Origin of the sequence: Actinocrispum wychmicini, from assembly GCF_004345645.1 — a bacterium.
Taxonomy (GTDB): domain Bacteria; phylum Actinomycetota; class Actinomycetes; order Mycobacteriales; family Pseudonocardiaceae; genus Kibdelosporangium; species Kibdelosporangium wychmicini.
Genome location: NZ_SLWS01000001.1, coordinates 871546 through 929216 on the forward strand (window position 1 = coordinate 871546; position 57671 = coordinate 929216).

Here is a 57671-nt window from a genome sequence, read left to right on the forward strand (position 1 = left end):
CGGGGCTGTGGGCCTGTTGGCCTTCGCCGGTCGCCTTCGCGCGTAGGCCTTTGTCTCGGGGCTCTGGGCGTGTGCTTGTGCACATATTTGGGGGGTTTCCAGGTTGGGGTGGGGGCGATTGGGTGTCGCTTTGGGGTTGTTATCATGGGTTGGGGTGTGTGGTCGGTGTGAGGATTTGCTGCTGGCTTTTTTGGGGACTTTGGGTATTCGTTCTGCGCATTTTGGGTTGGTTCATTCGGTGGGGTTTTTGGTGGTGGGTGTTTGTGGGTCACTCTTGTGGGTGGTTTTTCGGCTAGTACCTCGTGTGGGTGTTGTTCGTGGTGGGGGCGTGTCGGGACAGTGGGTGACGTCGTTCACCTCGATGTACCAGGGTCGGTGTGTTCCGTGACGACGTAGGGTGGCGTCGTTGGTCCGACCGGGTGAGGTTGCTCGGTGGTGGTCACTGTCCGTCGTTTTTGGGTGGTGACCCCGAATTTCGGCCGCGAGGCCGGGATTCATAATGTTCTTCTCGCGGTAACGGCGTTCAGAGATGGAACGACTCCCGTGGTGAGCCGGGCGATCATCTTTTTACGCCTGTTTGGCCTTCACAACAGGAGAGACTGCATGAGAGAACGGACCGGGTCTGTCCGCCGGCGTGGTCGTTTTCAGATGGTCTCCCCGCGAAGCGCGCCCGAATCCGTTCGGCCAATGCTCGCCGGGTGGCAGAGGAAGTACCAGCTCGCCGTCGTGGCCTGCGACGTCGTCGTGGTGCTCGCCGTCACAGCCGTCCTCGCCGTGGTCACGGGCGCGTCGGCGCCTTGGCGCACGATCATGTCCGCCGTGCTCACGCAGGTCGCGATCCTGGCCGGGCTCGGTGGGGCCAGGGCGTGGAGCCCGTCGATCCTCGGCGACGGCGAGGAGGAGTTCCGCAGGCTGTACCGCGGCATGTTCACCGCGCTGGTCACCCTGGCCGTCAGCGGGTTCGCGTTCGACTTCGGCCAGCTGCGGCCATGGGTGTTCGTGGCGCTGCCGGCGATCGCGCTGATCGACTTCCCGGTCCGCTACATCCTGCGCCGGGTCCTGCACAAACGCCGCCAAGCCGGTCGTTGCCTCCTACCTGTGCTCGCCGCCGGCGGAGTTGGCACGATCAGTGACCTCATCGGCCGCACGCGTGGCGCGCCGCATCAGGGGTGGCGCGTGGAGGCGGTGTGCACGGCGGACGGGCTGGGCATAGGGCCGGACGGGAAGGTCGACGGCGTGCCTGTGGTCGGGCGGATCGACGAGCTCACCGAGCACGTGAAACGCGGCGGCTACCGGATCGTCGCGGTCACCGCGGACAGTTACTGGACACCGCGCCGGCTGCAGCAACTCGCGTGGGAGCTGGAGGACACGAACGCCGAGCTCGTCGTCGCCCCCGTGCTCATGGAGGTTGCCGGGCCGCGCCTGCACGTCACCGGCGTACTGGGGATGCCGTTGCTCCGGCTGTCCGCGCCGGTGTTCACAGGCGCACGCCGCGTGGTCAAGGAGATTGTCGACCGCGTCGGCGCGACGTTCCTCATCGCCGTCATGTCGCCGTTCCTGTTGTTCGCCGCGTTGTGCGTGAAGCTGAGCGACGGCGGTCCGGTGTTCTACACGCAACGCCGGATCGGCAAGGACGGCCGGGCGTTCACCATGGTCAAGTTCCGGACCATGGTCACCGACGCCGACCGGGTCCGGGCCGAACTGCTCGCCGAGAACGAGGGCCACGGCCCGCTGTTCAAGATGCGCAACGACCCGCGGGTGACCAGGGTCGGCGCCATCCTGCGCCGGTACTCCATGGACGAGCTGCCGCAGCTGCTCAACGTGGTCGCCGGGTCCATGTCGCTGGTGGGGCCGCGGCCGCCGCTGCCGGAGGAGACCGAGCAGTACGGGCCGGACGCGCGCCGAAGACTGCTGGTCAAACCGGGACTCACGGGGTTGTGGCAGGTCAGCGGACGCAGTGACCTACCGTGGGAGGAGTCCGTCCGGCTGGACCTGCGGTACGTGGAGGACTGGTCGCTGGCGCTGGACGCGCTGATCCTGTGGAAGACGGTTCGCGCCGTGTTGAAAGGCCAAGGAGCGTATTGATGATCTGCCGACTCTGCGGTCGCGCGGAGCTGGAGAGCGTGGTCGACCTGGGCGCGACACCCCCGTGCGAACGTTTCCTCACCGCTGGGCAGCTCGACGACCCGGAGCCGACGTACCCGCTGCACCTGCGGGTCTGCCGGCACTGTCTGTTGGCGCAGCTCCCGCCGCTGATCACCCCCGAGGACACGTTCACCGAGTACGCGTACTTCTCGTCGTTCTCCTCTTCGTGGGTGGAGCACGCCCGGCGGTTCGTCGCCGACGCCACGGCCAGGATCCGGCCGAAGTTCGTGGTCGAGGTCGCCAGCAACGACGGATACCTGCTGCAGCATGTGGACGCCCGGTGCCTCGGCATCGAGCCGAGCGTCAACGTCGGCGCCGCCGCGCGGGAGAAGGGCGTGCCGACGCTGACGGCGTTCCTCGACAAGGAGACCGGCGCCAAGGTCCGCGACGAGCACGGCCCGGCGGACCTCGTCGTCGCCAACAACGTCTACGCGCACATCCCGGACATCCACGGCTTCACCACCGGCCTGCGCGAGCTGGTCGCGGACGACGGATGGGTGTCCATCGAGGTGCAGCACCTGCTCAGCCTGGTCGGCCAGAACCAGTACGACACCATCTACCACGAGCATTTCCAGTACTACACGGTCGAGTCGGCCCGTCGCGCGCTCGCCGCCGGGGGCCTGTACCTCGTGGACGTCGAACGGCTGCCGACGCACGGCGGCTCGGTCCGGCTGTGGGCGCGGCCGTTCGAGGCCGAACCGACCGCGGCGGTCGCCCAGGTGCTGGCCGAGGAACAGTCGGCTGGGCTGCATGACATGTCCGGCTACCAGGGGTTCGCTCGCCGGGTCGAGCAGGTCCGGCTGGATCTGCTCAGGTTCCTGCTCGACGCCAAGGCGGCCGGCAGGACGGTGGTCGGGTACGGCGCCCCCGGCAAAGGCAACACCCTGCTGAACCACTGCGGCATCCGGCCCGATATCTTGCCGTACACAGTGGACAGGAACCCGTACAAGCACGGCCGGTTCACGCCCGGCACGCGCATCCCGGTGCTCGCGCCCGAACGGATCGCCGAAGACCGGCCGGACTATGTCCTGGTGCTGCCCTGGAACCTGCGGGCCGAGCTGGTCCGTCAACTGTCCTATGTGGGCGAGTGGGGTGGCCGGCTGGTGTTCCCGATCCCGACTCTGGAGGAGGTCCGGCCGTGAAGGTCGTGCTGTTCTGCGGCGGCTACGGGATGCGCATGCGCAACGGCATGGCCGACGACGTGCCCAAACCCATGCAGATGGTCGGGCCGCGGCCGCTGCTGTGGCACGTGATGCGTTACTACGCGCACTTCGGGCACACCGAGTTCATCCTGTGCCTCGGTTATGGCGCGCACTACATCAAGGACTTCTTCCTGCACTACCAGGAGACCGCGTCCAACGACTTCGTGCTGCGCGACGGCCAGGTCCAACTGCTGTCCACGGACATCAGCGACTGGACCGTGTCGTTCGTGCACACGGGCCAGGACTCGCCGATCGGCGAACGGCTGCGGCGGGTGCGGCACCTGCTCGACGGCGAGGAGATGTTCCTCGCCAACTACGCGGACGTGCTCACCGACGCGCCGATGGACGAGATCGTCGCGCGGTTCACCACGAGTGACGCGGGTGCGTCCATGATGGTCGTGCCGCCGCAGTCGTCGTTCCACTGTGTGGAAATGGGCGCGGACGGCATGGTCAGCGGCATCACGCCGGTCAGCAACCTGCCGCTGTGGGAGAACGGCGGGTACTTCGTGCTGCGCCAGGACGTGTTCGAGCACCTGCCGCCCGGTGGTGACCTGGTGCAGGACGCGTGCGGTGAACTGGCCAAGGACGGGCGCCTGCTCGCGTACCCGTACCGTGGCTTCTGGCAGCCCGCCGACACTGTCAAGGAGCGGGCCGCCCTGGAGGCCGGATACGCACAGGGCGAGCGGCCGTGGATGTTGTGGGAGAACGATGCGGGCGCTCCGGCCTGACGAGCTGTCGCGGGTCGCGCTGCTCGGTGCGCACTGCGACGACGTCGCCATCGGCGTTGGCGGAACGTTGTTGGCGCTGTGCCGATCCCGGCCCGGCCTGCGGGTCGACGCGCTGGTGTTGAGCGGCGGCGGCACCCTGCGGGAAGCCGAGGAACATGCCGCGTTGCAGGCGTTCTGCCCAGGCGCTTCACTGAAGGTGACTGTGCTGGACCTGCCGGACGGGCGGTTCCCGGCGCACTGGGAACGGGCCAAGCAGGCCGTCGAGTCGTTCCGGACAGAGTTGTGCCATCCCGCGGTGGAGCCCGACATCGTGTTCGCGCCGCACGTCCGGGACGCCCACCAGGACCACCGGATGCTGGCCGAACTCGTCCCCACCGCGTTCCGGGACCATCTGGTGCTGCGGTACGAGATCGTCAAATGGGACGGTGACCTGGGTGCCCCGACCGTGTACCAGCCCTTGCCGGACCGGGTGGCCGAGGCCAAGGTGGATGCGTTGCTCCGGCACTATCCGTCGCAGCGGGACCGGGACTGGTTCGACGCCGAGACCTTCCTGGGCCTGGCCAGGGTCCGCGGGGTGGAATGCCGGGCGCGCTACGCCGAGGCGTTCCACGTGGACAAGATGACCATCGGCTTGGAGGCCTGACGTGCGTGTACTGCTGACCGGACACCAGGGCTACCTGGGCACCGTGATGGCGCCCCGGCTGGCCGCGGCTGGGCACACCGTCGTCGGCCTGGACACCGGCTGGTTCGCGCCGTGCGTGCTCGGTCCGGAGCCGGCCGACCCGGACGGCCACCGGGTGGACCTGCGCGAGGTCACTTCGGCGCATCTGTCCGATGTGGACGCCGTGGTGCACATGGCGGCCCTGTCCAACGACCCGCTGGGCTCGCTGGAGCCGTCGCTGACGTACGACATCAACCACCACGCGTCGGTCCGGCTGGCGAGGCTCGCGGCCGACGCCGGAGTTTCGCGCTTCCTCTACGCGTCAACGTGTTCGGTGTACGGCGCGGCGGGTGACGGTCTGGTGAACGAGGACGCGCCGCTGCGGCCGGTGACCCCGTACGCGGAGAGCAAGGTCCGGGTCGAGGACGACCTGGTGGCCATGGCCACCGACTCGTTCACCCCGGTCTTCCTGCGCAACGCCACGGCGTTCGGGTTCTCGCCGCGACTGCGGGCCGACATCGTGCTGAACAACCTCGTCGGGCACGCGGTGCTGAGCGGCGAGGTCCGCGTGCTGTCGGACGGCACGCCGTGGCGGCCGTTGGTGCACGCTCAGGACATCGCGGACGCGTTCATCGCGGCCCTCGCGGCGCCAAGGGATGTCGTGCACTGCAAGGCGTACAACGTGGGTATCGAGGACAACAACCTCACCGTGGCACAGATCGCCGGGCACGTGGTGGAAGCCGTCAACGGTTCCCAGCTGGTGATCACGGGCGAGGCCGGCGCGGACCCCCGGTCGTACCGGGTGGACTTCTCGCGGATCCGGGCCGACCTCGGCTACACGGCACAGTGGTCGGTCAAGGCAGGCGCGGTCGAGCTGCGGGACGCGTACACCCGGTACGGCCTGACCCGGGCGGACTTCGAACAGCGGTTCACCCGGCTCGCCTGGCTCGCCGGTCAGGGTGGGCTGAGATGAAACAGGCCGGCCGTGCGGTCTCTCGCGCTGATCTGGGTGACCGGGAGCGGCCAGGGAATGCCGAGATCGGGGTCGTTGTAGCGGACCGCGACGTCCTCGGCCGGGTCGTGCGGCCGGTCGATCCGGTAGCAGACGTCCGCGATCGGGGTCAGCGCCTGGAACCCGTGCAGCATGCCCGGCGGGATGTACAGGTGGACGAATCGTTCGTCGTCCAGCTGGAACATCTCGTGCCGGCCGTACGTGGGCGAACTCCTGCGCGCGTCGACGACCACATCGGACACCGCGCCATGTGCGCACCGCACGAACTTCGCCTCGCCCCGTCCGGAACGCCCGTGCAGGCCGCGCAGCACACCCCTGTGGCTGCGGGACTGCGAGTCCTGCATGAACGCGGCTGGGTCGATCCCTTGTGCCGCCACGATTTCAGTGTCGAAGGTGCGCGTGAACAGGCCGCGGTCGTCATGGTGCGGCGTGGGGACGAACAGCAGCACGCCGTCGATCGAGGTCGTCCGTACTTCCATGGCGCCATGGTGCCACCATGCTGACGCCGATCTGCCGGTCCTGCCGGGCGCGTCGCGGTGACGTGGTCCTCGACCTGGGCACGCAGCCGGCGAGCGACTTCTTCCCGCCGGCCACCGATCCCGGCCCGGACCCCGTGTATCCACTCCGGATGTGGCTGTGCGCGGAATGCGGCCTGGCCCAACTCGCCGAAGACCCGACCGTGCCGGAGGAGCCGCGCGGGGTCGAGCCGGCCGCGCTGGTCGCGCAGGCCAAGGACGCCATCGGCCGGGTCATGGCGTCCGGTCTGGTGGCGCCCGGCGCCGGGGTGCTGGAGTACGGCAGCCCGCACGGCGGTTCGTGGCTGCCTTCGCTGACCGAGCAGGGGCTGCGTCCAGTGGAGCAGCAGGCCGACGTGATCGTCGACTGCTTCGGCATGATGCACGCCCCCGACCAGCACGCGGCGGTCGCCGAACGCGCCGGTCGACTGGCCGAACGCGGCGTCCTGCTGTTGCAGTACCACTCGCTGGTCACAATCATCCGAAGTGGACAGTGGAACGCGTTGCGGCACGGGCATTTCGCGTACTACTCGACGACCGCGGTGACCCGCATGCTGGCCGCGGCCGGGCTGACACCGTGGACCGCGTGGCGTTTCGACCTGTACGGCGGAACTGTGCTGCTGGCCGCCGGCCGCGGCGGCGAGGTGGACTCCGAGGTGCGGGCCCTGCTCGCCGAGGAGAACGGCAGCGGGGTGAGCGACCCCCGGATCGTCCGTTCGTTGCAGGAGACGGCCGAGAGCAGCATCAACGCGTTGCGCGGATGGCTGCAGCGGCAACGCGGCACCGGGCGCCGCGTCTTCGGATACGGCGCCGCGTCCCGCGCGGTGGCCCTGTTGGCGGCCGCCGGCATCGACAACACCATGCTGCTCGGCGTGGCGGACGCCGCACAGACCAAATGGGGCCGGCGGATGCCGGGTACCGTCATCCCGGTGATCAGCCCGGCCGAGCTGGTCCGCGCTCAACCGGACGCGGTCCTGCTGTTCGTTCCAGACCTGCTCGAAGAGGTCCGGAACGCGTTGCCGGCGTTGGCCGGGCGATGGGTGGTGGCCGAGCCGACCCCGACCGAGGAACAGGTCACGCGGCGGATCGTGCCTCCCGCCCGCCTGTCCGGTGACAAACCATGAGGTGGAAAACCCAGCCGCACGGATCGAAGGCGGCAGCGCTGGTGGTGCTGGCGGCCGCCGTCTTGGGGATTGTGATCGGGTTCGCCGCGCCGATGCTCGGCGGCACGCTGTACCGCAGCAGCGCGACCGTCACGTTCACGGCGGTCCAGCTCGACGACCGGCCGCCGACGGTGTCCGAGGCGCGGCACATCCTGGTGCGGATGCCGAGCTGGGTGAAGATCGTCGGCAGCGGCGAGGTGGCCGGCGAGTTCCCACTCCGGGCCGGCGAATCCCTGTCCGCGGTCGAGATCTCCGGTGTCAACTCGTTCGTCCTGTCGTTGACCAGTCCGACCGCGCAGGACCTGCCGGCCCGCACGACAGCGGCGGCGAACGCGGTGATCACCGTGATCACGCGCGGCGAGACACCGGCCGGGACGAAGACCAGCCGGGTCCGCGGCACGGTCACCGATCCAGGCGACAGCACCGTCAGCTTGACGTTGGATTGGGCGATGTGGGGCGCGGTCCTCGGCGCCGTGATCGGGGCGTTGCTCGGCTGGCTGGTGTGTGCATTGCGGGCACCGGGCCGGTGGGTGGAACAACTCGCCGGTGGTGGGAGCCGGGAGGTGGCGGCCGGGCGGCCCGCTGACAGCGAGGACCGGGAGGTGGGATCCGCGCAGCTCACCGGTGGCGACGACCGGGGGGTGGGGGCTGCGTCGCTCACTGGCGGCGAGAACCGGGAGGTGGGAGCCGCGTCGTTCGCCGAGTCTGTGGATGTGGAACTTCGTCGCCTCGCCAGTGCGGTCCGGACCAGACGCGGGTTCGCGGTCCTGGCGTTGTTGGCTGTCGCGGTTGGCGGGTACGTCGTCACTGGTTCGGCGTGGCCGGTGTTCCTCGCCACCCTGGTTGCCGGTGTCGTTTCGCGGAAGGATCCGCGGTGGATCGCGGTCGCCGTCGTCGTCCTGGGCGCGACGGTCCTGCCGGAGAAGCTCGACCTGGTCAAGATCGGGCCGGTGACGCCAACCGTCCTCGAGGTCGCCCTGCTCATCGGGATCGTCGTGGTGTGGCGGCGACCCCAGTCGTCCGTGTTCACCTGGCCGCTTGTGGGGGTCACCGCAGCGGTCCTGGTCGGGTGCCTGTGGGGGTTCGCGCACGGCGGCGACTTCTCCGTGATCGCGGACACCGCACGCGCCCTGCTGATCGTGCCGCTGGGGTTTTTCGTCGTCCACCGCGCGTTCGCCGGACGGCTTCCGCAGCTGGTCGCGATCGTCTCGGTCGGGGCCGCGGTGGCCAGCGTGGTCGAGTTGGCCGCGTCGGCCCTGCACATCCAGCGGCTGCTGGTGGACGAACGGACATCGGTGATCACCGGCACGGACACCAGCGAGGTGTCCCGGCTGTCCGCGCCGATCCTGCCGCTCTGGGGTCCGTTGCTGATCCTGCTGGTCTCCGGCGCGTTCCCGACCAAGCCGCGATGGCGGTACGCGCTGCTGGTGCTGCCCGGCGTCCTGCACGAGGCGTTGAGTTTCAACCGGTCCACCTGGGCGCCGCTGCTCGCCTGCGTGGTGCTGGTCGCCGTCGCGCGATTCGGTGCGCGTGGCGTGGTGAAGCGGCTGATCGTGGCCGCGGCGGCGGGTGGGTTGGCGCTCGGACTGGCCGGCGCGGGCGCGTTCGGGTCGACCGGCGAAGCCCTCGCCAACCGCGTGACCAGCGTGTTCTCCGGGAAGGCGCTGGCCGAGGACAGCCTCGCCGACCGTGAACGGGAGAACAACGCCGCGATGGCGACCCTGCGCCAACACCCCCTGACGGGCACAGGTGTGGGCGTTCCGTACGGCGGTGAGATCGTCTCGTACGACGACCTGCATGACCGGACGGTCGTCGAGGCACGGCCGTGGATCCACAACCAGTACCTGCGGATGTGGCTGTGGTTCGGCGGATTCGGGCTGCTGATGATCGGGCTGCTGATGGTGCGGGTGGCGTCGGTGGTCGTGCATTCCTGGCGGGAACGCGCCCCGGCCACCGTTCCGGTGGTCGCTTTCGGGCTCGGGCTGGCCTGCCTGGCGTTCCAGTCCGTCCTGCAGACCACCCTGATCGACCGGCCGACCCTGACCGCGGTGGCGCTCACGCTCGCCATGCTGGGCAACGCGGTGAGCTGGCGATCTGTGCCGTTCGCGCAGGTCGCCAGAACTTCGTTGCCGAAGGACAGGATAATGACCAGGTGAAGTTGCTTCGGAACGTTTCGTGGTGGCAGTGGCTGCTCGCGGCGGGTGTCGTGGTCGGCCTCCTCGGCGGCGCCTACCTGAGCAACAAACTGACCAACGCGGTGTACACGTCGTCGTCGCAGGTCCTGATGACCGGCCAGGGCGACCCGACCCAGCCGGACACCGCGTACACCAGCAACCAGTACGTGAACCAGCGGATGAGCACGTACGCCCAGATCGCGTCGAGCGCCCAGGTCGCCGCTCCGGCCGCGCAGTCCCTCGGCGTGGACGCCGGAGCGCTGACGAACCAGATCACCGCGACCGTCGAAGGCGACACCACGGTCATCACGCTCGCGGTCACCGGCCCGACCCCGGACTCGGCCAGGCGCAACGCGGTCGCGGTCACCCAGTCGTTCATCAACGCCGTCACCAGGCTGGAGACCAACCCCGGCGGGTCGATGCGGGTCGTGGTGAACGTGATCACCGACCCGACCATGCCGCCGACCCATTCCGTGCCCCCGATGTGGCTGTTGCTGATTGTTGGCGTCGTGGGCGGCTTCGTGGTGGGCGCGTTGGCCGCACTCGTCCTGCGCTGGCTGTACCCGCAGCGGTTCGTGTTCAAGCGACGGCCCACCAACAGCGTGCTGGAGACCAGCCGGATGAAGCCCGTCGCGCCGCCGACGCAGGACTCCCAGGCGTCATGAGACCTCGGGTTCTCATGGTCGGTTCCGCGCCCGAGGAGCGCGGCGGCATCGGCACAGTCACCACTTTGCTGCTCCGGCACGGTTCGCGGCACGCGGACATCCGGATGGTCGTGACCCATCGCGAAGGCCCGGCTGCCATGCGTCTGCGACTGTGGCTCTCCGGTACCGCGCGAGTCGCGGCGGCGCTGGTACGCGGGCAGGTGGATGTGGTGCACGCGCACGTCTCCGAGCGGGGAAGCGTGGTGCGCAAGGGTTTGCTCGTGCTGCTCGCGAAAGCGTTCCGGGTGCCGGTGGTGCTGCATTGTCACGGCGCCGAGTTCGCCGACTGGTATCGCGGGCTGCCCGGGGCTGTCCGGCGGGGGATCGCGTGGACCTTCAGGCGCGCCGATCTGCTGGTGGTGCTGGGGTCTTCGTGGCGTAACCGGTATGTCGAACTGCTCGGGGTGCTGGGCGATCGCGTGGTCGCGTTCGGCAATCCGATCGAGCTGCCCGCGTCCGTGGCCAAGCCGGCCGGGCTGAAAGTGGTGTTCCTCGGGCGGTTCGGCGACCGGAAGGGCTCCGCGGCCGTGCTCAGGGCAGTAGCCGGGTTGCCGGTAGAGCTCGTGATGGCCGGGGACGGCGAGGTCGCGGCGACCCGTGCGCTCGCGCGTGAACTCGGCGTGCCGGCCGAGATCCGGGACTGGCTGTCGTTCGAGGAACGGGACGAACTGCTGGCCTCGGCGCACGTGTTCGTGCTGCCGAGCCGGGACGAAGGCCTGCCGATGGCGTTGCTGGAGGCCATGGGCCACGGTCTGGTGCCGGTGGTCAGCCCGGTCGGGTCGATCGGTGACGTCGTGCAGGACGGCGAGAACGGCCTGCTGGTGCCGCCCGCGGACGCCGCCGCGATCCGTCAGGCCCTGGCGTCGCTGCTGGCCGACGACGGGATGCGGGCCCGGCTCGCCAAGGCCGCCCGGTCCACTGTGGAACCATTCGCCATCGAGTCCTATTTGGACGAACTGGCCGCGCGGTGGCGGTCGCTCACCGGGTGACGTGCGGCTGGACCGCCGAGTGCCCGGTCGACGGCCGGGGTGGGACGGTCGGCGGCGGCGTGGTGCCCGTGGTCGGCGGGACCTTCGGCCGCCAGTCCACCGTCTCCCGGGTGATCACCCACGGGTCGTTCATGAGCTCCTCGGTGTGCCGCAGCCGGGCCAGCTCCATGATGTGGTCCTGCCAGCCGTGCCACACGTTGAAGTACGTCATCTGCGGGTACGTCGACCGGATCCGGTCGATGATCGTGCGGGCGTCCCAGCTGCCGTCCAGCTTGCTCGACGGGCCGCACTCGCCGAACGCGACCGGCTTGCCCGCGGTCAGGATGTCCTTGTAGTCGTCGTTGGCCGACTCGCCGCCGCGTTCGCCGAGCATCAGCATGTCGTCGTCGTACCGGCTCGGACACACCATGTCCACGAAGTCGCTGCCCGGGTAGTACTCCATCGCCGGCCCGTCCCACGACGCGCCCGGCGAGTACACGAACAGCACGTTGTGCAGCCGCCGCGTCTCAGTGACGTAGTAGAAGATGTCGCGGTAGAGGTCTCGCGCGCTGGTCTTCCTCGACGCCATGTCCTGGCCCCACCAGAACCACGACCCGTTGCTCTCGTGCAACGGCCGCAGCAGCACCACGGCCCCGGCCGAGCCCAGGTCCTCGACCAGGTCCCCGAGCCGTTCCAGCTGCCCGCGCCACGTCGTGCGCTGGGTGCTCGGGTCCGAAGTGGCCAGCAACGCGCGCAGGTCCGGCTTGGCGGACTTGGCGTTCTGCACCCATGCGGAGTTCGCGCCGCCGGCCGGGTTCCACGGGTTGGTCGGGTGGATGTCGATGCTGATCAGGCCGCCGCGTTTCCAGTGGTCCACCAGGAACCGGGTGTCCGACCTGGTCCACGCGTCCTGCACGGTCACCCCGACCATGGCCGGGTACTTCCTGGTGCGCGCGGCGAGCTTCTCGACGAACTCGTCGAAGCTGGCCGCGCTGATGTCGTCGAGCTGTTGCCCCGACACCACCCGGCGGGACTTCCGGTTCGGCAGCTGTCTGAACCACTTCAGCACCGCCTGGGCGTCGGCGGACGCGCGCTGGTCCGCCGTGACCGGCTTGGCCACCTGGTCGGCTCGGTCGTCCGGGTCGGCGAACCAGCGCTGTTGCCCCAGCGCGATCCCGCCTGCGGTCCCGAGAGCGATCGCGCCGGCCGCCGCGCCGATGAACCGGCGCCGTCCGAGCTTGTCCGACATGGCGACCATGGAATCATGTCAATAGGCCGAACGCAGTAATATTGATCGAGAAACGCCGTATTTATTCGCTTAGTCGTTCCTGGCGGCCTGGGCGAGGATGTCGGCCAGCCGGTCCGCCGACTGCTCCGCGGCGAACATCCGGTCGAAGTGCTTCCGGCTCGCGTCGCCCCGGCGCTGCGCCACGTCCGGGTCGGACAGCTCGGCGAACGCCGCCGCGAGGCCCTCGACGTCGTCCACGCCGATGCCCGGCTCGCCCGGCGGCTGGAACTCCACCAGCCCGCCGGAGTCGGACACGATCGGGGTCACGCCGAGCTGCATCGACAGCAGTTGGACGCCGCTCTGGGTGGCGTGCCGGTAGTGCACCACGGACGCCTTGGCCCGGCCGAGCACCGGCAGAACGTCCGAATAGGAGTAACGCTCCCTGCGCCACTCGCAGCGCGGCGGCAGGTCCTGTTCGGACACATCCAGCGGCCCGTCGCCGAGCAGCAGCAGGCGGTCGCCCTTGTGCTGCCCGGACAGCAGGTGCCGCTCCCACGCTCGCAGCGCGATCGGCACGTTCTTGTACGGCGACATCCGGCCGTACAGCACGAAGTCGTGCCGCTCCAGCGGCGGCTCCGGCAGGTCACGGTCGGCCACGTCACTGGTGAGCGGCACCACACTCGCCGGGTACGGCAACCGCTTGGCCACGTGTTCGCTGAACGCGACCACACGGGTGGCGCGCTGGCTGAAGCGGTTGAACAGCCTGCGCTGCCAGGCGGGCCGTGTCTCGGTGTCGTCGTGCGGCTGGTCGTCGTGGATCAGGTGCACGACCGGGGCCAGCCGGGCGAACATCGTCCAGCGCGGATCCCAGACCAGTTCGACCACGACCACGTTCGGCCGCCACTGCCGGGCCTCGCGGACCGTGCGCATCAGCGGCCCGAGCGTCCGCAGGTCCTTCGGCCGTGGGTCGAGCACGCGCTCGTACGGCCGTGGCTCGGTCTTCTCGTAGTGCTGGTCCGACGTGATCAGCAGGCACTCGTGGCCCGCGTCCGCCAACGCCTCCACATACACCCGGGACAGGGTGCGCATCCAGGGAGAGAGCCACAGAACTCTCATAGCGCCGCCGCGATCGCGGTCTCGTACGCATCCGTCATGGCGTCCACTGTGTACAGTTCGGCGGCCCGTCGGGCACCCGCCGCGGCGAGCCCGGAGAGCCGGTTCGGTTCGTCGATGACGCGTCGCAGTGCCGCGGCCCAGGCGTCCAGGGTGACCGGATCGACGAGTACCCCTGCCCGGCCATTGTCCAACAAATCCGGCACGGAACCCACCGCGGAGGCGATCACCGGCACGCCGCGCGCCATCGCCTCGACGATGACCAACGGGAACGCCTCGGCCCGGCTCGGCACACATAGCACGTCGATCTCGGAAAACGCGTGGTCAGGGCCGGGCGAGGGGCCGCGCCAGCGGACCTGCCCGGTGCGCCGTTCGGGGGTCGCCGCCTGCAGCCGGGCCCGGTCCGGGCCGTCGCCGAACAGGTCCAGTGTCCAACTGTTACCCGCCAGGGTGTCCAACGCGGCGACCAACAGATGCGGGTTCTTGTGCTCGACCATCCGGCACAGCATCCCGAAGCGCAGCACGTCGCCCGGCCGGAAACCACGGTCCCGCTGCGCTGGCACGCCGTTCGGCGCGAGGAAACTCGTTGTGTGCAACGCCTGGTGCCGGGTGACGTCCGCCCAGTGTCTCGGCGAGAGCGCGATCACACCGTCGCTGCGGGCGATGACCTTGGCGAGCTTGCCGCCGTAGGTCGGACCGTCAGCCACCGCGGGTTCATGGGTCGCGGCGAGCCATCGCCTGCGCCCCTGCCCCAGGGTGGCCGCGCGCCAGCCCATGGCGAACCCCGCCTCGGTGTTCGTGATCCCGGTGATCAGCACGGCGTCCCGCGTCGGCAGGTCCACCAACGGCTGCCACCACGGCGTGAGCACCAGCCGAACCGACGGGTCCACCTCCGGGGTCAACGGCCCGAAGTGCTGCAGGCACGCGATGGTGACCGGATATCCGCGCCGGGACAGCTCGTTCGCCAGCAGCACCCGTTGCCGCTCGGCGCCGCCCTGGCACAGTTCGTTGCTGGTCAACAGAATGCTCGGCCGGCCAGGCGCCGCCCGGTCCGCGGCGGCCACGCTCGCCTGCCGCCTTTCCTTGCGGTGCGACCGTTGTACCCGGTCGAGCACCGCGAGCCCGGCGGTGAACACCGCGCCCGGCCCGTAGTTCGACATGCCGAGCATCTCGGCCTGACCGGCCCGCAGCAGATCCCTGGCCCGCCGTTCCGCCAACGGATCGCCCGCCATGGTGCCCGCCGCGCCGTGCGTCACGTCCGCGTCGTCGGCCAGGACAAGCCGCCAGCCGTGCGCCGTCGCCCGGCGCTGCCACTCGGATTCCTCGCCGTACAGGAAGAACTTCTCGTCGAACCCGCCCACGTCCCGCCACGCCTGCCCGGAGACGAGCAGACAGCACCCCGACAGGTAACCGTCGACGACCACCGGTTGCCGGGGGTAGTAGTCGGAGATCCGCCGGCCCCGCAGCCGCCGGCCGTACCCCGAATGGCTGACCAGGCTCCGCAGCACGGTTTGCTTGCGCCGCGCCACATCCCAGTCCGGCCCGCCCTCGGGATCAAGCACCCGCGGGGACACCGCGGCCGTCCCCGGCCGCCTGATCGCGGCCCGGCTGTCGGCGAGCGGCCCGGTCAGCTCGGCGTCCGGGTTCAACAACAACAGGTCGGCGTCGCCGGCCTGCTCGGCAAGCCGGTTGACGGCCCGGGCGTACCCCACGTTCTGGTCGGCGAAGGTCCACTCGACCCGCGGATACTCCGTCGCCAGCGCCCGAACCTCGGCACTGCCACCCGACAGGTTGTCCCACACCAGGACACGGAGGTCACCGAGATGCTTGTGGACGCTGTCCAGACAGCGCCGCAGCAGATCGGCCCGCCGATAGCTGACCACCAACACGACGAGCGGCCGTTCGGTCGCAGGCAGCTCGTCGGTCACATCGTGCCACTTTACTCAGCCTTCGGCGGCCGTTTCACCCGCCGGTTGACATTGCTGACGGATTCGTGCCGCGCCCACTGTCCTTTCACCCACTCGGGTTGCTTCCCTCATGAGGGCGGTGGTTGCGGAAGCTGGGCGCGGGGGATGCGGATTGTCTTGTCGCCGCGGTCGGGTTGGGGTTCCGGCTCGGATTTCGAGCGGCGTTTCAGCGCGCCGGTGAGGGCGTTGCGCATTTCGGCCGGGATGGCGCCGCCGATCAGGGCGCCGAGGACGTAGCCGATCGCGCCGGCGACGATCGGGAACGCCACCGGCAGCGACCAGGTGGCGAGCATGCCGAGCAGGGCCAGGTTGAGGCCGGGGATGAGCCGGACGAGATAGCCGAGCGGGATCGGGCCGACGCCGATCTTGCGCAGCCGGAGCTGGGTGAACACCACCCCGGACAGTTCCGTGACGATCAGCGCTATTCCGCAGCCGACCGCGCCGAAATGCGGGATCAGCACGAGGTTGAGCGCGGTGTTCACGATCAGGTTCACCGCGGACAGCATGGTCAGATAGCGCTGTTGGTGCGCGGCGACCATGGCGTCGCTGATGATCGAGGTCAGGAAGCTGATCGCGCAGGCGATGAAGAACAGGCGCAGGACCGGGGTCGCGGTCTCGGTGAACTCCTCGGTGCTGATCGCGGTGATCAACCGGCCGGACAGCGGGATGCCGAGGACGGCTACGGGTGTCGCGAACAGCATCAGGAAGCGGTAGCCGTTGGCGACCGCGCGGCGGAACCGTTCCGGGTCGGTCGCGTAGCCCTCGTTGATCGTCGACAACGCGGTCCGTGAGAACACCTGGGGCAACATCGCGAGTGTGAACGCGAGTTGGTAGGCCAGGCCGTACGCGGCGACCTGGCGGGTGTCCGACAGCAGCGACAACAGCACCCCGTCGACCCGCCAGTAGACCACCGCGATGAGCATGATCAGGGTGAACGGGATGCTCTCCTTGAACAGGCTCGCGGTCTCGTCCAGCGACGCCACCGGACGCAGTGGGGTCAGCTTGTTGGCCGCGATGCCGCTCACGATCATCTTGATCAACGACGGGATGATCTGCACCGCGCACATGGCCAGCAGGCCCGCGTCGGTGAACGTGACCGTGAACGCGGCGACCAGGGTGACCACGCGCGAGAAGAACTCGGCGGTGGCGACCGGCCCGTACTTCACGTGGACGTCGAACACCGCGTCGAAGCACGACGCCACGGCGCTGCAGATCAACCCCATCGCCAGGACCAGGATGGCCCGCTGGGTCTCGGGCGACTCCTTGTACGTCAGGATGCCGACGCTCGCCGCGGTCAGCGCCAGCGGAACGGCGTAGACCAGGGACAACGTGAGGTCGATGCCGACCAGGCGGGCCAGCGACGACCGGGCCGCGCCGCTCACCCGGCGCACGATCACCGTGCCCATGCCCTGGGACGTGAGGGTCTCGAACAGGCCGACGAACACGATGGCGGTCGTCATCACGCCGTACTGGTGCTCGCCCAGGTATCGGGTGGCGACACCGAGCGTGACGATCGCCAGCGGCAGCGCGGAGACCCGTGCTACCACCTGGAGGGCGACCCCTCGCGCGATCGCCGCCGCCCTGGACACGAACCGTAGTCTAGTAACTTCGCGTTGCCGCAGTTCTCACGCGGTGCCGGCGACATGGAGGACCAAAGCAGTGCGGGTGTCCGTGGAACTTTCACACCAGTTGCATCCGGACGAATGGGCCAGACGGCACACGAACGGCGAAGTCCCTGATCACTGGCCGTACGGCCTGGACAGGTTGGCCCGCCATGGGGTCCAGCCGGTGCTGCGCCCGCCGCGCCGGGGTTTGGTCACTGAGCGTGTCGGCCGCGCGGCCCGGCATCGGCTCGGCGGCTACGAGTGGATGGACGCGCTGCGGTTCAACGACTGCGACGCTGTCCTTTGCTGGGACGAGTACTCGGGTGTGCCCGCGGCGCTGCGGGAACGCCGTAAACCCGTGGTCACGGGCGTGGTGTGGCTCACCGACGAGGTGGCGCCGATGACTGCCCGGTTCGCGCGGTGGGCGCTACCGCGCGCTGAGCTGGTGTGGGCGTCGTCGTCGGCGATGATTCCGCGGCTGCGCTCCGACTGGGGTGTGCGTCGCGCTCATCACATTCCGTTGGGCATCGACACCGACTTCTTCCACGTGCGGCCCGGCTCCGAACCCGGGTTGGTGGTCAGTGCCGGCAACGACCGGCACCGTGACCACGGCATGCTGGTCCGTGCCGTCCGGCGGGTGCCGGGGGCTCGGCTGGAGATCGCCACCCGGCTGCCGGTAGACCCGGCCGTGGCCCGACCCGGCCTGAGCGAGGGTCAGATCAGGGGGCTGTACGCACGGGCGAGCGTGGTCGCCATCGCCACCACGCCGAACGTGCACGCCTCCGGGTTGACCGTGACCCTGGAGGCGATGGCCAGCGGACGGCCAGTGGTCATTCCGGACACACCGGGCCTAATGGACTATGTTGTCGGTGCGGAGACGGGTCTGGTGTACCCGGCCGGCGATGAGGATGAGCTGGCCAAATGCGTCCAGCGGCTGCTGTCCGACTCGGCCATGGCCGCGGAACTGGGTGCGGCCGGACGTCGTAAGGTCGAGAGGGAATTCAGCACCGAGCTCCAGGCCGCCCGGCTTGCCGAGCTGATGCTGCGGATGTGAACGGGGAGTCCGAATTTTGTCCCGCGTGCGCGCATGGGTCGAGCTCATCCACCATCTCGACGCGGCCGCTTGGCCGGCGCGCAACGCCACCGGTGAAGTCCCCAACCACACCCCGTTCGGCATCGACGAGCTCGCCAACCACGGCGTGGACGTGGCGTTCCGGCCGGTGCTGACCGGCCGGGTGATCCCCCGGGTGGCCCGCCGCCTGCGGGCCCGCACCGGCGACCTTGAGTACTTCGAAGCCCTTGTCGCGCAACGGAATTCGCTGCGTCGAAGCGCGGACGTGGTGCTGTGCTGGGACGAGTTCACCGGCATCCCGGCCGCCGCGCTGACCCGCCTGGGCGGCCCGCCGGTGGTCAGCGGTGTGCAGCTGCTCACTGACCCGTCCGGGCGCTCCAGGAGTTTCCTACGGCGCGCGCGGTCCGCGCTCGATCGGATGGAAGCGGTGTTCGTGCAGTCGCGCGGCATGCTTCCGGTGCTGCAGTCCGAGTGGGGCGTGCCGTCGTCGAAGCTGCGCTTCGTCCCGTTCGGCGTCGACGGATCCTGGTTCCGGCCGTTGACCACAGGGATCGACCGGGACCTGGTGGCCAGCGTCGGCGACGACCCGCACCGGGACCACCCCACGTTGATCAAGGCGGTGAGCGAGGTCCGCCGCGGCCGGCCGGGGACCCGCCTGGAACTGGCCACCCAGCTCGACGTCGACCTGCCCGGCGAGCTCGGTGTGCTGCACCGGGGCCACCTCGGCCCGCGCCGCCGCCGGTTCTACGGCCGGGCGGCGGTGGTCGCGGTGGCCACCCAGCCGAACGTCCACGGCTCGGGCATGTCGGTGATCCTTGAGGCGATGGCCTGCGGCCGGCCGTACGTGGTGACTGCGAGCGAGGGCCTGGAGGGCTACGTCAAGCACGGCCAGGACGGGCTGGTCGTGCCCGCCGGTGACGTCGACATGTTCGCGTCGGCGGTCGCCGCTCTGATGGCGGATCCCGATCGCGCCGATGCCATGGGCGCCGCCGGCCGGGCCCGCCTCGAACGCGAGCTCACCACGGATGTGCAGGCGAAGCATCTGGCCGAACTGGTCACCTCGGTGGTTAACGGCGGTTAACTCGGGGTGGCCAGTGCGGACCGTCCGGTGGACAGGGTCCGGGGGTCCGGGTGGCCCAGGTCGGTGAGCCAGCCGCGCAGGACGCGGTGCAGCGCTTCGGCGCCGACGACTTCGCCGGGCGGCTGGAAGGACTTGGGGTACACCAGGAAGCCGCGCGACTGCGGGCCGCCCATGCCGCCGTGTGAACCGACGTGCGGCTCGAACGGGGAGGCGTTGTCCGTCTCCGGGTCGTACCTGCTGTTGATCATGATGTCCGCGCAGTGCGGGAACGTGTCCACGCGCTTGACCAGTTCGGCCGCGTGCGGTCCGTAGCCGGTCAGCGGATCCGTGCCGATGACCACACCGGTGGCCAGCCGGCGCAGCCCGTCGGCGCCGAGCACGACCGGGCCGAATTCGGTGCTGCGGACCAGCATGAAGCCGATTCCCGGATGGTCGACCAGGGTGGGCAGCAGATCGGGGAACTCCCGCTCGATCGTCTCCAGCGGGACGCGCCCCGCATGGTCGGTGAACGACACCATGGCGGTGTGCCCGGACACCACCACGACCACCCCCGGCGCCACCCTCGCGACCGCGCCGGGTTGGCCGCTGGGGGCTCGGTGCGGCTCCACTTCGGCACGTTCAACCCGGCCGCGCAGCCGGCGCGCGATCAGGCCGCCTTCCGCGAACGCCGCGTTCATCTGCCAGCCCTCGGCGGTGTTCCGCGGTTTGGCCGGCTCGCCGGGGGAACCGCCGCAAAGGCGGCCGATGTAGGCCTCGACCGACTCGCCGAACCGGTCCGCGAACGCCCAGCCCTGGGTCTGGCCGTGGTCGGACAGCACCACGACGTGGTAGCGCCGGGGGCCAAGACGGGTGGCCCGGTGCAGCCGGCTGATCTGTTTGTCGATGCCACGCAGCACGGCCAGGGCGTCGAACCGTTCGATCCCTGAGTGGTGGGCGACCTCGTCGTAGCCGAGGAAGTCCGCGTACACCACCGGGCGGCCGGCGAGGATGTCCTCGATGATCGCGGACACCACGACGTCCCGCGTGATCACGGTCGTTCCCGGCCGTGCCAACGGGTAGTAGCCGCCGCGCTTGACCCGGGGCCGGACGTCCGCCCGTCGCTGGCTGGCCGACGCCCACAGTTCCCGGACCACGTCGACAAGCGCGGAGATGAACGTGCGGATCACGTTGACCGGCCGGGCGAAGTAGGCGAAATAGCCGTCCGCGGACCGCTCGTTGTGCCCGCGCCGGACGCCTTTGGGCAGGATCGGCACCGCGCTCATGGTGAGGCTCACGTGGTCCGCGTCGCCGGTGAAGAGGTTGCCGTGGCCCGCGCCACCGCCGGACAGCAGGCCGTTGCCGTCGGAGTGGCGCCGCTCGATCTCCGCCGCGTCACGCGGGTGCGCGCAGGCCATCACATGGTCGCGATCCTTTTCGTACCAACGAAAACCGAGGATGTCGTGGTTGTCGCCATGGAGAATCGCGGACACGCTCGCGCCGGTCTGCGACGACCAGTCGGTGTGCCACAGGCCAAGGGTGTGACTGTCGTCGTTGAGCCACGCCGCCAGGGTGGGCATGTCGCCGTCCCGCACGGCCCGCCGGACGACGTCGTAGCCGAGGCCGTCGACCTGCAGGAAGATCACGCCGGGTGGGGTGTCCGGCGGGAGGTCCGGGGGCGTGCCGCGGCGGGCGATCCGGCGGAAGAAGATCTCGTCCTCGTCGAGCGCGAGCACGCTGCTGATGATCGCGCCGACCGCGGTCATGCCGATGGTGACGGCGACCGCCGTCCGGAAGTCGGCGATGTCCACACCCGGAATGGCCTTGAAGATCGCCAGGGTGCCGGCGCCGATGACGAGGAACCCGCCGAGACCGAGGGTGTAGAAGGCAAGCGGCATCGCGATCCGCAGCACCAACGGCCACACCACGGTCGCCAGCAACGCCAACACGAGCGCGCACACCGGCGGCTGCCACCACTGCGTCATCTCGAAGCCGGGCAGGATCGCGTCCAGCACGCGCAGGGCTACGGTCGCGATGACCCAGATCAGCACGATCCGTGCGGTCATCCGGCCGCCCCGCAGCAGTCGTCCGGCCTCCGGTGCCCGGTGTCGCCGGCGCGCGATGACTGTCAGCGCGACCGTCACCAGCAGGACGAGCAACGTCGCGATCAGGGACGCGACGAGCGGCGAGTCGAAGATGCCCCCGCTGATCACACCCAGCAGCGAGTACGCGATCGCCCACAGCGCCGCCGCGACCAACGCCGCCGGCAGGAACCGCCGCCACGGATACGACAACACGCCAGCCGCCAGGAGGACCGGGATCCGACCCGCCGGCAGCAGCCTGCCGACCACGACGATCTGCCAGCCGCGTCGCCCGAACTGGGCGCGCACGCTCGCGACCCGGTCGGCGTGCTGGTGCCTGGCCAACCACCTCGCCGCCGGCTCCCCGCCCAGCCGCGCGATGGCGTACGTGGTCACGTCCCCGATGTAGGCGGCGGCCGTGGACACCAAGAGCACCAACGGCAGGGACAGCCCGGACGTGGTCATCGCGACGGCGGCGCCCGCGCCCACCACGGCCCCGGTGGGCACCACGGGAATGATCGAGCCGAGCAGTACTCCGAAGAACAGCACCGGATACCCGATGGTCGCAGTGTTGGTCCAGTCGACGCTCATCCGACCTCCGTACCCGGTGAGGCGATGATCACATCGCTCATGGCGCCGACCGCACGGGCGAACTCGTGCGGCGGGTCGACCAGCAGCCGCCGCATCCGTCGGCTCCTCGCCACCCCGGGCAGCGCCAACGTCCCCCAGTGCACCGGCACCGCGACCCGCGGCCTGATCCGCCGGACGGCCTCGGCCGCCCGCGCCGGATCCAGGTGGCCCGGTCCGAGCGTCGGGCCCCATCCCCACACCGGCAGCAGGGCGACGTCCACCGGCGCCAGGTCCGTCATCCCGTCGAACAGATCTGTGTCTCCGGCCACGTAGATACGAACGCCGGACGTCTCCAGGAGATGCCCCACGGCCGGCGCGTGTGGCCCGTACGTCAGTCGCGGTCCCCAGCGGTGGCCGGAGTGTCTGGCCGTAGTCGCTGTGACGGTCAAGTCGCCGTACGTCACCCGTTCGCCGACCGCCAGCTCGTCGACGTTCCCGATGCCCTTGTGCCGCAGCCAGGTTCCGGCGCCACGGGGAACGACCACGCGCACGTCCCGGGGCAGCAGGCGCAGGGACGGCAGGTGCAGGTGATCGCCGTGGAGGTGCGAGATCAGGACGAGGTCGACGCCGGCCCAGGCGTCCGGTGTGAGTGGCGCCACAACCCGGTGCAGCGGCCCGACCCGGGGAGTGAGGACGGGGTCGGTGAGCACCACGTGCCCGGCGACTTCCATGCGAACCGTCGAGTGGCCGAGGAATCGCATGATTCGAGTATGTGGTGTACCGGACTGGACCGCACCTCCGGGTCCACAATGGACCGAGATCCCCCGCCCGGGTGAAATTACTTGAGTACTCTCCGCACCGCGGCGCCCGCCAGGAGCGTGATCGCGAACGGCAGGTCGTCCCGCAGGTACCGGCGGGCCAGCCGGCGGGGTTCGTGCACGAGCCGGTGCAGCCACTCCAACCCGAGCCGCTGCATGGTGACCGGCGCCCGCCTGCTGTCCCCCGACGCCATCGGGATCGCCGCGCCGCAGCCGATGTACCAGGCGTTCGGCAGCTCCGCGCGCAGCCGGCGGATCAGCAGTTCCTGCTTGGGGAAGCCCATCCCGATCAGGACCAGGTTCGGCCGGGCCAGCACCACGCTGTCGATCACCTGGCGCAGGCTTTCCTCGGAGCTGTCGAAGCCCACCGGCGGCGCGGCCACGCCGGCGATGTCCAAGCCCGGCGAACGGGCCTGCAACGCGGTGGCGGCCCGCTGGGGCACGCCGGGAGCGCCGCCGAGGATGAACACCGACTTGCCGTCCCGTGCGGCCGCGTCGGTCAGCGTGTAGATCAGCGAACACCCCGTCACCCGCTCGGGGATGGTGTCCCCGGCGATTCGCCCCGCCCAGACCAGAGGCATACCGTCGGCCACGGTCAACGTTGCGGTGGAGGCGAGTTGGACGAGGTCACGGTCGCGGCCGATGGCCCGCACGATGTCGACGTTCGCGGTCAGGATCCAGCCGCCGTCCTGCCAGGTGTCCCGGACGCGGTGCACGACCTCGGCTTCGGTGAGCGCGTCGACGTTCACCGTCCCGATCGGTACCCGGCGGACAGTCACGTGGGCAGGCTACCTGTCAGTGTCAGTGCGGCTACGGGGTGTGGGAGGTTGTGCAGGTGAACCACGATTTCCGCCGGTCAACGGAGCTGCAGGAACGGTTGCACGCGCTCGTTCCGGGCGGCGCGCACACGTATGCGCGCGGTGCCGACCAGTATCCCGAAGGGATGGCGCCGGTCCTCACCCACGGGCGGGGCGCACGCGTGTGGGACGTCGACGGAAACAGCTACGTCGAGTACGGAATCGGCTTGCGGTCGGTCACCCTCGGCCACGCCTACGGGCCCGTTCTCGACGCTGTAAGAGAGGTGTTGCCGAACGGGCTCAGCTTCAGCCGGCCGACCGAGCTGGAGCTGCTGGCCGCCCAGGACTTCGTCGACCTCACCGGCGCCGACATGGTGAAGTTCGCCAAGAACGGGTCGGACGCGACCACGGCCGCGGTCAAGCTCGCCCGCGCCGCCACCGGCCGGGACATGGTGGCCGTGTGCGACCAGCCGTTCTACTCGGTCGACGACTGGTTCATCGGCACCACCGACATGGACGCGGGAACGGCACCCCAGTCGACGGTCAAGTTCCGGTACAACGACCTCGATTCGCTCAGCGCGTTGTTCACCGAGCACAGTGGACGGATCGCGGCCGTGGTGATGGAGGCCGCGACCGCGTTGGCCGAACCCGAACCCGGCTTCCTGGAAGGCGTTCGCCGCATATGTGACGAGAACCACAGCGTGCTCGTGTTCGACGAGATGATCACCGGGTTCCGCTGGGCCGCGGGCGGCGCCCAGTCGGTGTACCGGGTCCGGCCGGACCTGTCGTGCTGGGGCAAGGCGATGGGGAACGGGTTCCCGATCTCCGCGCTGGCCGGGCGGCGGGAGCTGATGGAACTCGGCGGGCTGCGGACCGACCGGCCGCGGGTGTTCCTGCTGTCGACCACGCACGGACCGGAAACGGTGTCATTGGCCGCGTTCCGTGCCGTCGTGCGGGCGTACCGTGACGGCGATCCAATCGGCCGGATGGAACGGACCGGCCGGATGCTCGCCGATGGCGTGAATTCTGCCGCCATCGAACTGGGGATCGCCGACCATGTCTCGGTCATCGGCCGTCCCTCCTGTCTGGTTTTCACCACAAGGGACCCGGAAGGCCGGCCGTCCCAGGCCTTTCGGACCCTGTTTCTCCAGGAGTTGCTCACCCGCGGAGTGCTGGGCCAGTCGTTCGTCGTTTCCGCGGCACACACCGACGCGGACGTCGAGCAGACCGTCACCGCCGCGCGCGCGGCGATGGTCGTCTACCGGAAGGCACTGGAAGCGGGTGGGGTCGACGGGTTGCTGACCGGCCGGCCGGTGGCGCCCGCGTTGCGCCGGTACGCCCAGCCGCGGCGACTGTGACCCATTCGAGGGATACCCGAATCCGTGAATGTTTTCGGGTTGACACCCGTCCGGCCGCCCGCAGTTCGTTGTTCCCTGCGCCATTCGGCCTACCCCGAATGTGGGAGTAAGGGGCTGTTCGTCGGGTGTCTTGGGCATTCCGGGTGAACACGGTGACCGCGGAGTGGATCAGTTCGTGAGTTACGCACCAGAACCTGAGCGGAGTAGCCGAGAAACCCGGTAACCCACCGCGTAACGGCCTGAAGTACGTGAACGACTCATGGTACGGCGGGCGCGACGCCGCTCCGAGACCAACGCGTTATCCACCAATGACTTCCACATCGTGGGCGAACGGGGTCGCCTGCGTCGAATTTGCCATGCCCGTACCCGAAAGGCGGGGGAACCACGATGGGTGAGCACGCAAGCTCGACTCGCCAAAGCACGCATCGCCGAAGGAACGTGGAGTCGTTCGGCCGTGCCGTGCAGTTCAGTGAGCCGGGGCATGCGCCGATCGCCGCCTGGGAGCCGAAATACCGCCGGTCCGTGGTCCTCAGTGACCTGTTGGCGACCGTGGTCGCGGTGGGCGCGACCGGATTGCTGTTCGGTGCCAAGGGCGCCGCCAGTTGGCACCAGCTTTGGGTTGTGCTCGGCGTCACCACGGTGGCGCTCGTGCTGTGCTCACTCTGGATGAACCGGGCGTGGAGCGCGAACGCCCTCGGCCAGGGCGCCGACGAGTTCGGCCGGCTGGGCCGCGGCCTGTTCTCCGCCGCGGTCGTGCTCGCGTTGGGGGGCTTGGCACTGGAATCCACGAACATCCGGTTATGGGTGTTCGTCGCGATCCCGGCGATCGCCCTGTTCGCCTTCCCGATGCGTTACGCCTTACGTCGCCTGCTGCACAAGTCGCGGCGGGAAGGCCGGTGCCTGCTGCCGGTCCTGGTCGCCGGCAGCGTGGAGACGGCCCGTGACCTGATCGCGCGCACCCGGTCCGCGCCGCACCTGGGCTGGCGGATCGAAGCGGTGTGCACATTCGACGGACGCGGCGACAACGACGACGAACTGGCCGGCGTCCCGGTCGTGGGCCGGTTGCGGGACCTGGCCGAGCATGTCCGCCGCGGCGGGTACCGGGTGGTGGCGATCGCGTCGGATCCATATTGGACCCCGCGGCGGCTGCAGGAGCTGGCGTGGAACCTGGAGGGCAGCGAGGCCGAGATGGTCGTCGCGCCGGTGCTGATGGAGGTCGCCGGCCCGCGGCTGCACGTCAGCGGCGTACTGGGAATGCCGCTGTTACGGGTGAGCGCGCCTGTGTTCAGCGGTGCGCGCAGGGTGGTCAAGGAGATCGTCGACCGCGTCGGGTCGGCGCTGTTGCTGACCGTGTTCTCCCCACTGGTTCTGGCGATCAGCCTGCTGATCGTGCTCGACAGCCGCGGGTCGGTGTTCTACCGGCAGCAGCGCGTCGGCAAGGACGGCCGCTCGTTCACCATGGTCAAGTTCCGGACGATGATCCCGAACGCCGACAAGCTGCGGTCCGGCCTGGCCAACGAGGGCCACGGCCTGCTGTTCAAGATGCGCACGGACCCGCGGGTGACCCGGGTCGGCGCGGTGCTGCGCCGCTACTCGCTGGACGAGTTGCCGCAGCTGTTCAACGTCCTCTCCGGGTCCATGTCGCTTGTCGGACCACGGCCGCCGCTGCCGGAGGAAAGCGAGCGGTACACCAAGGATGTCCGTCGCCGGCTGCTGGTCAAGCCGGGGATGACGGGACTCTGGCAGGTCAGCGGGCGCAGTGACCTGCCGTGGGAGGAATCGGTCCGGCTGGATCTGCGGTACGTCGAGGACTGGTCGCTCACCCTCGACGCGGTGATCATGTGGAAGACGGTTCGGGCCGTGGTCACGGGTCAGGGGGCCTACTGATGGGAGTAAGACAATGAGGCTCAGGCCCCTCTTAGTGGTGGCTTCGATGGCCGCGGCGATCATCGCCGCGGCCACGCCCGCGTATGCGGACACGTTGTCGGTCGAGGCCACCTTCGCGCCGAGCCAGGTCCAGCCTGGCGACACGTTCACGTTCACCGAGACCGTGCACAACAACGGGTTCGGCAGCATCCTGAACCCGACGGTCCGGGTGCTCAGCAAGGAGGTCCCGCTGGCCTCCTATGTCGACCTGGTGAGCTGTTCCGGCGTGCCGGGTGCGACCTGCACCACAGTGGACGGCCCCAGTGGACCGGTCGGCTACATGGCGGTCCTGCCGGAGGCGATGGGCGGGTTCGAGTCCGACACCGTCGTGTTCACGCTCAGGGTCAAGGCGGGCGCGCAGGGTTCCGTGAACACGTTGCAGGGCCAGTTGCTCGGCCGCAACGACGGGACCGCCCCGGTGGACGTGGGCACGCTCACCGTCATCACGCAGGCGGACGTGGCCGTCAGCGTGACGGCGACGCCGAAATTCGCCCTGCTCGTGCCGCGAATCGACGTCACTGTGCGGGTAACCAACAACGGGCCGGGTACGATGAAATCCGCCGAGGTGCGCGGCACGCTCTCTCCCGGTTTGTCCGCGAACTCCGGAACGAAGTGTTCCGGTGGTGTCCAACCGGTTTGCGCGTTCGGTGAACTCGCGGCCGGTTCGAGCGCCACGGGAACTTTCTCCGTTCCGCTCGGGCTGCTCTACATCGGCCTGCCCTACCAGCTCTCGGCGGCCAAGACCGCTTCTGTCCCAACGGATCCGATCCCGGGCAACAACTCGGCGGCCACCACCTGCACGGTCGTGACCCCGTTGCTCGTCAGCTGCGGCTGAGCGGGATGGTCCGCGAAATGCGGTCCACATCACGTTCCAGTTGTGACTTCACGAATGCGGTCAGTCGCGTTATCGTAAATTAACCGCACTTTGGGGCGCGGTAATCCGAAAGTCGTAACATCAACAAGCCGAACGCCGACTTTTTCAGCGACGACGGGGGAAAGTGGTGGGCTGGAAGGCGGAGCAATGCGGGTGTTCGGTATTCACCTGAGACGAAGAGTGGCGCAGTTGGCGTCCATCGCGATGGTGGCCGCCAACTTGGCCGTTGTCGGAGCGTTGACGGGGCCGGCGGCGGTCGCCGCCGGCGGCCCGTGCGATGCGCCGGTCAACAAGATCGCGTGTGAGAACGACTCGCACGTCGACCAGGAAAGCGACCAGTGGCAGGTGGACGCGTACGACGACTCGATCGTCGGCTACGCGGACGACATCAGCTACGCGCCGGGCAACACCGTCAAGTTCAAGGTGAAGACCGACGCCACCCAGTGGCAGGTCAACATCTACCGCCTGGGTTACTACCACGGCAAAGGCGCGCGGCTGATGCAGTCCATCAACCGCACCGGCGCGGCGACTCAGAACGCCTGCCAGGAGGACAGCGTCACCGGCCTGGTCGACTGCGGCAACTGGAACACCACGTTCACCTGGACGGTTCCGTCCGACGCGACCTCCGGCCTGTACTACACCGTGTTGCACAGGGAGTACTCGGACGGCAGCGTGGGCGAAAGTGAGGTCGTCTTCGTGGTCCGGGACGACTCGAGCCACGCGGACATCCTGTTCCAGACCTCGGACGCGACCTGGCAGGCGTACAACACCTACGGCAACCGCAACAGCGAGCCCAAGGGGCAGAGCCTGTACTCCGGCAACGGTCCCGGCAACGGCGGCTCGGCGTACAAGGTCAGCTACAACCGGCCGATCCTCGGCGGCAACAACGAGAACTACATCTTCAACGCCGAAGTGCCGATGTTGAAGTTCCTTGAGTCCAACGGTTACGACATGAGCTACACGACCGATGTGGACACTGCCAGGCGCGGCAATCTCATCGCCAACCACAAGGTCTTCATGCCGGTCGGCCACGACGAGTACTGGTCGAACGAGCAGCGCACGAATGTCGAGGCGGCGCGGGCAGCCGGGGTGAACCTGGCCTTCATGACCGGCAACGACATCTTCTGGAAGACCCGCTGGGAGACCTCGCCGGCCGACCCGGCGCACGCCAACTGGCGGGTCATGGTCTGCTACAAGGAGACCAAGCCGGACCAGGTGGACCCGAACCCGACCGTCTGGACCGGCACCTGGCGCGACCCGCGCCAAAGCCCACCGAAGGACGGCGGCCGGCCGGAGAACTCGTTGCTGGGCAACCTGTTCACCGTCAACGGTCGGCGCGACGACCGGTTGAACGTGCCCGCCGCGTACGGCAAGCTCCGGCTGTGGCGCAACACCGGCGTCGACAACCTCAACCCCGGCGACGTCAAGGTCTTCCAGCCGGGCACCCTGGGCTACGAGTGGAACTCGGTGGAGGACAACGGTTTCCAGCCTGCCGGTGTCAGCCAGCTGTCGCGTACCACGGTCGCCATGACCGACACTAGTCAGGGCAGTTTCGTCCTGCAGAACTACGGTGACGTGTACGGCGCCGGGACCAAGACGCATGCACTGACGTTGTACAAGTACCAGCCCAGTGGCGCGCTGGTTTTCGGCGCGGGAACCGTGCAGTGGTCATGGGGCCTTGAAAACGACCACCTTTTCGCCACCGGCACGCCGACCGCGGACCGGGCGATGCAGCAGGCGACCGTGAACCTGTTGGCGGACATGGACAACGTCCAACCCAGGACGTTGCGGACCGACCTCGGTCTCACGCTCGCCACGATGACTGCGGACGTCACCGCCCCCGCGCCTGTGTTCAGCGCGCCGGCGTCGCCAGTGGTCGGCACGCCGTACACGTTCTCGGGCACGGTGACCGACGTCGGCGGCAAGGTCGCCGGGGTCGAGGTGTCGATCGACGGCACCACGTGGCACGCGGCCAACTGGGGTCCGGGCAGTCCGACGTGGACGTACACGTTCACCCCGTCGGCCTCCGGCCAGCGCACGCTCTCGGTGCGCGCGGTGGACGACTCGGCGAACCTGTCGGCGCCGGTCAACGCGACGGTCACGGTGGTCGCACGGCAGTGCCCGTGCAGCATCTGGACCGACACCTCGGTCCCGGGCACCCCGGCGACGACCGACACATCCGCGCTCGAGCTTGGTGTCAAGTTCACCGCGTCGTCGGACGGCTACATCCGAGGCGTGCGGTTCTACAAGGGCACGGGCAACACCGGCACGCACACCGGTTCGCTGTGGTCCAGCAACGGAACGCTGATGGCGACCGGCACGTTCACCGGTGAGACCGCGTCGGGGTGGCAGACGCTGATGTTCCCGAGCTCGGTTCCGGTCAACGCGAACACCACGTACGTCGCCTCGTACCACACGAATACCGGGCATTACGCGGCCGACAGCGGCTACTTCACGAACTCCGCGACCGGCCTGGAACCGTTGACCGCGTTGCAGAGCACCGCGCAGAACCCCAACGGCATGTACAAGGTCGGCACGTCCGGCTTCCCGGACCGCAGCTTCGGCGACTCGAACTACTGGGTCGACGTGGTCTACGGCTTCGACCCCGGTCCGGACACCCGGGCGCCGCAGCTGGTGTCCACCAACCCGGTCAGCAACAGCGGCAGCGTCGGCCTGTCCGCCGCGCCGACGGTCTCCTTCGACGAGGCCATCGCGCCCAGTTCGGTGCAGTACACGGCCAGCGGGCCGGGCGGGAGCGTGGCCGGCACGGCGTCGTTGTCCAGCGACGGCAAGACGGCGACGTTCACACCGAGCCAGCCGTGGGCGGCGGGGACGACGTACACGATGTCCGTCCGCGCGTCCGACCCGGCCGGCAACTCGATCTCGAACCCGCCGTACACCTGGTCCTTCACCACGGGCACGGCGCGGCCGGCCACGTGTCCGTGCACGGTGTGGGACGACTTCACCACGCCGCAGCAGCCCAGCTCGGACGACCCGGGCGCGGTGGAGGTCGGCACGAAGGTCCGGTTCGACACCCGCGGCTCGGTGCTCGGCGTCCGGTTCTACAAGGGACCGGGCAACACCGGGACACACACCGGTTCGTTGTGGTCGAGCACGGGGACGCGGCTGGCGACTGGCACGTTCTCGAACGAGAACGGCGGCGGCTGGCAGACGTTGATGTTCTCGTCGCCGGTGGTCGTCCAGCCCAACACGACATACGTGGTGTCGTACTACGCGCCGAACGGCAACTACGCGGTCAACGGCGGCTACTTCAACGGCGTCGGCGGGGACTATGGCGCCCTGCACGCGCTCGCCGGCGGAGTGGACGGTGCCAACGGCCTGTACCGGTACGGCTCGGGCGGTGGTTTCCCGACCAGCTCGTACGGCAGCTCGAACTACTGGGTCGACGTGATCTGGCAGGGCGGCGCGAACGGTGACTCCACACCGCCGTCCGTCACCAGCGCCTCGCCGGCCGCCAACGCCACCGGGGTGTCGCTGACCACGACGGTCACGGCGACGTACAACGAACCGGTCGACTTGACCACCGCGCAGTTCACGTTGGCTGACCCCGGTGGTGCCAAGCTCGCCGGCGCGTTGTCGTTGTCCACCGACAAGAAGACGGTGACGTTGACGCCGTCGGCCCGGCTCGTGGCCGGCACGGTGTACACGGCCAGCATCAAGATCGCTGACGTGAACGGCAACGTGACGCCGACCGCGACCACGTGGTCGTTCACCGCCAACGCCACCCAGACCTGCCCGTGCTCGCTGTTCAGCGCGGCCACGGTCCCGACGACCCCGTCGGCGAACGACACGGGCAACTACGAGATGGGTGTCCGGTTCACCACATCGGTGAACGGGTTCGTCACCGGTGTGAAGTTCTACAAGGGCACAGGCAACACCGGCACCCACACCGGTACATTGTGGACGAACACCGGCGGCCCGCTGGCCACCGGGACGTTCACGGGTGAGACAGCCACCGGTTGGCAGACGCTGACCTTCGCCACACCGGTGGCGGTCGTGGCCGGGCAGCCGTACGTCGTCTCGTACACGAACCCGAACGGGCACTACGCCGCGGACAACGGCTACTTCCAAAACCCGGTGACCAGCAACCCGCTCAGCGCACCGGCGAACGGGGTCGGCACGGCCAACGGCGTGTACCACGTCGGGCCGGGCTTCCCGGAGCAGACGTACCAGGGCGCCAACTACTGGGTGGACGTGGTCTTCACGCCATGACCCGGTTGGTGGTGGTCGCGTCCGGAGTGACGTGGGACGGGGTCAAGGGCTCGGAGCGTCAGCTCGCCGAGTCCTTGGTCCGCCACGCCGGGGTCGACGTGCTGTGGGTGGATCCGCCGGTGTCGCCCGTGACACCGGCGCGGTTTCGGGGCGAGTCGAACCGCGTGTGGCGCCCGCTCGTCAGGCGGGTGGCGCCGAGGATCGTCCGGCTCACCCCGGTCGGCCCGCCCGGCTGGACGCGGCCGGGGATCCGGTCGCTCACCTGGCCGTTGGTCCGCGCGCAGATCGCTTCAGTGCTGCGGAAACGCCGCGCGGACGTCTTCGTCGCGTGCCACCAGCACGATCTGCTCGGCCGGTGGGGCGCGTTCGACGTGCTGTACGGCACCGACGACTGGGTCGCCGGTGCCACGTTGATGAACCAGGACGCCAAGTTCGTGCTCAAGGAGGAACTGAAAGCCCTCGCGCGGGCGGATCTCGTGCTCGCGGTCGGCCCTGAGCTCGCCGAACGCTGGGCGCATGCGAAGCCAGTCGTGTTTCCTAACGGCTGCGATCCGGACGCGTACCGGGAGTTGCCGGCGCCAGGCCCGGTGCCCGACGGTTTCCCCACCCCGGTCGCCGGCCTGATCGGCCAGCTCAGCGACCGGATCGACATCGGCCTGCTTGAGGCGGTCGCCGACACCGGGATCGGCTTGCTGCTCGTCGGCCCGCGCGAGCCGGGCTGGGAACCGGATCGGGCGGACAGGTTGCTCCGGCGGGCGAACGTGCACCACGTCGGACCGGTTCCGTTCACCGAGTTGCCGCAGTGGTTCGCCCGGTTGGACGTGGGGCTGACCCCGTACGCGGACACGCCGTTCAACCGGGCGTCGTTTCCGCTCAAGACGTTGGAGTACCTGGCCGCGGGCCGGCCTGTGGTGAGTACGGACCTGCCGGCCAGCCGGCGGTTGGCACAGGAGACCCCGCACGTCCACATAGCCGACGATTTCGCCGGCACCGTCATGAAAGTGTCGAGTGTGGAGCGGACACCGGACGCGGTCGAGCAACGACGTTCGGTGGCCACAACGCATTCATGGGCCGCTCGCGCGCGGGAATTCACCCGACTGGCCGGAGTGTCGGCGAACAGGTAAGAAACCGGGCCGGTTCGGCGATGGTCAGCACGGGACCTTCGAGAGGAAGGGCGCGATCGATGATTCCCGTGACCACGTGCGCGGAGGACAGCGCTGAGCATGGCGCCGCACTGTCCTCCCGCTGGGGGGCGACCGCGTGACCGCGCGGCCGTTGCTCCTGGTCGGTGCCGCGGAGCAGGTGAAGCAAGCGCTTGTTCGGGTACGGGCCCACCCACGGGACTGGGTGCCCGTGGGCGCGCTCGACGACGACCCGGACACGCACGGTCTTGACCTCGACGGGGTTCCGGTCCTCGGCAGTCCCGAACTGGTGCATCTCCTGCCGGACGCGGCATTGCTCGCGTGCGATCCGTCCGTTGTCGACCGACTCGGCCTGCCAATCGATCGATGGGTGCGGGTGTCATGAGAATCCTGGTCTACCCGCACGCCATGGAGATCGGCGGCTCCCAGCTGAACGCCGTCCAGCTGGCCGGCGCGGTGCGCGACCGCGGACATGAGGTAATCGTTTTCTCAGAACCCGGTCCGCTGGTCGACAAGGTCACCGGCATGGGCCTGGAACACATCGAGATCCCGCTGAACCGGCGCCGGCCGTCCCCGGACGTGCTGGCCAGGCTCATCCAGGTGGTCCGCGGCCGACGGATCGAAGTCGTGCACGGCTACGAGTGGCCGCCGGTGGTCGAGGCGTTCTTCGGTCCCGGGCTGCGGCTGCGCACCCCGGTCGTGGGAACCGTGATGTCCATGTCCGTGGTCCCGTTCTTCCCCCGGACGGTTCCGCTGGTCGTCGGCACGGACGCGATCCGGGACGCCGCGCTGGCCGCCGGCCACAGGCACGTCACGCTGCTCGAACCGCCGGTCGACACCGACACCGACCACCCTGGTGTGGACGGCCGGGACTTCCGTCGCGACCACGGGATCCCGGCGGACGAGGTCCTGGTCGCGATGGTCTGCCGGCTGGTTCCCGAGCTGAAGCTGGAAGGGCTGCTGAACGCGTGTGACGCGGTCGGCGACCTGGCCGCCGCTGGTCACCGGGTGCAGCTGGTGCTCGTCGGCGATGGCAGGTCACGGGACGAGGTCGCCGAACGTGCAGCGAAGGCGAACGCTCAGGCCGGCCGAACCGTAGTCCGGCTGACCGGCGAGATTCCCGACCCCAGGCCCGCCTACGCGGCCGCGGACGTGATCGTCGGCATGGGTGGTTCGGCCCTGCGCGGGATGGCATTCGGCAAACCACTCGTGGTCGTCGGCGAGCAGGGATTCAGTGAACTGCTTACGCCGGAGAGCGCGCCGTTGTTCCTGCTCCAGGGCTGGTACGGCCTGGGCGGCGACGGCGTCGCCGCGCTGCGGTCGTCCCTGGAACGCCTGGTGGTCGCCGCCGACCAGCGCTTGAACCTCGGCACGTTCGCCCGTGACCTGGTGGTGGATCGGTTCGCCCTCAAGCGGGCCGCCCGGATCCAGGAGGACGAGTACCTGTCCGCGGTCCACACCCGTCCGCCCGCACCGGCCGTCGCCGTGGAACTCGTCCGGTCCGGCGGCGGGGTCGTGGCCGAGAAGGTGATGACGAAGTACCGGCGGTGGCGTGGCACGGTCGCGACCGACGACGCCAACGCCCGTCCGATCGTGGTCAGCCGCGGAGACCGCCCCTGAGGACCTTCCGCAACGGCCACACCGCCGGGAGATAGGCGAGCATTCCCAGCGTCCCGCCCAGCAGAAGCTGCAGGAACGACGGCTCGGTGAACCACCGCACCACCAGGATCACCGCGGTCATGCACGCCGTTCCCAGCAGCGGGCGGGCCAACGGCGCCACGAGCGACCGCAACGAGATTCCCGTCCGCATCACGGCGATCGCGTACGCGGGCAGCATCAGGACCACCGCGACCCCGGCGTGCGCGATCGCGACCCCTTCGATGCCGAGGAAGTACGCGCCCAACGGCAGGAACACCAGCAGCGCCACCATCCACGCGGCCTGCAGCCACATCGTCACCCGGGACCGGCCGAGGGCCACGAGGAAGTCGTAGGCCAGCTCCGAGGCGACCCGGACCACCCCGAGCAGGGCCAGGTACTGCAGGGCCACCGACGACCCCACCCACTGGTGTCCGTACAAAGTGGACACAATGGGCCAGGCGAGCAGGCCGAGGACCGCGCACACCGGCAGCGTGGGCACGGCCAGGACCATGGCCATCTTGGCGAACACCGTCTGTCGTTCCGCCGGATCCTCCTGGACCCGGGCGAACGCGGCCAGTGACACCCGCCGGACAATCAGCGAGAAAACGTTCACCGGCCAGGACGCCAGGTTGAACGCCTGCACGTAGAGGCCCAACGCGACCGCGCCGAGCATCCGCCCGGTGACCACCTTGTCCACGTTCAGCATCGCGATCATCAGCAGGCTCGCCCCGGCCAGCGGCAGCCCGAACGCCAGCAGCTGCCGGGCCTGGCTCGGGTCGAACCCCAGCCGCGGCCACTTGCGGCTCAACCCGAAGAGCACCAGCGACGAGACCGCGTTCCCGGTCACCTGACCCACCGCGAGGCTCCAGGCGCCGTGGCCGGTGACCGCGAGCGAGACGGTCAACCCGGTGGTGACGACCAGGTTGGTCGAGTCGACGAGCAGCCGCAGTCCTTGTTTGAAGTCGCGGTTGACCAACTGGGCGACCGGTCCGGTGAGCCCGTCCACCAACACCGACAGGCACAGCACCCGGACTATGCCGGTCGCCCCGGGCGCGTCCATCGCCGCGGTGAACAACGGCGCCCCGACGTAGCAGGCCGCGTAGATGACCGCGCTGGTGACCAAGGAGATCGTGGTGACGGTCGGCCTGATCCGCTCCGGGTCGCCGGGCCAGCGCACGATCGCCAGGCTCACGCCGAGCTCGTTCAGGGACAGCAGGGCGATCAGGGCGACGAACGCGACCGCGTACAGCCCGAAGTCCTGCGGTGTCAGCAGACGCGCCAGCACGATCCCGGTCAGGAACGTGCCGGCCTTGCCGACGACGGTGTTGAGCAGGCTCAGCCGCAGCGCCTTGCGGATCGGGGCCTTGGTCGTCTCGGTCACGCGGTCCGCCGCCGATCCCACCAGACCGCCACGGTGGACACCGCGAGCACGATCGTCAACGAGTCGAGCGGCACGCGGAACCGGATCCGGGTGAAGAACACCGCCAGCAGCAGGACGTTCAGCACGATCGTCCAGACCAGGAGCTTGTCCAGCCGGCGCAGCGGGAACCGACGCCACAGCAGCACCCGCAGCACGGCCAACGCCAGCAACGGGTAGTACGTCAGCGCCGCCAGAACATCGGAGGCGCCCTGGCCTTCGGTCTTCAACGTGTCGCTGTAGGTGAAGTTGTTCGCGACCTTCGACACGTACAGCCCGGCGGCCTGGCCCGGGTGTTCGGTGATCCAGTCGACCGCCTTGCCCGAGTAGAAGTGGTCGATCTGCACCTCGTCGAGCTTGCGCGCCTTGGCCTCGTTCTCGTAGGCCGACACGTCCACGCTCGTGCCGCTGCCGCCGGTGGCGTCAGGATTGTTGCCCAGTAACAGGTTCACGCCGTTGTTGGTGGAGACCGGGATGAACGCGTGCATCACCAGGGCGTTGCGGACACACCACAGGCCCGGGATGACCGCCGCGGCCACCAGCAGGACGGCCGCGGCCTTGCGGGCCCGCCAGCCGATGAAGATCACCACGAGGATGAGCGTGGGCGCGAACGACGGCACAGTGATGGTCAGGAACCCGCCGGCGAGCCCGGACCAGACCGCCCACGTCCACCGATCCCGCGCGCGTAGCCCGAACTCGAGCGTCATCAGTAGCAGAAGCAGGGCCGGGATCTGCGGGTACAACGCGTTGGCCGTGTAGATGAACAGCGGATACACGGCCGTCACGACCGCGACCAACGCACCCGCGAGCGGCGAGATCCGGCGGGCGAGCAGGTACGCGAACCACACCGCGCCCGCGAGGCACAGCACGCCGACCAAGCGCATCGCCAACACACTGCCGCCGGTCAGGAAATGCACCGGCAGCAACAGGAACGGGTATCCCGGTGGCCGGTACGCCGTGGGGTCGGCGCCGAAGGCGTAGCCGTGGCCGGCCGCCAGCGACTCGGTCAGCTGGAAGTAGACGTGTTCGTCCGAGTACCGAAGCTGGCCGCCGAGGACGGCCGCGTACCCGCCGGCCAGCAGCAGGCTCAGCCCGACCGCCACCTGGGCGATCCGCCTGCTGTGCTCGGTCAGCCAGTCGTACCAGGCCGCGGTCTTGCGCAGCGCGATATCCGTCATCGGACCGCTTTCCACATCGGGGGGAGGACGGGTTCCTGGGTCTTGACCACGCGCAGCAGTGCGCCGCTCGCGCCGACCAGGACGAAGGTGAGCCCGGTTCCGGTGGAGAACCAGAGCAGGTCGAACGTGGCGGCCCCGAGCGCCACAATGGACTGCGCGGCGATCAGCGACAGCGCCAAGTCCCGGATGACCGGGTCGGGGCTGAGCGCCCGCGCCCTGGCCGCGGCCCACATCCCGGCCAGGAACAGGAAGACCAGCACGCCGAGCCCGACATATCCATTTTGGACAAGGGTGCCGAGGTACTGGTTGTCCAGCGGCCCGTACTTCTCCGACAGGTACGTGCCGTTGCCCCGGCCCAGCAGGAAGTGCTTGGCGATCTGGACGCCCGCGGACGCGTAGTCGTCGGTACGGCCGGAGATGCTCGGGTCGTCGCCGATGCTGTCGAACAGGCTGTACAGCGTGCCGATCAACCCGGGCACGACGAGCCGCAGCACGCCGAGGAACACGGCCGCCGCCATCAGGCCCTGCACCCGGCGCCGGGCCGGCCACCCGATCATCAGCACCAGGCCGGCCAGGCAGAGCCCCAGAATCGCCGACCGGGACAGCGACACCACCGCACCGGCCGCGATGATCCCCAGGCACAGCCACCATTTCCCGGCCTTCTCGCCGGCGTCCTTGGCCCGGTACGCGTAGTGCGCGGCCAGCGGCACCCCGATCGCGCACACCACACCGAACTCGATGGGGTGCCCGGTCGTGCCGGCCGGCCGTCGGAACGCCGCCCGCGCCAGCACGAACCCGTCGTCGGTGACCGGCCGCAACCCGGGCACGGCGAGGTACTTGGTCACGTCGAACCCGGCGGCGAACTGGAGGAACCCGATGAACGCGACGACGCCGATCAGCACGGTCATGAACCGAAGCAGCACGTCCAGCCGCATCAGGTTCTTGACCCCGTCGCACGCCGCGATGCCGACGCAGATCGACCCGAACACCACGACGATCGTGCGGTCGGCGCCGGCGGCCTCGTCCGACGGCAGGTAGTTCCGGGTGGCGTAACCGTAGGTGGCCAGCTGTGAGCAGGCGAACAGGAACAGGGCGGTCCGCGCGATGTTCCGGCCCTTGGCCACGCCGAGCGTGGTGACCAACTGGCAGCAGAGCCAGATGACGCCGAGCATGATCCCGGTGAGCGTGGCCGGAGTGATCGACATCGGGATGCCGCTGATCACCAGCCGCGCCGGGATGATCAGCAACATCATCAGGAAGACGCACAGCAGCGTGACGCCGTCGGCGCGCTTGACCTCACGCTCCTGGCCAGCCACCGCGGTCAGGACGACTTGGGGGTGATCGGGTGCATCCGCATGGTCTCGCCGGCGCCACCGGCCACCGGGGTCCCGTTGGTGGCCTCAAGCGACCCGTGGTGCTGCCACGCCTCGACCGCCTCCTCGCGGGTGCGCTTCTTCTTGCGCGACTGGCTGACGCTCTCGACCATGTACGCGGAGGACAGGCTCGCGATGAATCCGAGCACCAGTGCGATCCCGGCGAACCGCACCTTGCCGCCGATCTTGGCCTCGGGCTTGGTCGGGTCGATCACCGACTGCGGCGTGATGAACGTGGAGGCGGGCGCCTTCAGCGCCTCCTGACTCTGCTTCAGCTCGGCCTTGGCCCGGTCCAACACCTTGCTGACAGTGCCCTTCGCCTCCTCGGGCGACCGCGCGTTCGCGACCACGACGATGAACGGGCCGGTGAGCTGGCCGTTGCCGATCTGGTACGTGGTCTTGGAGTTGGTGCCCACCAGCTGCTCCATCAGGGCCGGGTCCTGCAGCTTCTGGATGATGATCGTCGCGGACGTGTTGAGGCTCGCGTCGAACGCCAGCAGCGGGTTCACCTGGTCGACTGGGCCCTTGTTGCCGGCGTTGGTCTTGGCGCCGTCGGTCGGCGACGCCAGCACGATCGTCCCGGTCGACTCCCACTCGGTGTGCACGGACACGTACACGGCGGCGGCGAGGCCGAGGGACACGGCGAAGACGGGCACTGCCACGCGCCAACGGCGCAGCAGGACCCGGATCGTCTTCCAGAAGTCCATCTCGTCCCCGATCGCGATGCCCAGTACTCGTCAAGAAGATCTGGTCAGCAGCAGGAACTGTTACCTGACGCAATCACCCTCGCGTGGGATGTACGGCCAATGGCCTAAAGCCGTCACGCAGCGTTCTCCCACGGTAGCGCCGATCGATGCGGCTAACGGTGGAATCCCGTCACGCGATGTGTCCAACGGCAGCCGGATCTTGGAGAGGTGGGCGCCGCAATGTACGTCGCCTCGACGCGCACCCCCGGCTCGTCCGTACGGGTGCTCAAAGGCGTCCCCGGCACCGTTTTCGCGCTCGGCACGGTGAGCCTCCTCACCGACGTGTCCGCCGAGATGGTCACCGCGTTTCTCCCTGTTTACCTGCTCTACACGCTTCAGCTGGGATACGTACAGTTCGGACTCCTGGACGGCCTGTACACCGGCGCGACCGCGGTTCTCCGGCTGGTCGGCGGGTTCGTCGCGGACCGCGTCGGCCGGCCCAAGCTGGTCGCCTTCTTCGGGTACGCGATGTCCGCGGTGACCAAGCTGGTCTTCCCGGCGGTCGGGTCGTCGGCGGCGGCGATCGGTGGTGTCCTCGCGGTCGACCGCGCGGGCAAAGGCGCCCGGACCGCCCCGCGCGACGCCCTCATCTCCCTCGTGACGCCCCAGGACCAGCTCGGGTCGGCGTTCGGCGTGCACCGCGCCATGGATACAGTCGGCGCGTTCTGCGGGCCGTTGCTGACCACCCTGATCCTGTGGCAGTTGGGAACCGACCCAGGACCGGTGTTCGTGGTGAGCTTCTGCTTCGCCGCGATCGGCCTGGTGGTGTTGGCCGCGTTCGTCCGAGAGCACAAGAGCCCGCCGGCCAGGACCAAGAAGGTGTCCCTGCGCGCCGGCCTGAATCTGCTGCGTGACAAGCCGTTCCGGCTGACCACGATCGCCGCGGCCGTGCTCGGCCTGGTGACGATCAGTGACGCGTTCATCTTCGTCGTGCTGCAGAAGGTGTCGGGCATCCCTGTCAACCTGCTGCCGTTGCTTCCGCTGGGCACCGCCGCGGTCTTCCTGCTGGGGGCGGCACCTATCGGAAAGCTGTCGGACCGGATCGGTCGCTGGAAGGTGTTCTTCGCCGGGCACATGCTCCTTCTGGTGGCGTACATCACCCTTTTGGTCCCCCACGGCGGGTACGCCGCGGCCGCCGTCGCCCTTGTCGCGCACGGTTCGTTCTACGCCTGCACGGACGGCGTCCTGATGGCGTACGCGGGCGGGTTCGTCCCGGCGGAGCTGCGAGCGACCGGGATGGCCACCGTCCAAACCGGACAAGCGCTGGCCCGGATGGCGTCGTCCATCGTGTTCGGGGTCATGCTGGCCGGGATGGCGATGGCCACGGCGGTCGCCGTGTTGGCGGGTGTCATGGTCGCTGCCCTGGTCGGGGTCGCTTTTCTGATGCCGGGGAGACGGGCTTGAAGCAGTGGATGTCGGCGCATCGCGTCGTGGTCGGCGTCGTCGCCATCGTGGTCCTCGTGGTGGTGGGCGGGGGCTACGTCGCGTGGACCGCGGCGAACCAGCCCGCCGCGACGGCGAACGCGGCGCCACCGGTCGTCGGCGACCTGATGTTCGTCGACCTGACCGGCGGACAGAACCTTGTGACCACGGTGAAGCTTGCTCAGCCGGGTGGCCCGCGCACGGTCAGTTCACAGCGCTGCCAACGTTTCTACCGAGCCGTGGATACGTCCGTATGCCTGCGGCTGGCCGGTCTGGGGCCCAGTTACGAGGCGGCGATATTCCGGCGGGAAGAACTTGTCAAGACCATTCCGTTGCCAGGGATTCCCAGTCGGGCCCGGGTGTCGGTGTCCGGCAATATCGTGTCGTGGACGTCATTCGTGACGGGTGACTCGTATACCATCCCTGGCGGCTTTTCTACCCGCAGTGGGGTGTTCGATATCCGGACCGGCACGGTCACCGATTCGATCGAACATTTCACCGCGACCATCGCCGGCCGGGTCACCACCGCGGCCGACATCAATTACTGGGGTATCACGGTCGGCGCGGACGACAAGACGTTCTACGCTACCCTCGCCAGCAGTGGCCGGACGTATCTGGTCCGTGGCGATCTGACCACGCAGCGTCTCGACGAGGTGCGGCAGACCGCTGAATGCCCGTCGATCTCCCCGGACGGCACCAGGGTCGCGTACAAGAAGCGGCCGACCCCGACCCAGCCGTGGAGCCTGGTCGTGTACGACCTGAAGACCAAGCAGGAACGGCAGCTGCCAGGCACAACAGGCATCGACGACCAGGCCGCGTGGCTGGACGACTCGACCCTGGCGTACGGCGCCGCTGTGAACGACCAGAAAAGCGCCGTCTACTTCGTGCCCGCGGACGGGTCCGCGCCGGCCCGGCAAGTGATCCCCAACGCCGCCTCCCCGGTGCCAGTGCGATAGTGGGGGCCGTGGCTGAACCCGTCGTCAGTGTGGTGATCGCGGCGCACAACGAGGAGTCGGTGATCGCGCGGTGCCTGCGGTCACTGTCCGTCTCGGCGAAGCCGGGCGAGTTGGACGTGATCGTGGTCGCGAACGCGTGCGAGGACAGGACTGCCCAGATAGCGCGGGCCGAACGTGTCCGGGTCGTGGAGACCGCGGTGGCGGGCAAGGCGCATGCGTTAGGGCTTGGTGACGCGGAGTGTCGGGCCTTTCCCCGGCTGTACCTGGACGCGGACGTCGACCTGGACACCGAGTCGTTACGCAGCATGATCAAGGCGATCGACCGCGGCGCGCTGGCGTGCTCGCCGGTCCCGGACTACGACCTGGCCGGGGTTTCCGGTCTGGCGAAGCGGTTCCACCGGGTGTTCGAGCGGCTGATGGCCGGCCGGCGCGGCCTGTCCGGCACCGGCGCGTACATGCTCAGCCAGGAGGGACATGACCGGGTTTTCCCGTTGCCGGTGGTGATCTCCGACGACGGCTGGGTGCACCGGACCTTCTCGGCGAGTGAACGCCAGTCGGTGGAGGGCGCGCGGTCGGTGGTCCGGCCCGCGCGGACCGTGCGGGCGGTGATCCGGCGCCGGGCCCGCGTGCGGCTGGGCAATCAGGAGCTGGATCGCTTGGGCCGCAAGGCCGAAGATCCGCCGCTGGGCGTGGGCATGCTCGGCGGGCTGGTGCGTCGGCGGCAGGTCGGCCCGCTTGACGCCGTGTGTTTCCTCACAGTCCTGTTGGCGGACAAGATGGTCGCGCGCTGGCGGCGGTCGACGGGCAAGGACGGCACATGGTCGGCCGATCGCGGTAGCCGCTAGGGCGAAATGTACGCGTGCGGGTGATGTGAAACGCACGCTCCACCCTCGTGGGGTAACCCCGTGTTTCCCTTTGGGGCAACGAAAGCCGAATACTGTCGGCCGTTTACTCGAAGGCATTAGGCCGTTCTGTCCAACGCGGGCGAGTGGTTATTTTCGATCTTGTTCGAGGGCGTGGTGACCTGCTGACCTACCCGAACGGAGGTATTCGCCACGGTTCGCGGAAAACGGTAACCCCGGGGGTCTTCGGCGCGACATGAGAAATGTCGGCTGGAACGTATGGAAGAGGCGCCAAGGTGACTCGTGGGCATGTGCTGATCATCGTCCAGAATCTGCCGGTTCCCTTGGACCGCAGGGTCTGGTTGGAGTGCCAGGCGCTCACCGCCGCTGGATACCAGGTTTCGGTGATCTGTCCAAAAGGGCCGGGTGACGCCAGGTACCAGGAGCTGGCGGGCGTGCACCTGTACAAGTACGCGCCGCCGCCGCAGGCGAACGGCGTGCTGGGGTATCTCCTCGAGTTCGTGTACTGCTGGCTGCGGACCGCCCGGTTGACGTTGAAGGTGTGGCGGCGTCGGCGTTTCGACGTGATCCAGGCGTGCAACCCGCCGGACACGTACTGGGCGTTGGCCAGGCTGTGGCGGTCGCGTGGGGTGCGGTTCGTGTTCGACCACCACGACCTGAACCCGGAGGTGTACCGGTCCCGGTTCGGCGAGCCGACCGGGCTGGCCGGCCGGGCGCAGCTCGCCGGCCTGTACTGGTTGGAACGCAAGACGTTCCACACGGCCGACCGGGTGATCTCGACGAACCAGTCGTACCAGCGGATCGCCTGGGAGCGCGGTGACGTGCCGCGGGAGCACACCACGGTCGTCCGATCAGGACCGGACACGTCGGTGATGAAGCCCGGCGAGGCCAGGCCCGAGTTGCGTAACGGCCGGGAGCACCTGGTGGCGTGGCTGGGAATCATGGGACCACAGGACGGCGTCGACGGCGTGCTGGAGATCGCGCACAAGATCGTGCGTGAGCATGGCCGGGAGGATGTCCAGTTCGCGCTGATGGGGTTCGGCGACTGCCTGGAGGACCTGAAGAAACAGTGTTCCGAACTCGGGCTGGACGACCACGTGACGTTCACCGGCCGGGTCGGGCCGCCGGAGATCGCGGACTACCTGTCGACCGCGGCGATCGGCCTGTCCGCGGACCCACTGAGCCCGCTCAACGACGTGTCCACAATGAACAAGACGATGGAGTACATGGCGTACGCGCTGCCTGTGGTCTCGTACCGTCTCACGGAGACGGTCGTGTCAGCGGGTGAGTGCGCGGTGTATCTGGACCCGGGTGACATGGACGGTTTCGCCAAGGAGGTCGTCGCGTTGCTGGACGACCCCGAGCGCCGTCAGCGGCTGGGCGAGGCCGGTCGGGAGCGCGCGGAGCGAGTGCTGGACTGGCGTCCGCAGGCGGCCGCGTATGTCGGTGTGTACAACGAGCTGTTCGACGTCGAACCGGAGCCGGTCGCACCGCCGTCGCGGCCGGCTGTGGTTCTTGATCACCGCACCACTGGCCTGCGTGGGGAGCGGACCCTGCGTCGGGTGACCCCCACGGCTGACTGAAAGGGCAGGGAATGTTCGCCAGACGGATCGCGGTGATCGGCACCGGGTACGTGGGTTTGACCACGGGTGCGTGCCTCGCTTCCCTGGGTCATCAAGTGGTCTGCGGTGACGTGGACCCGGCGAAGGTGGAGCGGCTGCGCCGGGCCGAGGTGGACATCCTCGAACCGGGCCTGGTCGAACTGGTCCGTGAGGGCATGGCGGCCGGTCGACTGTCCTTTGTGGTCGGCGCGCGGGCAGCGGTGGCCGGCCACGAGGAGGGCGCCGAGATCGTGTACCTGTGCGTCCCGACCCCGATGGGCGTCGGTGGCGTCGCCGACCTGAGCACAGTCGAGTCGGTGATCGACGAGGTCGGTGCCCTGCTCCAGCCGGGAACGGTCGTGGTCAACAAGTCGACCGTGCCGGTCGGCACCGCGCAACGGACAGCAGAGTTGCTGAACAGGTCGGACGTGTCCGTGGTCAGCAACCCCGAGTTCCTCCGCGAGGGCTCGGCGGTGCACGATTTCCTGAACCCGGACCGGATCGTGGTAGGCGGTGACCAACAGGACGCCGCGGAACGTGTGTCCGCTTTGTACGCCCGCCTCGGCGCCCCCACAGTGCTGACCGACGCGGCAAGCGCCGAACTCGTGAAGTACGCGGCCAACTGCTTCCTGGCCATGAAACTGTCCTATGTGAACGCCATGGCGGAGCTGTGCGAACGCCTCGGCGCGAACATAGCGGACGTAACGGAGGGAATGGGCTACGACCGCCGGATCGGCCAGGCATTCCTGGCCCCCGGCCCCGGCTGGGGCGGCTCCTGCCTACCCAAGGACACCTCGGCGATGCTCCAGGTCGCCGACTCAGCCGACTTCGAGTTCCGCCTCCTGAGAGCCACCATCGACACCAACGAGAGACAACGCCAACGGATCGTCGACAAGATCCGCCTGGCGGTAACCGGCCGACGCGGCGGCTCCCTCTCCCACCTCCGCCTCGGCATCTACGGCCTGACCTTCAAAGCGAACACGGACGACCTCCGCGACTCCCCAGCCCTGGCCGTAGCCGCCCTCCTCCGCCAAGCAGGAGCAGAACTGCTCGCCTACGACCCAGCAGTCCGAGCAGACACAATGCGCCCAGAACTCTCCGCGGTAACCGTCGTCGACGACCCCTACCTGGTCGCCAAAGAAGCCGACGGCCTGGTAATCCTGACGGAATGGCCAGAGTTCCGAACCCTCGACTGGCCCCGCCTGGCCACCACAGTCCGCGCCCAAGTAGTGATCGACACCCGAAACCTCCTGGACAAAGACGTCCTGGGCCGAGCAGGCTTCACCTGGACCGGACTAGGCCGCAACTGAGCCCCGCGGGGCGATGTCACCGGAACAGCGCGACCGGGTGGAACACGAGCCGCGCTGTCTGCGCGTCCCACTTCTCCACCCAGCCGAGGCAGCGGCCACCAGCGATCGGGCCCTCCGGGATGTACCGCATGTACTTGCGAGCGCAGGCAAGCGTCACCCGGGGGCCGATGGTCGCGTCGGCCGCGGGGCCGCCGTAGCCCGCGGCCAGGACGACTGTATCCGCCAAGGTGGCGACCGGATCGTTGATGACCTGGAACGTGCCGGTCAGCAGCACGAACCCGCCGGTGCCGACCAGCCGCACGGAGCCGGGCAGGTTGTCGGGACCGACGTTGAGGCTCGTGACCAGGGCGGCGTTGCCGATCACGTCCTTGCGAACCAGGTCGACCCGCACTATCTCGTTCTCCCGGTCGAGGACGTCCAGCATGCCGCCGATCCGGGCGATCGGCGACGACGTCTCGCGGAACTTGCGCCGGATCTCGCGGGTGACCGACGCCCGTTTCCCGACGTGCAGCAGCTTCAGGGTCAGGCTGCCGCCACCCTCGTCAGTGGTGATGGCGCTTTCCTCCGTCTCGACGTCGTCGGCGTCCTTCACCTGGTTCACGAAGTCGTCGTCGAGGTAGACGGTGACCCCGCGGCGCACGCGCCGCTCACTGAGCCGGTGCCTGCGCCGCTGGCGCCACATGATCACCGGCAGGGACACCAGCAGTCCGATCGTGCACAGCCAGACCAGCAGTTCGGGCCACCAGTACGCTACCCACTGTCCGTCAGAAACAGCCACGGGTCTCCTTGAAGGCGTTGGCCAGCGACGACCCGGTGGTGGCGTCAATCATCCTGCCGCCCGGGGTCTGGCCGGCCACGGTGCTCAGCTCCGTCGCGTCGGCGTCCCCGAACCGGATCGGGAACAGGGGGCCGACCGGGCCGCGGCGGCGCTGGCCCGCCAGGAACTCGTCGGCGCCGATCCCCGCGTTGTTCAGCCCGTCGGTCATCAGCACCACCGCCACTTGCGTGCCCGGCCGTTCGGCCTGGACCTTCGCGCCGGCTTCGTAGCCGGCGTCGACCGCCGACCAGATTGCCGTGCTGTCGCCGAACTTCTCGGTGGCGAGCATGTCCCGCAGTGCCGCGAGGTCCTGCTCGCTGCCCACAGTGAACTCGCGCTGCTCCAGCACTGTTCCGGCGAATCGCAGCACCGTGAACCGTTCGCCTTGGTAGAACCGGACGAAGCTGGACCCGCTCGCCCCGGTCAGCTCCGCGAACGCCGCGCGCAGTGCCTCGATCCTCAGGCCCCGCATGGAGCCGGAGTAGTCCAGCACGAACACCACATACCTGCGTGTCGGATCGGTGTTCCCGGGCGCGCGGAAGTTGTTCTGCAGTTTGACGATCACGTTGATGTCGTCGGGATAGAACAGGGCGTTGCCGATCGACCGGGTGAGCCGGTCGGTGCGTCCCACAGCCGGGTTGACCGGCCGCCGGGACGTGTCGTTCATGATCCGCCGCTGTGTCTCCTCGCCGCGCAGCCAGGCCACGACCTTGTCGTACGCCGCGCGCTGCCGGTCGTTGAGCAGCAGCATCGGGTAGTCCGCCAGCACGATCCCGTCTGTCGGGTAGATGAGCCGCAACGGCTGCTTGAGTTTGCCGTTGGCGTTCAGTGTGAGCAGCGCGGACTCGTACGTGATCAGGCCGTTGAGCCCGTCCGGCGACGCGACGAACTCGCGTTCGGCGTCGGCGGCGTTGTCACTCAGTCCCTTGTGGCCGGTCCAGAAGCCGGAGAGGCGATCGCACCGCACATCCTCGGGCCGCAGCGCGCGACCCGTTTCCGCCGCCGCGGTCGCCACCCCGACCAACGCGGCCAGACCGCTGCCGCTGTGCCGCGGATCGCCCATGGCGAACCGGAATTCCCCGCTCGCGGCCAGGTCCGCGATCTGTGCCCAGGTGACATCCGGGCCGTGGGCGGTGAGCTTGCCCGCGATGTCCGGGGTCACCCCGACCACCACCGGTGACGTCATGATCGTGGTGCTCAGCGGCAGGGGCGCGGACGGTTTCCGCCCGCGCAACCGGAGTTCCAGGTAGTGGTCGGACGACAACCAGGCCAGGTCGAACCGGTCGTGGTTGCCCTCGGCGATCGCGTCGCTGGCGTCGACCGTGCCTCGGTAGTCGACGTCCAGCTGGACTCCGGTGTCCTTGCGCAGGTCGGCCAGCAGCGGTCGCATGTCCGCCAGCTCCGAGCTGGCCACCACGCGCAGCCGCACCGGATCGTCACTGGGGCCTGTGCATCCCGCCAGCATCCCCAGCGAAACGACGACCGCGCCCAGCGCGCCCCGCCAACGACAGATCATCACGGGCCTTTCGGGCACGTGCGGATCCCGTCCAGCACCTGGTCGATCATCAGTTCCAACAGGGTGGGGTCCGGCAGTTGGGCCGTCGTGGCGTTCTGGTCGAGCAACGGCATCGGCACCTGGTTGTCCCCGAGGTACTTCGACAACTCCTTGCTGCCGTACACGCCCCCGTCGGCCACGACCCGGAAGCCGAGCGCCAGCGCCCGCTTGTGGATCTGTGTGTCGGTGTCGACGACGTCGCCGAGCCGGTGTCCCTTGTCGGTCAGTGACACCATCACGGGCTGGGTCAGGGAGCCGGGATCCGGGTACAACAGCACCCGGTCGCGGTCCAGCTGGCCGGACGTTCGCATCGCGTCGACCTGGTACGACAGGAACTGGTGCTCGTACAACACGATGAGTGGCCACTGCTTGCCCTCGTCGACGAAGTACAGCTCCTGTGGTGCCTTGGCCGCCATCCCCCGGTCACGCACCAGCGGACCGATCCGCCGCGCCACGTCCTGCACCTCCTCCCGCCGCCTGACCACCCTGCCTTTGTCGTTGGGATTCGCGCGATCCCTGTTCTCGGCGAACGCCAGCAGCGCCAGATATGTCTCCGCGTGGTTGGAATCGCAGATGTCGGAAGTCTGCGCGAGGATCTCGTTGTGCTTCAGCCTCGGGTCCAGGTCGGACCACCTGGTTTTCTGCTGCATCACGTCGACCATGCGGTCGAAGTCGAGCCGGTAGAAGATCGGCGGGCCGCTGTCGTGGAAGGCTGCCGGATCGTCGTCCTGCGCCAGCCGCTGGGTGGTGATCAGCCCGGCCTTTTCCAGCGCCGGAACGTATTCGCGGTAGGTACCGATCACAATCGGGCTGGTGAACAGCTGGAAGTGCTCGCGCGCTCCCGGACGACCCTTGATCATCTCCTCGGCGGGCTGCCCGGAGGGGTACACGAAATCGATTCCGCCGAGGTCGGACGTCACCCCGGCCCGTGACCCCTTGTTCGTCACGTGGACGCGCAGATGCCGGCGGAGCAGCCGGTCCTGGATCTCGGGGTCGTCGAACAGCACTCGTTTCGAGCCGACGTTCCCCTCCACTACGTCCAGGGTCTGCACACCCAGCGTCAGCGCGCGATTGGGCACCAGGACAGCGAGCCCGGCCAGCGCGCCAAGAGCTACCGGCAGGACGACCCGGCGGAAGCCACGGCGCCGGTAGAAAGGCAGTGGCCGGCGCACCCGCAACAGCGGCTCGTCAACGATCATTCCGGCGTCCTTCTCGAGAACAGATCTTCTTAAGTCCGCGAACACCCGACATAACTCGAGGCGAACACTAAATCCGTGCCGGCCGCCCCACTGTTAGTGAATAACGGATGAACAGTGGAACTTTCCATCGAACGGACCAACGGCGGAGTGGTTGATCACGGAGAGCTGTTCTTGATCGAGATCAGCGGAATTTGCGGACGATCGATCTGAGTTGCGGGGCGATCGGAGATGCCTTCGCCGCGCTGATCGCCGCCCTGCTTGCTTTCCGCATTGTCGTGCGCAGTCCGCCGGCGGTCACCGCTCCTATGCACACTGTGGACGACCCGGTCATCGCCCTTCGCTTGTAGTCGTCTTCTCCCCGGCCCAGGTCTATTCGCGTGATCCCCAGTTCGGGGGCGGCCATGACCACTTCACGCAGAAGGATCCAGCCCGGGGAGAGCTGGCCGAACTTTTGTTCGTACACCGGGAACCACCAGTGCAGCACTTCTCCCGATCGCATTCCGAAGTGCGCGGCGAGGAGGTGGGGGCCCGCGTGCACTGTCGACAGCAGGCCAAGTCCGTTGCCGAGCAGTCGATGGAGGAGTTCTCGTTGGTACCGGTCGGCGAAGTGGTCGCGCGCTCCCGTTGACGAGTACTGGTCGCGCTTCAGTTCGATCACCCGATCAAGATCTGCTGGGTCTTGTGAGGCGGCGACGAAGGTTACTGGGCCGAGGTCGCGTGTTGCTTTGTTGGTGAGGCGGCGGGCTTCGCTCATTTTGTCCTTGCCGCTTTTCGCCGCCCGGGTCAGGTAGCCGTCGAGGCCGTCGGTGACGTCCATGTACGGCGACGGCCGCCGCTCCTCCACCCAGGGGGCCAGGTCTGGGTATCCGTCCAGCAAGTGGTCGAACGTGAACGCTTTCACCCCGGCGGTCGTCAACAGCGCTTTGGGGGAGAACCTAGTACCTGGTGACGTTATCGGGCCTTGGAAGTCCGCTCCGGGCGAGCCGGCCGGAGTCGCTGTCGAGCCTGCTATGTGCAACGGCAGGAAGAAGCCGTCGTCGACGATGACGTGTACCGGCCTGCCCACGTCCACTGCGGCCACATAGGACGGGTCGAAATATGGACTGTCCCATGTGGATTCGCGCAGCGCGGTCCATTCGTCGATCTGGGTGGGGGTCAACGATGAGAACGGCACCAGTCTCATTGCGGCAACACCTTCAACCGGCGCGACGGACGCAACAGGGCGGTCAGGGCGGCGCGCGCTGTGGGGCGGCCGGATGCGGCGCGGATCGCCTCGCCCAGGACCACAGCCGCGTAGTACCCCAGGAAAGGCAGGAAACCGTTGTGGCGACGGACCACTCGGACCCGGTTCACTGTCAGCAATGCCCAGAGCATCGGATTCGTCCCCGATTCGCCGCCGTCGTGTTCGACGACCGCGTCAGGCGCGTACCAGGTCAGGAATCCCCGTTTGCTGGCTCGTAGTGCGAAGTCGGTTTCCTCGCCGTACAGGAGGAAAGACTCGTCCCACGGCCCCATTTCCTTGCACACGGCTGCGGAAAGCATCAAAACGCCACCTGTCGCCCATGCGGCGGGTCCTGGAACGGCGTACCGTTCGGGCGAGGTGATCAGTTCACCCAGCGTTCCCCAGCGGCCCACCCGGTTCCCGCCGAGCAGTGCCTCGGCCCATGCCCGGCCCACCGTTGGTGGGCGGCGCAGTGAGGGTTGGAGGCTTCCGTCCGGGTTTTCCAGCCGTGGCGCCGCGATGCCCACCCGAGGATTGTCGAAGGCCGAGACCAGCAGTGGAATCGCGCCCGGACGAACCCGCGCGTCCGGGTTGACCACCAAGACGTGATCGAACTCGCCCAGCGCGGCGATACCCGCGTTGATCCCGGCCGCGTAGCCGGCGTTACGGCCGAGTTGCACGACCCGCACACCTGGTGTGTTCTTCGCAATGTCACAGGTGTCGTCGCGGGAATTGTTGTCCGCCACGACGATCTCCACGCCATCGGGCAACGCCGCCAGGCATGTGGGGAGGGTGACCGCACTGTTGTACGTCACGATCACGACCGCGACTCGGGATGTCACGTCAGCCTCATCGCGCCGGCCCACGGTTGCGTTTCACCAGCCCCACGGCCGTTCGCCGGAGTGACCGGCGCAGTCCGGGCTGGCCGGCGAGGACGTCCTTCGTCCACTCAGGACCGATGTCGTGCCGGAGACTGGTCCGCGCCTGCAACCACGAGCTGGACCGGGCCGGGCCGCCGTCACTCGTGTAGACGACGGACGCGCCGGCGCCACGCAGCCGCGTCAGTACCTGCCGGTCGTACGACCCGAACGGCACGGCCACGCGCGTCACCGGCGTCCCGGTCACCGAGGCGAGCAACCTGGGTGCCTCGATCATCTCCTCGACCGCCTGCGCCGGGCCTACTCGGCGCCAGTCGCGGTGCGCCCACCCGTGCGAGCCGACCCGCATGCCCGCGTCCAGCAGCTTGCGCACGTCGGTCCTGGACACCCGGCCGGGTTCGTCCAGCAGGCCGGCGAGGACGAAGAACTCCGCCCGCAGGCCACGGGACTCCAGCAGCGGCAGCGCGATCTCGACGTCGGAGGAGTTGCCGTCGTCGAAGGTCAGCCGGACGTCGGACCGGCCCACGATCGCGTCGACGACCTGGGTGAACTGCTCGGTCGTCACCCACGTCTGGTCCTCGCCGGGGTCCAGCTCACGAGGGGGATCGCCGATACCGTGCACGGTGAGGTTGATGACCCTTGCTGGCATCCAGCGGCCCTTCTCGCGGCGGCGTGTCCACTGACGTATCGGCACGGCCCGCCGGGCATTACCTCTTGACAGAGCGTATTGGTCTAGTCCATCTTCGGGCTTGCTGAAGGTAATCAGCCGCCTCCGGTCCGACACCGCCGCCAAGACGTCGGGAGGTGCGCTCCGCAACCCTGCTGCTGGAGGCTTGACATGAAGATCATGCGGCGGATTCTCGTTGCCACGGCCGTCGCCGCGACAACCCTAGCCATGGCACCCGCGGCTCAGGCCGCCGTCAATCCCGTGCTGGCCGCGCCCTACCTGTACCAGTGGGAGAACCCGCAGAACCCGGTCACTGTGATGAAGGCGACCGGGATCAAGTCGTTCACCCTCGCGTTCGTCCTGTCCAAGGGCAACTGCAACCCGGCGTGGGACGGCGACCGGTCGCTGACCGGCGCGGACATCACCCGGGTCAACCAGATCCGGGCGGCCGGCGGCGACGCCATCCCGTCCATCGGCGGCTGGTCCGGCAACAAGCTCGGCCCGACGTGCTCGTCGGCCTCGGCGCTGGCCGCCGCCTACCAGAAGGTGATCAACGCCGGCAAGTTCACCGCGATCGACCTGGACATCGAGAACACCGACGAGTTCCAGAACACAGGCGTCCAGGACCGCGTCATGGGCGCCATCAAGATCGTCAAGCAGAACAACCCGGGGGTGAAGGTCGTCGTCACGATCGGCACGAACACGTCCGGCCCGGACAGCTGGGGCAACCGGTTCATCCAGCGGTCCAAGGACCTGGGCGCGCCCGTGGACGTGTGGGCGGTCATGCCGTTCGACTTCTCCAGCGGCGGCGACATGGTCACGATGACCAAGAGCGCGGTCACCGGCCTGAAGAACAAGGTCAAGTCCGTCTACGGCCTGTCGGACGACGCGGCGTGGCGCAAGTCCGGCCTGTCCTCGATGAACGGTCACACCGACAACGCCGGTGAGGTGGTCAGCGTGGCGAACTTCAAGTCCATCGTGAGCTGGGCGAACAGCGTCCACCTCGCCCGGGTGTCGTTCTGGGCGCTCAACCGCGACTGCGACAACTGCGCGGGCATCGGCCAGGGCCAGTACGACTTCACCAAGGCCAACGCCGGCTTCACCGGCTGAGCTAGCGCCGCGGCCCTCGTGAGCGGATCTCTTCCCGCTCGCGAGGGCCTTCCACGGTCTCCGCCAGGCCCGGCGGCTTGGCGGGCTGCAGCTTGGACAGCAGGACGATCCCGGCGGCGGCGAGCAGGAAGCATCCGGCTTCGCTGAGGGTCGCGATCGTGGACGTCTTGGCGCCCTCACCGAGGGCCACGTAGCCGATGCCGATGGCGACGACCGGGTCGGTCAGGGTCAGCGCGGCCACCACCACGTTGGGCGGGCCGCTGGCGTGCGCCTGCTGGATGAACCAGATCGCCACCGGGATGGCCAGCACGGCCCCGATCAGCGACCCGGTGGGGAAGTCGGCCAGGTTGCGGTGCTCGACCGCGAGCGCGGCCAACCGGACCACGACGGACGCGAACCCGAAGACCACGCCGCCGCCGGCCGCGAACGCGAGGCAGCGAACCAGCCCACGGCCGATGCTGCCGACCAGCCCGAGCACCATCAGGATCAGGCCGACGATCACCACGATGAGGACGGCTGTGGCGTCCGAGACGCTCGTGACCTGCGCGTTCGTCGCGGCCAGCGACGTGAAGCCGCCGACCCCCATGACGACCGCCGCCAGCGCCAGCCACGAGCCGAAGGTCAGCGATGTGTGTTCCCGGCGGGACGACGCGACCGTCGTCACGGCGATCGCCAGTACTCCGATCGGTTGAATCACGCTCACCGGCGCGAACGCGAGCGCACCGAAGTGCAGCACGCTGCCGACGATGACCGCCGACTGTCCCATCAGCCAGCGGCGGTTGCGCAGCAGGTCAAGCAGCGCGCCGAGCTTGACGAGCTGACCGTCCTGCTTGTCCCGGACTGCGGAGTTCTGCCACAACGCCCCCAGGCCGTTCAGTAACGCCCCGGCCAGCGCCAGGACGAACGCCAGCCATAGCAGAGTGCCCACAAAACCAGCCTATTGGCCGAAGGCTGCCCGCACCGGGTAACTGACATGGCTGCTAGGTCACAAACGGGTTTATTTGTGCTGCCAGACCGGGGTGCCCCGGCGGGCCCCGGGCCGCCGCGACGGTGACATACCCGCCATTCGGGGGTGGTCAGCCTCACCTCTACCGCTGTAAAAACAGTGCGCCGGATGGCGTAACGTGTTCGACCTCTCGGACGACGTCACAACCATCCGACGCACATGCTGTGCCCGGCGGGTTCCATCAAACCCGCTGGACACACTGGCCGCTAGTCCTAGGTCAACGGACGGCACAGCCCCTCGTTGTGCCGGCCAGGCGTTGCGAGCCAGTTGGGGGGTGGAGCCCCGGCGCCGCGGGGGCATCGCGGACGCCGGGGCCGGGTCCCGACCTGACCGGGCGCGGTCGGCAGGTCGGGTGGTTCGTGGTGGTTCGTGGACGAGACGGGTCCCGGATGGGCTCATCTCGCGAATCCCGGCAAAAAGCGGCCAAAGGGCGGCACGGGTGTGCTCAGGACAGACGACTGCCCTACCGCCAGGCGGGGGTGTCAGTCAGGTGTGGTGACCGGCAGGCCAGGGGTGTGTCCCCGCTCGGCGACCGGGTGCGCGCGATCCAACCGACCCACCAGGGGCGGGGGCGCGAGCCGGGCCTGCGGGGTGACGGCGGCCAACGCGCCGCGCGCGCCGGAGCCGCTGGAGTTGCCGGAGGAGAAGCTGGGGCCGGGCGCCGCGGGAGCCATCGGTCCGCTCGGGCTCGGCAGCGGGCTGGGCCCGTTTCCGCCGGGAGCGGCCCGCTCGTGGGCGCGGTTGGCCTTGTGGACGTCGCTGTGGCCGGTGTCCGGTGAGGCGACGCGGAGACTGTGGGAGTGCTGCGGCTCGGCGACCAGCGTCAGTTCGGGCGCGGGAGTCTCAGCGACGGTCTCGGCTACCGGAGCCAGCGCTTCGACGCGGGCCGTGGGCTGCTCGGTCGCGGTCGTCTTCGAGGCCTTCGGCGCCGACGGCTTCAGCAGGTCGTTCACTGGATCCTGGACCAGCGGCGGCAACGTGATCCCGCCGCCGGACTGGCCGCCGCCGGGAAGAATGTGTTGCGGCAGGTCGGTCACCGTGGTGATGACCTGGTGCAGGGCGTCGGTGACCGCGCCGACGGTGTTGGTGACCGTCGTGGTCACTGCGCCGACCGTGTTGGTCACCGTTGTGGTGACGGCGCCGACGGTGTTGGTCACGGTCGTCGTGACGTTCCCGACAGTGGTGTCGACGGTGTTCAGCACTCCGCCGACCAGGCCGCCGACAAGGCCCGGATTTCCGCCATTTCGGGCGGGCTTTTTCGTGGGTGAAGAGTGTGGCTGAACGGCATTCACATTGGTCTGTGGGACGCCTGTGTCCGCGGACGCGGCGCCGGCCAGCAGAACAGCGGCGAGCCACCCCAACGCGGTGAAGCCGGCCAACGCCAAGAAGCGCAGCACGACGCGGCGCAGGCGTGCACCGGCGTCACGCGCCGGCCCCGACCTGGCCACCTCGAACCACCACCGTTTCGGCTCCACTCGCGGATTCGCCGTCTGCACCCTAGCTTCGAGAACGTCCGCCGGAAAGACGGATTCGCATGTCCGACCCGTGTGTGTCCATTCGGCAGTGATCCAGGGCCGGTCGTATTCACCGAACCGGGTGATCCTTCTAGTGCTACTGGGCGAGTGGGCGGCGACCGCGCGAATGTGTCCGGCGTGGACAATCAACGCGCGATGCGGTTGGCGGACTGGGTTTCGAGGTGGCAGTGGCGCATTCCCGACCTGGTTCTGCACGATCCGGACGGCCCTCGGGAAAGTCTTGTCCGAGCGGGCCAACTGGTCGCCCATCCGAGTGCCGTCCGACCAGTCGCGGACGAACTGCGCCGATGGGTGGATCGAGTTGAGCCGACCGGCCGCATCCTGTTGCGATCCGAACTGCGGGACCGTCCGGTGGAGATCGCCGCGGACGTGGCCGACCGCTGGTCGGTGGCGCCGAACCATGTGCACATCGGCAGCCCGATCATGCTCGGCACGCCGATCTGGACCGGCGGTCCACATCTCGACGTGCCCGCGCCACGGCCGCCGTCCCCGGAAACCTGGCACCCACCGGTGACGGTCGCGGTCCTCGACACCGGACTCGACCCACACCCCTGGTTCGCCGGCCGCCGGTGGCTGTCCGAATGGGGCCTGCAACCCGAAGTGCTCGACAACGACCTCGACGGCACCCCCGACCGGCAAGCCGGCCACGGCACCTTCGTCGCCGGCATCGTCATCCAGAACGCCCCCGGCGTCACCCTCCGTCACCACCGTGTGCTGTCCTCCATGGGCCTCACCGACGACACAACGATCGCCGCCGCCCTGCGCACACTGCGTGGCCAAGCCGACATCGCCCTCCTCACATCGGGCTGCCACACCGCGACCAACGAGTGCCCACCGATCCTCGCCCACGAACTCGACCACTGGTCCGACGCGACAGTGGTGGCCGCGGCCGGCAACGGCGGCACCGACCGCCCCTTCTGGCCCGCCGCCCACCCGCACGTGATCGCCGTCGCGGCCACCGAGGACGACGGCACCATCGCCGCCTTCTCCAACCGAGGACCCTGGGTGAACGCCACCGCCCCCGGCGTCGACATCACCAGCAGCCATGTCCGGTTGATGCCCGACTCACCCACCGTGGCCCCCGGCACCGAGACCCGCGAGTACGGCGTGGCCCGCTGGAGCGGCACCTCCTTCGCCGCCCCAAAAATAGCCGCCGACCTGGCCAACAACCTCCACGCAAACCACCGACCCAGCCAACTGGACGACCATCATTCACTCGGTCAGCCAACATTGTGAACGCGATTTGACCCCGACCCCTGGCACGCACAGTCGTCAACGCGCTACGCTATGGATGCTCGCCCCCTCCCCCTCGGCGAGCCAAACGTCCCCGCTCCCCGGGACCCCCAGCCGGGTCGAGCGGGGACGTACCTACCCTCCGGGCCTCCCTGCTTGCTCGCTTCGCTCGCTTCGCTCGCTTCGCCGGGTCGGTCCGGATTATTTTGGGGGGCCCAGCCCCCCAAACCCCCCAGGTGCGGCCTACGGCCGCCTCACCACCCACTCGGCCCACCCACAAACAAACTGCCGCCTTTGGCGCCTAACCAACAGTGGGCTTTGGCGCCGCAGGCGCCCTTGTCCTTTCTCTTGGCGCGGAGCGCCATGCACATGGGGTTTTGGTGCCCTCTCTCCCGACCGACCTGTGCTTTGCAAACCATGGGTGTCAAGGGGTGCGCCTACGGGACCCGGCCCCGGGACCAGGCCATACGCTCCCCTTGACGCCCATGGTTCCCTTCGGGCAGGTCGGGCGGGAGAGAGGGCACCCCTCCCTCTCCTGATCGATCTGCCGCCCGGCGAGGGCTTCTTTTGAACAACGACTACGCGAACAAATGGGCAATGGTGTAGATGGCAAGGCCGGCAAGAGCCCCCACAACAGTCCCGTTGATCCGGATGAACTGCAGGTCACGGCCGACCTGGAGTTCGATCTTTCGGGACGTCTCCTCCGCGTCCCAACGGTCGATCGTTTCCGTGATCAACGTGGTGATTTCGTCCCGGTAGTTCACCACTATGTAGGCCGCCGCGCCCTGCACCCAGCCGTCCACCTTGTTGCGGAGCGCGTCTTCGTGGGTGAG

46 protein-coding genes (1 of these 46 running past the window's edge) are annotated in these 57671 nt (G+C 68.8%); 25 read left to right on the top strand and 21 right to left on the bottom strand.

Going from position 1 to position 57671, the window contains the following annotated elements; all coding sequences use genetic code 11:
• Positions 1-648: 648 nt before the first annotated feature.
• From EV192_RS04450 to EV192_RS04470, 5 genes are read left to right on the top strand one after another with little or no spacing between them, the layout of a single operon-like run.
• On the top strand, positions 649-2085 hold the full coding sequence (locus EV192_RS04450; RefSeq protein ID WP_243726621.1) for a sugar transferase: 1437 nt from the start codon (positions 649-651) through the stop codon (positions 2083-2085).
• A complete protein-coding gene (locus EV192_RS04455) occupies positions 2085-3287 on the top strand; it encodes a class I SAM-dependent methyltransferase (RefSeq protein ID WP_424923336.1) in 1203 nt (400 codons plus the stop codon). The genes EV192_RS04450 and EV192_RS04455 overlap by 1 nt, the downstream gene beginning before the upstream one ends.
• A complete protein-coding gene (locus EV192_RS04460) occupies positions 3284-4075 on the top strand; it encodes a glycosyltransferase family protein (RefSeq protein ID WP_132111334.1) in 792 nt (263 codons plus the stop codon). Before EV192_RS04455 ends, EV192_RS04460 begins: the two co-directional genes overlap by 4 nt.
• Positions 4056-4718, top strand: a complete 663-nt coding sequence (locus EV192_RS04465; protein WP_132111336.1) for a PIG-L deacetylase family protein — start codon at positions 4056-4058, stop codon at positions 4716-4718. Before EV192_RS04460 ends, EV192_RS04465 begins: the two co-directional genes overlap by 20 nt.
• Before the next feature lies 1 nt (position 4719).
• Positions 4720-5709 (top strand): NAD-dependent epimerase/dehydratase family protein, encoded by a 990-nt coding sequence (locus EV192_RS04470; protein WP_132111338.1) that lies wholly within the window; start codon positions 4720-4722, stop codon positions 5707-5709.
• Here EV192_RS04470 and EV192_RS04475 read toward each other — a convergent pair.
• The gene (locus tag EV192_RS04475) at positions 5691-6227 is read right to left on the bottom strand and encodes a dTDP-4-dehydrorhamnose 3,5-epimerase family protein (RefSeq protein WP_132111340.1); all 537 of its coding nucleotides are present in this window, start codon (positions 6225-6227) and stop codon (positions 5691-5693) included. The two genes, EV192_RS04470 and EV192_RS04475, sit on opposite strands and share 19 nt — an antisense overlap.
• A gap of 17 nt (positions 6228-6244) precedes the next feature.
• Between EV192_RS04475 and EV192_RS04480 the strand changes: the two genes are divergently transcribed.
• From EV192_RS04480 to EV192_RS04495, 4 genes are read left to right on the top strand one after another with little or no spacing between them, the layout of a single operon-like run.
• Entirely contained in the window at positions 6245-7387 is a 1143-nt protein-coding gene (locus EV192_RS04480) for a class I SAM-dependent methyltransferase (RefSeq protein WP_132111342.1), read from the top strand.
• A complete protein-coding gene (locus EV192_RS04485; protein WP_132111344.1) occupies positions 7384-9582 on the top strand; it encodes an O-antigen ligase family protein in 2199 nt (732 codons plus the stop codon). The genes EV192_RS04480 and EV192_RS04485 overlap by 4 nt, the downstream gene beginning before the upstream one ends.
• Complete coding sequence (locus EV192_RS04490) at positions 9579-10265, top strand: YveK family protein (protein ID WP_165960203.1); 687 nt, start codon at positions 9579-9581, stop codon at positions 10263-10265. Before EV192_RS04485 ends, EV192_RS04490 begins: the two co-directional genes overlap by 4 nt.
• Positions 10262-11293 (top strand): glycosyltransferase family 4 protein, encoded by a 1032-nt coding sequence (locus EV192_RS04495; protein ID WP_132111348.1) that lies wholly within the window; start codon positions 10262-10264, stop codon positions 11291-11293. The genes EV192_RS04490 and EV192_RS04495 overlap by 4 nt, the downstream gene beginning before the upstream one ends.
• Here the strand turns inward: EV192_RS04495 and EV192_RS04500 are convergent.
• From EV192_RS04500 to EV192_RS04515, 4 genes are all read right to left on the bottom strand, one after another.
• Complete coding sequence (locus tag EV192_RS04500; RefSeq protein ID WP_165960204.1) at positions 11283-12521, bottom strand: glycosyl hydrolase; 1239 nt, start codon at positions 12519-12521, stop codon at positions 11283-11285. The genes EV192_RS04495 and EV192_RS04500 overlap by 11 nt on opposite strands.
• A gap of 69 nt (positions 12522-12590) precedes the next feature.
• Positions 12591-13589 carry a glycosyltransferase family 4 protein gene (locus EV192_RS04505; protein WP_207925879.1) on the bottom strand — a complete coding sequence of 333 codons (999 nt, stop codon included), beginning with the start codon at positions 13587-13589 and terminating at the stop codon, positions 12591-12593.
• Positions 13590-13612: 23 nt separating this feature from the next.
• Entirely contained in the window at positions 13613-15541 is a 1929-nt protein-coding gene (locus EV192_RS04510) for a glycosyltransferase (protein ID WP_243726622.1), read from the bottom strand.
• Positions 15542-15648: 107 nt separating this feature from the next.
• On the bottom strand, positions 15649-17169 hold the full coding sequence (locus EV192_RS04515) for a flippase (RefSeq protein WP_165960205.1): 1521 nt from the start codon (positions 17167-17169) through the stop codon (positions 15649-15651).
• 76 nt (positions 17170-17245) lie between these two features.
• On the opposite strand from EV192_RS04515, the gene EV192_RS04520 reads away from it, so the two are divergent.
• A complete protein-coding gene (locus EV192_RS04520) occupies positions 17246-18238 on the top strand; it encodes a glycosyltransferase family 4 protein (protein WP_132111356.1) in 993 nt (330 codons plus the stop codon).
• 25 nt (positions 18239-18263) lie between these two features.
• The gene (locus EV192_RS04525; protein WP_132111358.1) at positions 18264-19337 is read left to right on the top strand and encodes a glycosyltransferase family 4 protein; all 1074 of its coding nucleotides are present in this window, start codon (positions 18264-18266) and stop codon (positions 19335-19337) included.
• Here EV192_RS04525 and EV192_RS04530 read toward each other — a convergent pair.
• From EV192_RS04530 to EV192_RS04540, 3 genes are all read right to left on the bottom strand, one after another.
• Positions 19334-21985 (bottom strand): VTT domain-containing protein, encoded by a 2652-nt coding sequence (locus EV192_RS04530; RefSeq protein WP_132111360.1) that lies wholly within the window; start codon positions 21983-21985, stop codon positions 19334-19336. The two genes, EV192_RS04525 and EV192_RS04530, sit on opposite strands and share 4 nt — an antisense overlap.
• A complete protein-coding gene (locus EV192_RS04535; protein WP_132111362.1) occupies positions 21982-22725 on the bottom strand; it encodes an MBL fold metallo-hydrolase in 744 nt (247 codons plus the stop codon). The genes EV192_RS04530 and EV192_RS04535 overlap by 4 nt, the downstream gene beginning before the upstream one ends.
• 77 nt (positions 22726-22802) lie before the next feature.
• Positions 22803-23561 carry a WecB/TagA/CpsF family glycosyltransferase gene (locus EV192_RS04540; protein ID WP_132111364.1) on the bottom strand — a complete coding sequence of 253 codons (759 nt, stop codon included), beginning with the start codon at positions 23559-23561 and terminating at the stop codon, positions 22803-22805.
• A 56-nt stretch (positions 23562-23617) separates the two neighbouring features.
• Here EV192_RS04540 and EV192_RS04545 point away from each other — a divergent pair, with 56 nt between their 5' ends.
• The 7 genes from EV192_RS04545 (at position 23618) to EV192_RS04575 (ending at position 34732) form a co-directional block, all read left to right on the top strand.
• Positions 23618-24937, top strand: coding sequence for a glutamate-1-semialdehyde 2,1-aminomutase (locus EV192_RS04545; RefSeq protein ID WP_207925880.1), 1320 nt, complete (start codon positions 23618-23620; stop codon positions 24935-24937).
• 387 nt (positions 24938-25324) lie between these two features.
• The gene (locus EV192_RS04550; RefSeq protein WP_132111368.1) at positions 25325-26824 is read left to right on the top strand and encodes a sugar transferase; all 1500 of its coding nucleotides are present in this window, start codon (positions 25325-25327) and stop codon (positions 26822-26824) included.
• A 46-nt stretch (positions 26825-26870) separates the two neighbouring features.
• Positions 26871-27698 (top strand): COG1361 family protein, encoded by an 828-nt coding sequence (locus EV192_RS04555; RefSeq protein ID WP_165960206.1) that lies wholly within the window; start codon positions 26871-26873, stop codon positions 27696-27698.
• Between the two features lie 186 nt (positions 27699-27884).
• Positions 27885-31970, top strand: coding sequence for a DUF4082 domain-containing protein (locus EV192_RS04560; RefSeq protein ID WP_243726623.1), 4086 nt, complete (start codon positions 27885-27887; stop codon positions 31968-31970).
• The gene (locus EV192_RS04565; RefSeq protein ID WP_132111372.1) at positions 31967-33094 is read left to right on the top strand and encodes a glycosyltransferase family protein; all 1128 of its coding nucleotides are present in this window, start codon (positions 31967-31969) and stop codon (positions 33092-33094) included. Before EV192_RS04560 ends, EV192_RS04565 begins: the two co-directional genes overlap by 4 nt.
• Positions 33095-33230: 136 nt before the next feature.
• Positions 33231-33497: a nucleoside-diphosphate sugar epimerase/dehydratase gene (locus EV192_RS04570; protein WP_132111374.1), complete on the top strand. Its 267-nt coding sequence runs from the start codon at positions 33231-33233 to the stop codon at positions 33495-33497.
• Positions 33494-34732 carry a glycosyltransferase family 4 protein gene (locus EV192_RS04575; RefSeq protein ID WP_132111376.1) on the top strand — a complete coding sequence of 413 codons (1239 nt, stop codon included), beginning with the start codon at positions 33494-33496 and terminating at the stop codon, positions 34730-34732. The genes EV192_RS04570 and EV192_RS04575 overlap by 4 nt, the downstream gene beginning before the upstream one ends.
• Here the strand turns inward: EV192_RS04575 and EV192_RS04580 are convergent.
• From EV192_RS04580 to EV192_RS04595, 4 genes are read right to left on the bottom strand one after another with little or no spacing between them, the layout of a single operon-like run.
• A complete protein-coding gene (locus tag EV192_RS04580; RefSeq protein WP_132111378.1) occupies positions 34710-36131 on the bottom strand; it encodes a lipopolysaccharide biosynthesis protein in 1422 nt (473 codons plus the stop codon). The two genes, EV192_RS04575 and EV192_RS04580, sit on opposite strands and share 23 nt — an antisense overlap.
• Positions 36128-37345, bottom strand: a complete 1218-nt coding sequence (locus tag EV192_RS04585; protein WP_132111380.1) for an ArnT family glycosyltransferase — start codon at positions 37343-37345, stop codon at positions 36128-36130. The genes EV192_RS04580 and EV192_RS04585 overlap by 4 nt, the downstream gene beginning before the upstream one ends.
• A complete protein-coding gene (locus tag EV192_RS04590) occupies positions 37342-38661 on the bottom strand; it encodes an O-antigen ligase family protein (RefSeq protein WP_243726624.1) in 1320 nt (439 codons plus the stop codon). The genes EV192_RS04585 and EV192_RS04590 overlap by 4 nt, the downstream gene beginning before the upstream one ends.
• A 5-nt stretch (positions 38662-38666) precedes the next feature.
• Positions 38667-39425: a hypothetical protein gene (locus EV192_RS04595; RefSeq protein ID WP_132111382.1), complete on the bottom strand. Its 759-nt coding sequence runs from the start codon at positions 39423-39425 to the stop codon at positions 38667-38669.
• A gap of 219 nt (positions 39426-39644) precedes the next feature.
• Here EV192_RS04595 and EV192_RS04600 point away from each other — a divergent pair, with 219 nt between their 5' ends.
• From EV192_RS04600 to EV192_RS04620, 5 genes are all read left to right on the top strand, one after another.
• Complete coding sequence (locus EV192_RS04600) at positions 39645-40868, top strand: MFS transporter (protein WP_132112985.1); 1224 nt, start codon at positions 39645-39647, stop codon at positions 40866-40868.
• The gene (locus tag EV192_RS04605; RefSeq protein ID WP_243726625.1) at positions 40865-41842 is read left to right on the top strand and encodes a TolB-like translocation protein; all 978 of its coding nucleotides are present in this window, start codon (positions 40865-40867) and stop codon (positions 41840-41842) included. The genes EV192_RS04600 and EV192_RS04605 overlap by 4 nt, the downstream gene beginning before the upstream one ends.
• Positions 41843-41850: 8 nt before the next feature.
• On the top strand, positions 41851-42687 hold the full coding sequence (locus EV192_RS04610; RefSeq protein WP_165960207.1) for a glycosyltransferase family 2 protein: 837 nt from the start codon (positions 41851-41853) through the stop codon (positions 42685-42687).
• Between the two features lie 293 nt (positions 42688-42980).
• Positions 42981-44288 (top strand): glycosyltransferase family 4 protein, encoded by a 1308-nt coding sequence (locus EV192_RS04615; protein WP_243726626.1) that lies wholly within the window; start codon positions 42981-42983, stop codon positions 44286-44288.
• 11 nt (positions 44289-44299) lie between these two features.
• Positions 44300-45616, top strand: a complete 1317-nt coding sequence (locus tag EV192_RS04620; RefSeq protein WP_132111388.1) for a UDP-glucose dehydrogenase family protein — start codon at positions 44300-44302, stop codon at positions 45614-45616.
• Between the two features lie 16 nt (positions 45617-45632).
• Here the strand turns inward: EV192_RS04620 and EV192_RS04625 are convergent, their stop codons facing one another.
• From EV192_RS04625 to EV192_RS04650, 6 genes are all read right to left on the bottom strand, one after another.
• Positions 45633-46394 (bottom strand): hypothetical protein, encoded by a 762-nt coding sequence (locus EV192_RS04625; RefSeq protein ID WP_132111390.1) that lies wholly within the window; start codon positions 46392-46394, stop codon positions 45633-45635.
• The gene (locus tag EV192_RS04630) at positions 46381-47967 is read right to left on the bottom strand and encodes a VWA domain-containing protein (protein ID WP_243726627.1); all 1587 of its coding nucleotides are present in this window, start codon (positions 47965-47967) and stop codon (positions 46381-46383) included. The genes EV192_RS04625 and EV192_RS04630 overlap by 14 nt, the downstream gene beginning before the upstream one ends.
• Positions 47949-49187 (bottom strand): hypothetical protein, encoded by a 1239-nt coding sequence (locus EV192_RS04635; protein ID WP_132111392.1) that lies wholly within the window; start codon positions 49185-49187, stop codon positions 47949-47951. Before EV192_RS04635 ends, EV192_RS04630 begins: the two co-directional genes overlap by 19 nt.
• A gap of 181 nt (positions 49188-49368) precedes the next feature.
• Positions 49369-50370, bottom strand: coding sequence for a GNAT family N-acetyltransferase (locus EV192_RS04640; RefSeq protein WP_132111394.1), 1002 nt, complete (start codon positions 50368-50370; stop codon positions 49369-49371).
• Complete coding sequence (locus tag EV192_RS04645; protein WP_243726628.1) at positions 50367-51251, bottom strand: glycosyltransferase family 2 protein; 885 nt, start codon at positions 51249-51251, stop codon at positions 50367-50369. Before EV192_RS04645 ends, EV192_RS04640 begins: the two co-directional genes overlap by 4 nt.
• Before the next feature lie 7 nt (positions 51252-51258).
• Positions 51259-51936 carry a polysaccharide deacetylase family protein gene (locus EV192_RS04650; protein ID WP_132111398.1) on the bottom strand — a complete coding sequence of 226 codons (678 nt, stop codon included), beginning with the start codon at positions 51934-51936 and terminating at the stop codon, positions 51259-51261.
• A 189-nt stretch (positions 51937-52125) separates the two neighbouring features.
• Between EV192_RS04650 and EV192_RS04655 the strand changes: the two genes are divergently transcribed.
• Positions 52126-53064 (top strand): glycoside hydrolase family 18 protein, encoded by a 939-nt coding sequence (locus EV192_RS04655; protein WP_207925881.1) that lies wholly within the window; start codon positions 52126-52128, stop codon positions 53062-53064.
• A gap of 1 nt (position 53065) precedes the next feature.
• On the opposite strand, the gene EV192_RS04660 is transcribed toward EV192_RS04655, so the two are convergent.
• A complete protein-coding gene (locus EV192_RS04660; RefSeq protein ID WP_132111400.1) occupies positions 53066-53992 on the bottom strand; it encodes a DMT family protein in 927 nt (308 codons plus the stop codon).
• 560 nt (positions 53993-54552) lie between these two features.
• On the bottom strand, positions 54553-55518 hold the full coding sequence (locus tag EV192_RS04665; RefSeq protein ID WP_132111402.1) for a hypothetical protein: 966 nt from the start codon (positions 55516-55518) through the stop codon (positions 54553-54555).
• 204 nt (positions 55519-55722) lie between these two features.
• On the opposite strand from EV192_RS04665, the gene EV192_RS04670 reads away from it, so the two are divergent.
• On the top strand, positions 55723-56841 hold the full coding sequence (locus EV192_RS04670; RefSeq protein WP_243726629.1) for a S8 family peptidase: 1119 nt from the start codon (positions 55723-55725) through the stop codon (positions 56839-56841).
• Positions 56842-57416: 575 nt separating this feature from the next.
• Here the strand turns inward: EV192_RS04670 and EV192_RS04675 are convergent.
• Positions 57417-57671 carry the 3' end of a DUF445 domain-containing protein gene (locus EV192_RS04675; RefSeq protein WP_132111404.1) on the bottom strand. Its footprint extends 1014 nt past the window's final position, so the window shows 255 of its 1269 coding nt (coding positions 1015-1269); its start codon lies beyond the right edge, outside the window; its stop codon occupies positions 57417-57419.

Bases quoted from the DNA above. Each gene is read 5' to 3' on its own strand.
- EV192_RS04450 (WP_243726621.1), top strand. From the start codon at position 649: ATGGTCTCCCCGCGAAGCGCGCCCGAATCCGTTCGGCCAATGCTCGCC.
- EV192_RS04455 (WP_424923336.1), top strand. From the start codon at position 2,085: ATGATCTGCCGACTCTGCGGTCGCGCGGAGCTGGAGAGCGTGGTCGAC.
- EV192_RS04465 (WP_132111336.1), top strand. From the start codon at position 4,056: ATGCGGGCGCTCCGGCCTGACGAGCTGTCGCGGGTCGCGCTGCTCGGT.
- EV192_RS04475 (WP_132111340.1), bottom strand. From the start codon at position 6,227: ATGGAAGTACGGACGACCTCGATCGACGGCGTGCTGCTGTTCGTCCCC.
- EV192_RS04480 (WP_132111342.1), top strand. From the start codon at position 6,245: ATGCTGACGCCGATCTGCCGGTCCTGCCGGGCGCGTCGCGGTGACGTG.
- EV192_RS04485 (WP_132111344.1), top strand. From the start codon at position 7,384: ATGAGGTGGAAAACCCAGCCGCACGGATCGAAGGCGGCAGCGCTGGTG.
- EV192_RS04495 (WP_132111348.1), top strand. From the start codon at position 10,262: ATGAGACCTCGGGTTCTCATGGTCGGTTCCGCGCCCGAGGAGCGCGGC.
- EV192_RS04500 (WP_165960204.1), bottom strand. From the start codon at position 12,521: ATGTCGGACAAGCTCGGACGGCGCCGGTTCATCGGCGCGGCGGCCGGC.
- EV192_RS04505 (WP_207925879.1), bottom strand. From the start codon at position 13,589: ATGCGCACCCTGTCCCGGGTGTATGTGGAGGCGTTGGCGGACGCGGGC.
- EV192_RS04530 (WP_132111360.1), bottom strand. From the start codon at position 21,985: ATGAGCGTCGACTGGACCAACACTGCGACCATCGGGTATCCGGTGCTG.
- EV192_RS04535 (WP_132111362.1), bottom strand. From the start codon at position 22,725: ATGCGATTCCTCGGCCACTCGACGGTTCGCATGGAAGTCGCCGGGCAC.
- EV192_RS04550 (WP_132111368.1), top strand. From the start codon at position 25,325: ATGGGTGAGCACGCAAGCTCGACTCGCCAAAGCACGCATCGCCGAAGG.
- EV192_RS04555 (WP_165960206.1), top strand. From the start codon at position 26,871: ATGGCCGCGGCGATCATCGCCGCGGCCACGCCCGCGTATGCGGACACG.
- EV192_RS04560 (WP_243726623.1), top strand. From the start codon at position 27,885: ATGCGGGTGTTCGGTATTCACCTGAGACGAAGAGTGGCGCAGTTGGCG.
- EV192_RS04565 (WP_132111372.1), top strand. From the start codon at position 31,967: ATGACCCGGTTGGTGGTGGTCGCGTCCGGAGTGACGTGGGACGGGGTC.
- EV192_RS04575 (WP_132111376.1), top strand. From the start codon at position 33,494: ATGAGAATCCTGGTCTACCCGCACGCCATGGAGATCGGCGGCTCCCAG.
- EV192_RS04585 (WP_132111380.1), bottom strand. From the start codon at position 37,345: ATGACGGATATCGCGCTGCGCAAGACCGCGGCCTGGTACGACTGGCTG.
- EV192_RS04595 (WP_132111382.1), bottom strand. From the start codon at position 39,425: ATGGACTTCTGGAAGACGATCCGGGTCCTGCTGCGCCGTTGGCGCGTG.
- EV192_RS04600 (WP_132112985.1), top strand. From the start codon at position 39,645: ATGTACGTCGCCTCGACGCGCACCCCCGGCTCGTCCGTACGGGTGCTC.
- EV192_RS04620 (WP_132111388.1), top strand. From the start codon at position 44,300: ATGTTCGCCAGACGGATCGCGGTGATCGGCACCGGGTACGTGGGTTTG.
- EV192_RS04635 (WP_132111392.1), bottom strand. From the start codon at position 49,187: ATGATCGTTGACGAGCCGCTGTTGCGGGTGCGCCGGCCACTGCCTTTC.
- EV192_RS04640 (WP_132111394.1), bottom strand. From the start codon at position 50,370: ATGAGACTGGTGCCGTTCTCATCGTTGACCCCCACCCAGATCGACGAA.
- EV192_RS04650 (WP_132111398.1), bottom strand. From the start codon at position 51,936: ATGCCAGCAAGGGTCATCAACCTCACCGTGCACGGTATCGGCGATCCC.
- EV192_RS04655 (WP_207925881.1), top strand. From the start codon at position 52,126: ATGAAGATCATGCGGCGGATTCTCGTTGCCACGGCCGTCGCCGCGACA.